The organism is Moorena sp. SIO4E2, from assembly GCF_010671945.1.
GTDB classification, from domain to species: Bacteria; Cyanobacteriota; Cyanobacteriia; order Cyanobacteriales; family Coleofasciculaceae; genus Moorena; species Moorena producens.
This window is the reverse complement of the sequence record NZ_JAAHIE010000012.1, coordinates 1-55,206: the sequence shown is the minus strand read 5'-3', so window position 1 is coordinate 55,206 and position 55,206 is coordinate 1. Positions and strand designations below refer to the sequence as shown.

Annotated in this window: 52 protein-coding genes and 1 pseudogene; 33 read left to right on the top strand and 20 right to left on the bottom strand. The window is 43.7% G+C overall.

Annotation, left to right across the window (positions count from 1 at the left end):
- The first annotated feature begins 1,146 nt into the window (after positions 1 to 1,146).
- The 4 genes from F6K37_RS02640 (at position 1,147) to sppA (ending at position 6,231) form a co-directional block, all read left to right on the top strand.
- Complete coding sequence (locus F6K37_RS02640) at positions 1,147 to 2,457, top strand: peptidoglycan-binding domain-containing protein (protein WP_287247988.1); 1,311 nt, start codon at positions 1,147 to 1,149, stop codon at positions 2,455 to 2,457.
- A 102-nt stretch (positions 2,458 to 2,559) separates the two neighbouring features.
- Positions 2,560 to 3,105, top strand: coding sequence for a bifunctional pyr operon transcriptional regulator/uracil phosphoribosyltransferase PyrR (gene pyrR, locus F6K37_RS02635; RefSeq protein WP_008184410.1), 546 nt, complete (start codon positions 2,560 to 2,562; stop codon positions 3,103 to 3,105).
- Between the two features lie 35 nt (positions 3,106 to 3,140).
- Positions 3,141 to 4,169: a type 2 isopentenyl-diphosphate Delta-isomerase gene (gene fni / locus F6K37_RS02630; RefSeq protein WP_287247985.1), complete on the top strand. Its 1,029-nt coding sequence runs from the start codon at positions 3,141 to 3,143 to the stop codon at positions 4,167 to 4,169.
- 244 nt (positions 4,170 to 4,413) lie between these two features.
- A complete protein-coding gene (gene sppA / locus F6K37_RS02625) occupies positions 4,414 to 6,231 on the top strand; it encodes a signal peptide peptidase SppA (protein ID WP_287247983.1) in 1,818 nt (605 codons plus the stop codon).
- A gap of 219 nt (positions 6,232 to 6,450) precedes the next feature.
- On the opposite strand, the gene F6K37_RS02620 is transcribed toward sppA, so the two are convergent.
- Entirely contained in the window at positions 6,451 to 7,347 is an 897-nt protein-coding gene (locus tag F6K37_RS02620; protein WP_008184413.1) for an ATP-grasp domain-containing protein, read from the bottom strand.
- A gap of 344 nt (positions 7,348 to 7,691) precedes the next feature.
- Here F6K37_RS02620 and F6K37_RS02615 point away from each other — a divergent pair, with 344 nt between their 5' ends.
- The 5 genes and pseudogenes from F6K37_RS02615 (at position 7,692) to F6K37_RS02595 (ending at position 13,212) form a co-directional block, all read left to right on the top strand.
- Complete coding sequence (locus F6K37_RS02615) at positions 7,692 to 7,904, top strand: type II toxin-antitoxin system HicB family antitoxin (protein WP_008182597.1); 213 nt, start codon at positions 7,692 to 7,694, stop codon at positions 7,902 to 7,904.
- Positions 7,905 to 8,630: 726 nt separating this feature from the next.
- Positions 8,631 to 8,789, top strand: a complete 159-nt coding sequence (locus F6K37_RS02610; protein ID WP_154659750.1) for a hypothetical protein — start codon at positions 8,631 to 8,633, stop codon at positions 8,787 to 8,789.
- A 474-nt stretch (positions 8,790 to 9,263) separates the two neighbouring features.
- Entirely contained in the window at positions 9,264 to 10,595 is a 1,332-nt protein-coding gene (locus F6K37_RS02605) for a sedoheptulose 7-phosphate cyclase (protein ID WP_008182599.1), read from the top strand.
- Positions 10,596 to 10,603: 8 nt separating this feature from the next.
- Positions 10,604 to 11,412 (top strand): annotated as a pseudogene (locus F6K37_RS02600) (D-alanine--D-alanine ligase family protein); the annotation flags it as partial.
- An 870-nt stretch (positions 11,413 to 12,282) separates the two neighbouring features.
- On the top strand, positions 12,283 to 13,212 hold the full coding sequence (locus F6K37_RS02595; RefSeq protein ID WP_287247975.1) for a hypothetical protein: 930 nt from the start codon (positions 12,283 to 12,285) through the stop codon (positions 13,210 to 13,212).
- A gap of 443 nt (positions 13,213 to 13,655) precedes the next feature.
- On the opposite strand, the gene F6K37_RS02590 is transcribed toward F6K37_RS02595, so the two are convergent.
- Positions 13,656 to 14,336 (bottom strand): hypothetical protein, encoded by a 681-nt coding sequence (locus F6K37_RS02590; protein ID WP_131827039.1) that lies wholly within the window; start codon positions 14,334 to 14,336, stop codon positions 13,656 to 13,658.
- A 534-nt stretch (positions 14,337 to 14,870) separates the two neighbouring features.
- Between F6K37_RS02590 and F6K37_RS02585 the strand changes: the two genes are divergently transcribed.
- Both F6K37_RS02585 and F6K37_RS02580 read left to right on the top strand, forming a co-directional pair.
- Entirely contained in the window at positions 14,871 to 15,377 is a 507-nt protein-coding gene (locus F6K37_RS02585; protein WP_048815219.1) for a hypothetical protein, read from the top strand.
- Between the two features lies 1 nt (position 15,378).
- The gene (locus F6K37_RS02580; RefSeq protein ID WP_267872019.1) at positions 15,379 to 15,510 is read left to right on the top strand and encodes a hypothetical protein; all 132 of its coding nucleotides are present in this window, start codon (positions 15,379 to 15,381) and stop codon (positions 15,508 to 15,510) included.
- A 118-nt stretch (positions 15,511 to 15,628) separates the two neighbouring features.
- On the opposite strand, the gene F6K37_RS02575 is transcribed toward F6K37_RS02580, so the two are convergent.
- Entirely contained in the window at positions 15,629 to 16,726 is a 1,098-nt protein-coding gene (locus tag F6K37_RS02575) for an anthranilate phosphoribosyltransferase family protein (RefSeq protein WP_287247969.1), read from the bottom strand.
- A gap of 30 nt (positions 16,727 to 16,756) precedes the next feature.
- The gene (locus F6K37_RS02570; protein ID WP_008182619.1) at positions 16,757 to 17,752 is read right to left on the bottom strand and encodes a LysR family transcriptional regulator; all 996 of its coding nucleotides are present in this window, start codon (positions 17,750 to 17,752) and stop codon (positions 16,757 to 16,759) included.
- Positions 17,753 to 18,247: 495 nt separating this feature from the next.
- Here F6K37_RS02570 and psbA point away from each other — a divergent pair, with 495 nt between their 5' ends.
- From psbA to F6K37_RS02520, 10 genes are all read left to right on the top strand, one after another.
- On the top strand, positions 18,248 to 19,327 hold the full coding sequence (gene psbA / locus F6K37_RS02565; protein WP_287247966.1) for a photosystem II q(b) protein: 1,080 nt from the start codon (positions 18,248 to 18,250) through the stop codon (positions 19,325 to 19,327).
- 357 nt (positions 19,328 to 19,684) lie between these two features.
- Complete coding sequence (locus tag F6K37_RS02560; RefSeq protein WP_287247964.1) at positions 19,685 to 19,810, top strand: hypothetical protein; 126 nt, start codon at positions 19,685 to 19,687, stop codon at positions 19,808 to 19,810.
- 3 nt (positions 19,811 to 19,813) lie between these two features.
- Positions 19,814 to 22,705, top strand: coding sequence for a glycosyltransferase (locus F6K37_RS02555; protein WP_287247963.1), 2,892 nt, complete (start codon positions 19,814 to 19,816; stop codon positions 22,703 to 22,705).
- Positions 22,702 to 23,373 carry a sulfotransferase family 2 domain-containing protein gene (locus F6K37_RS02550; RefSeq protein ID WP_287247961.1) on the top strand — a complete coding sequence of 224 codons (672 nt, stop codon included), beginning with the start codon at positions 22,702 to 22,704 and terminating at the stop codon, positions 23,371 to 23,373. Before F6K37_RS02555 ends, F6K37_RS02550 begins: the two co-directional genes overlap by 4 nt.
- A 289-nt stretch (positions 23,374 to 23,662) precedes the next feature.
- Positions 23,663 to 24,400, top strand: coding sequence for a sulfotransferase family 2 domain-containing protein (locus tag F6K37_RS02545; protein ID WP_287247959.1), 738 nt, complete (start codon positions 23,663 to 23,665; stop codon positions 24,398 to 24,400).
- 55 nt (positions 24,401 to 24,455) lie between these two features.
- Positions 24,456 to 24,602 carry a hypothetical protein gene (locus tag F6K37_RS02540; RefSeq protein ID WP_287247957.1) on the top strand — a complete coding sequence of 49 codons (147 nt, stop codon included), beginning with the start codon at positions 24,456 to 24,458 and terminating at the stop codon, positions 24,600 to 24,602.
- Positions 24,603 to 25,469: 867 nt separating this feature from the next.
- Complete coding sequence (locus tag F6K37_RS02535) at positions 25,470 to 26,969, top strand: AAA family ATPase (protein ID WP_287247956.1); 1,500 nt, start codon at positions 25,470 to 25,472, stop codon at positions 26,967 to 26,969.
- 281 nt (positions 26,970 to 27,250) lie between these two features.
- Positions 27,251 to 27,496 (top strand): photosystem I iron-sulfur center protein PsaC, encoded by a 246-nt coding sequence (gene psaC, locus F6K37_RS02530; protein ID WP_006616272.1) that lies wholly within the window; start codon positions 27,251 to 27,253, stop codon positions 27,494 to 27,496.
- 140 nt (positions 27,497 to 27,636) lie between these two features.
- Positions 27,637 to 29,559 carry a glutamine--fructose-6-phosphate transaminase (isomerizing) gene (glmS, locus tag F6K37_RS02525; RefSeq protein WP_008181061.1) on the top strand — a complete coding sequence of 641 codons (1,923 nt, stop codon included), beginning with the start codon at positions 27,637 to 27,639 and terminating at the stop codon, positions 29,557 to 29,559.
- Positions 29,560 to 30,579: 1,020 nt separating this feature from the next.
- On the top strand, positions 30,580 to 30,819 hold the full coding sequence (locus F6K37_RS02520) for a hypothetical protein (RefSeq protein WP_202799165.1): 240 nt from the start codon (positions 30,580 to 30,582) through the stop codon (positions 30,817 to 30,819).
- On the opposite strand, the gene F6K37_RS02515 is transcribed toward F6K37_RS02520, so the two are convergent.
- A complete protein-coding gene (locus F6K37_RS02515; protein WP_008181057.1) occupies positions 30,790 to 31,425 on the bottom strand; it encodes a pentapeptide repeat-containing protein in 636 nt (211 codons plus the stop codon). The two genes, F6K37_RS02520 and F6K37_RS02515, sit on opposite strands and share 30 nt — an antisense overlap.
- A 13-nt stretch (positions 31,426 to 31,438) precedes the next feature.
- Here F6K37_RS02515 and F6K37_RS02510 point away from each other — a divergent pair, with 13 nt between their 5' ends.
- Entirely contained in the window at positions 31,439 to 31,786 is a 348-nt protein-coding gene (locus F6K37_RS02510) for a hypothetical protein (protein WP_287247955.1), read from the top strand.
- Here the strand turns inward: F6K37_RS02510 and F6K37_RS02505 are convergent.
- From F6K37_RS02505 to F6K37_RS02495, 3 genes are read right to left on the bottom strand one after another with little or no spacing between them, the layout of a single operon-like run.
- Positions 31,714 to 33,066 carry a DICT sensory domain-containing protein gene (locus F6K37_RS02505; protein ID WP_008181053.1) on the bottom strand — a complete coding sequence of 451 codons (1,353 nt, stop codon included), beginning with the start codon at positions 33,064 to 33,066 and terminating at the stop codon, positions 31,714 to 31,716. The two genes, F6K37_RS02510 and F6K37_RS02505, sit on opposite strands and share 73 nt — an antisense overlap.
- A 57-nt stretch (positions 33,067 to 33,123) precedes the next feature.
- A complete protein-coding gene (locus F6K37_RS02500; RefSeq protein ID WP_287247953.1) occupies positions 33,124 to 34,707 on the bottom strand; it encodes a photosystem II high light acclimation radical SAM protein in 1,584 nt (527 codons plus the stop codon).
- A 32-nt stretch (positions 34,708 to 34,739) separates the two neighbouring features.
- Positions 34,740 to 34,886: a hypothetical protein gene (locus F6K37_RS02495; RefSeq protein ID WP_154659707.1), complete on the bottom strand. Its 147-nt coding sequence runs from the start codon at positions 34,884 to 34,886 to the stop codon at positions 34,740 to 34,742.
- Between the two features lie 459 nt (positions 34,887 to 35,345).
- Between F6K37_RS02495 and F6K37_RS02490 the strand changes: the two genes are divergently transcribed.
- Positions 35,346 to 35,732, top strand: coding sequence for a DUF1830 domain-containing protein (locus F6K37_RS02490; RefSeq protein ID WP_044492458.1), 387 nt, complete (start codon positions 35,346 to 35,348; stop codon positions 35,730 to 35,732).
- 339 nt (positions 35,733 to 36,071) lie between these two features.
- Complete coding sequence (locus tag F6K37_RS02485; RefSeq protein WP_008181048.1) at positions 36,072 to 36,512, top strand: DUF4079 domain-containing protein; 441 nt, start codon at positions 36,072 to 36,074, stop codon at positions 36,510 to 36,512.
- A gap of 100 nt (positions 36,513 to 36,612) precedes the next feature.
- Here F6K37_RS02485 and gcvT read toward each other — a convergent pair whose 3' ends face one another.
- Positions 36,613 to 37,770, bottom strand: a complete 1,158-nt coding sequence (gcvT, locus tag F6K37_RS02480) for a glycine cleavage system aminomethyltransferase GcvT (RefSeq protein WP_008181046.1) — start codon at positions 37,768 to 37,770, stop codon at positions 36,613 to 36,615.
- Between the two features lie 288 nt (positions 37,771 to 38,058).
- Between gcvT and F6K37_RS02475 the strand changes: the two genes are divergently transcribed.
- Positions 38,059 to 38,289, top strand: coding sequence for a hypothetical protein (locus tag F6K37_RS02475; protein ID WP_008181043.1), 231 nt, complete (start codon positions 38,059 to 38,061; stop codon positions 38,287 to 38,289).
- A 266-nt stretch (positions 38,290 to 38,555) separates the two neighbouring features.
- On the opposite strand, the gene F6K37_RS02470 is transcribed toward F6K37_RS02475, so the two are convergent.
- Positions 38,556 to 39,323: an SDR family NAD(P)-dependent oxidoreductase gene (locus F6K37_RS02470; protein ID WP_008181041.1), complete on the bottom strand. Its 768-nt coding sequence runs from the start codon at positions 39,321 to 39,323 to the stop codon at positions 38,556 to 38,558.
- 131 nt (positions 39,324 to 39,454) lie between these two features.
- Positions 39,455 to 40,030 (bottom strand): Uma2 family endonuclease, encoded by a 576-nt coding sequence (locus tag F6K37_RS02465; RefSeq protein WP_008181039.1) that lies wholly within the window; start codon positions 40,028 to 40,030, stop codon positions 39,455 to 39,457.
- Between F6K37_RS02465 and F6K37_RS02460 the strand changes: the two genes are divergently transcribed.
- Complete coding sequence (locus F6K37_RS02460) at positions 40,011 to 40,163, top strand: hypothetical protein (RefSeq protein WP_287247948.1); 153 nt, start codon at positions 40,011 to 40,013, stop codon at positions 40,161 to 40,163. The two genes, F6K37_RS02465 and F6K37_RS02460, sit on opposite strands and share 20 nt — an antisense overlap.
- A 164-nt stretch (positions 40,164 to 40,327) precedes the next feature.
- On the opposite strand, the gene F6K37_RS02455 is transcribed toward F6K37_RS02460, so the two are convergent.
- The gene (locus F6K37_RS02455) at positions 40,328 to 40,942 is read right to left on the bottom strand and encodes a hypothetical protein (RefSeq protein WP_008181038.1); all 615 of its coding nucleotides are present in this window, start codon (positions 40,940 to 40,942) and stop codon (positions 40,328 to 40,330) included.
- On the opposite strand from F6K37_RS02455, the gene F6K37_RS02450 reads away from it, so the two are divergent.
- The gene (locus F6K37_RS02450) at positions 40,941 to 41,081 is read left to right on the top strand and encodes a hypothetical protein (RefSeq protein WP_154659706.1); all 141 of its coding nucleotides are present in this window, start codon (positions 40,941 to 40,943) and stop codon (positions 41,079 to 41,081) included. The two genes, F6K37_RS02455 and F6K37_RS02450, sit on opposite strands and share 2 nt — an antisense overlap.
- 5 nt (positions 41,082 to 41,086) lie before the next feature.
- Here F6K37_RS02450 and F6K37_RS02445 read toward each other — a convergent pair whose 3' ends face one another.
- From F6K37_RS02445 to F6K37_RS02435, 3 genes are all read right to left on the bottom strand, one after another.
- Positions 41,087 to 41,845 carry a nucleotidyltransferase domain-containing protein gene (locus F6K37_RS02445; protein ID WP_008181036.1) on the bottom strand — a complete coding sequence of 253 codons (759 nt, stop codon included), beginning with the start codon at positions 41,843 to 41,845 and terminating at the stop codon, positions 41,087 to 41,089.
- A gap of 6 nt (positions 41,846 to 41,851) precedes the next feature.
- Complete coding sequence (locus F6K37_RS02440) at positions 41,852 to 42,769, bottom strand: nucleotidyltransferase domain-containing protein (RefSeq protein ID WP_008181035.1); 918 nt, start codon at positions 42,767 to 42,769, stop codon at positions 41,852 to 41,854.
- Between the two features lie 67 nt (positions 42,770 to 42,836).
- Positions 42,837 to 43,304: a helix-turn-helix domain-containing protein gene (locus F6K37_RS02435; protein WP_287247943.1), complete on the bottom strand. Its 468-nt coding sequence runs from the start codon at positions 43,302 to 43,304 to the stop codon at positions 42,837 to 42,839.
- A gap of 234 nt (positions 43,305 to 43,538) precedes the next feature.
- On the opposite strand from F6K37_RS02435, the gene F6K37_RS02430 reads away from it, so the two are divergent.
- The gene (locus tag F6K37_RS02430; RefSeq protein WP_165691859.1) at positions 43,539 to 43,730 is read left to right on the top strand and encodes a hypothetical protein; all 192 of its coding nucleotides are present in this window, start codon (positions 43,539 to 43,541) and stop codon (positions 43,728 to 43,730) included.
- Here F6K37_RS02430 and F6K37_RS02425 read toward each other — a convergent pair.
- Both F6K37_RS02425 and F6K37_RS02420 read right to left on the bottom strand, forming a co-directional pair.
- Positions 43,687 to 45,465: a vWA domain-containing protein gene (locus tag F6K37_RS02425; RefSeq protein WP_287247941.1), complete on the bottom strand. Its 1,779-nt coding sequence runs from the start codon at positions 45,463 to 45,465 to the stop codon at positions 43,687 to 43,689. The genes F6K37_RS02430 and F6K37_RS02425 overlap by 44 nt on opposite strands.
- Complete coding sequence (locus F6K37_RS02420) at positions 45,449 to 45,673, bottom strand: hypothetical protein (RefSeq protein ID WP_287247939.1); 225 nt, start codon at positions 45,671 to 45,673, stop codon at positions 45,449 to 45,451. Before F6K37_RS02420 ends, F6K37_RS02425 begins: the two co-directional genes overlap by 17 nt.
- Positions 45,674 to 46,460: 787 nt before the next feature.
- Between F6K37_RS02420 and F6K37_RS02415 the strand changes: the two genes are divergently transcribed.
- Positions 46,461 to 47,405: a DMT family transporter gene (locus tag F6K37_RS02415; RefSeq protein WP_287247937.1), complete on the top strand. Its 945-nt coding sequence runs from the start codon at positions 46,461 to 46,463 to the stop codon at positions 47,403 to 47,405.
- 69 nt (positions 47,406 to 47,474) lie between these two features.
- Complete coding sequence (locus F6K37_RS02410) at positions 47,475 to 47,630, top strand: hypothetical protein (protein ID WP_287247935.1); 156 nt, start codon at positions 47,475 to 47,477, stop codon at positions 47,628 to 47,630.
- On the opposite strand, the gene F6K37_RS02405 is transcribed toward F6K37_RS02410, so the two are convergent.
- Positions 47,557 to 49,725: a serine/threonine-protein kinase gene (locus F6K37_RS02405; protein WP_287247933.1), complete on the bottom strand. Its 2,169-nt coding sequence runs from the start codon at positions 49,723 to 49,725 to the stop codon at positions 47,557 to 47,559. The two genes, F6K37_RS02410 and F6K37_RS02405, sit on opposite strands and share 74 nt — an antisense overlap.
- 549 nt (positions 49,726 to 50,274) lie before the next feature.
- On the opposite strand from F6K37_RS02405, the gene F6K37_RS02400 reads away from it, so the two are divergent.
- On the top strand, positions 50,275 to 50,451 hold the full coding sequence (locus F6K37_RS02400; protein ID WP_287247931.1) for a hypothetical protein: 177 nt from the start codon (positions 50,275 to 50,277) through the stop codon (positions 50,449 to 50,451).
- On the opposite strand, the gene F6K37_RS02395 is transcribed toward F6K37_RS02400, so the two are convergent.
- Together F6K37_RS02395 and F6K37_RS02390 are read right to left on the bottom strand one after the other, a co-directional pair.
- Positions 50,448 to 52,676, bottom strand: coding sequence for an NACHT domain-containing protein (locus F6K37_RS02395; RefSeq protein WP_287247930.1), 2,229 nt, complete (start codon positions 52,674 to 52,676; stop codon positions 50,448 to 50,450). The two genes, F6K37_RS02400 and F6K37_RS02395, sit on opposite strands and share 4 nt — an antisense overlap.
- A gap of 12 nt (positions 52,677 to 52,688) precedes the next feature.
- Positions 52,689 to 53,132: a hypothetical protein gene (locus F6K37_RS02390; protein WP_071106236.1), complete on the bottom strand. Its 444-nt coding sequence runs from the start codon at positions 53,130 to 53,132 to the stop codon at positions 52,689 to 52,691.
- A gap of 442 nt (positions 53,133 to 53,574) precedes the next feature.
- Between F6K37_RS02390 and F6K37_RS02385 the strand changes: the two genes are divergently transcribed.
- Together F6K37_RS02385 and F6K37_RS02380 are read left to right on the top strand one after the other, a co-directional pair.
- Positions 53,575 to 54,582, top strand: coding sequence for a zinc-binding alcohol dehydrogenase family protein (locus tag F6K37_RS02385; protein WP_287247926.1), 1,008 nt, complete (start codon positions 53,575 to 53,577; stop codon positions 54,580 to 54,582).
- Between the two features lie 490 nt (positions 54,583 to 55,072).
- Positions 55,073 to 55,206 (top strand): putative quinol monooxygenase (locus F6K37_RS02380; RefSeq protein ID WP_287247992.1); only part of this gene is annotated, 134 nt, incomplete at its 3' end.

The window sequence follows — 55,206 nt, the reverse complement described above, 5'->3', positions numbered from 1 at the left end:
TATCCAGGAGATTTACCTTTTGAGGGTAATTATCGAGTAGATTTACTTTGATCACATCCGTTATAACTCTTAAATCCAGCAGGAAATTGACTAGCTCCGGAAAGATTTCATGGTTGGGCTCAAAAAACCGAAGAGACTCAAAATAACAGACTTGAGGATGGGCCAACAACAATTAGGCATGGTCATCCCCTTTGGAATTAATCTAGAGCGTCAGGTTGCTCAGAGGGGGTTTTGGCACAGTGATGATCCGCGATCGCATCACTGTGGAGCGCCGATCACAATAAAAACCCCCAGCTGTCAGCTGGGGGCAATATCCAGGAGATTTACCTTTTGAGGGTAATTATCGAGTAGATTTACTTTGATCACATCCGTTATAACTCTTAAATCCAGCAGGAAATTGACTAGCTCCGGAAAGATTTCATGGTTGGGCTCAAAAAACCGAAGAGACTCAAAATAACAGACTTGAGGATGGGCCAACAACAATTAGGCATGGTCATCCCCTTTGGAATTAATCTAGAGAATTGGGTTGCTCTATAGCAATAAGCGCGCGGGTATTTACAAATAATGGTGAGGGATAAATTCCTAAAAGCTTTGTCAAACTTGGCTTTTCTCTTCCGGTCTTGATGCAGTCGCTCACGCCTGCATCAAGACCAGGCTAAAAAATGTAGTTAATAATACTCTTAAGCCTCGAAAACTACTTTTTACCTATTCCTTGTTTAAAACTTCTGAGGCGATCCGATCACTGTGCGACGCGATTACAATAAAAACCCCCAGCTTACTGCTGGGGGAAATATCCAGGAGATTTACCTTTTGAAGGTAATTCTCCTGGATATTTACCTTTACCACATCCGTTATAACTCTTAAATCCAGGATGAAATTGACTACATCCGGAAAAATTGCTAAAAGATTGCTCCTTAAAGATTGATCATTGTTGGGATCAAAGATATTACCTGGGAATTGGTGAAGGAGTGATCATCTCAAGGGGTGATCGGGTAAAGGGATGATCGGATCAGCAGTTATGACCGATGAAGGCAACTGGGGATGACTTGGGCAAGAGTGATGTCTATTAAGATGGTAGTGTTATGAACACAATACAAATATTGCTAGATAACTGGCTATCATAAAAAAAAATTTGGTAGGAAAGTGATGGAAAGCTTAGTCTGCGTTAATCTTGCCGAGTCCTATGAAGACGCGGATAATTTTCAGTGGCAAGATGATAATGGTTTAATTCGATGGTTGGATGGGCTAAACAGTCCCACTATTCCTAGTTCAGCTTGGATCAAGATTAGTGCGATCGCAATTGCCCTAACCATCCTCAGTACCGCTGCTCATGCCAGTGCTAAAGTACTTCAAAAAGGCAGCCGTGGAGCACAGGTGACTTCTCTTCAGAAAGAGTTGGCAGCGGCTGGCTTTTATAAAGGTCGGATTACTGGCAACTATGACATATTAACCCAGTCTTATGTTGCTATCTTTCAGCAAAAGAAGGGACTACCAATAGATGGTGTGGCTGGACCAAAAACCCTAGCAGCCTTATATAAAACTGCTGGTACTGATATTCGTCTCCCAAGCAACACACAGCTGAAACGCGGTAGTAGAGGAACGGTAGTCAGCGATCTACAAAAGAAGTTGACAACCTTGGGATTTTTTAATGGTCCGATCACTGGCTATTACGGGCGCATGACCCAAGCAGCGGTAATTAAATTTCAGCGAGCCAAGGGATTACCTGTGGATGGCGTTGCTGGACCAAACACATTGTTCGTAATTAATGGTGGTTCTATCAAGAACGCCACTGAGTTACGGCGAGGTAACAAGGGAACTGCTGTGACCAAACTGCAACAGCGGATGAGGGAGTTGAAAGTCTACAACGGTCCAGTAACTGGATTCTACGGTCGTTTGACTGAGGCAGGGGTCAGAAACTTCCAGCGTAAGAGGGGACTACCAGTCACTGGTATTGCTGACTCTCGTACTTTGTCAGACTTAGCCAAAAATCCTAATGATAAGGATAATCTTACCAACGTGACTGAGTTGCGACCAGGCAGCAATGGCCAATCAGTGACAAAACTGCAAAATCGCCTTGCACAGTTGGGATTCTACAAAGGGCCAGTCACAGGATACTATGGTAAACTAACTGAGACTGCAGTCAAAGAGTATCAGCTTTCTCGGGAACTGCCAGCAAATGGCATTGCTGACTCTCGTACCTTATCAGCACTACGGGGCAATTCTTCTGGAATTGCCGTTGCTGCTAGCATCATTACTCCATTAAAACGAGGTAGTAGTGGCACAAGAGTGAATAGCCTTCAGAATCGCTTGATTTACCTAGGCTACTATAAAGGATTAAAAGATGGCGTATTTGGACCAGCCACAGAGGCAGCCCTGAAGCGATATCAACGGGACAAAGGCTTATTTCCCAATGGAATCGCTGATGCTAAAACCTTTTCATCTCTTTCTCCACGGTGATAGGTTTACATCTGGTATAATCTCAAAACCTTGAAAGCCCCGTCCCCCCCTAACTATAGGAGTGTGGGCGGGGTATCCTGCTGAAATTTTTAATAAATCAGGATGCCTACTCAAACCATTGAAATCCTATCAGCTGAAGAACTGCGCCGTACAGTAAATCGTTTGGCATCTCAAGTGATCGAACAAGTGAGTGATTTGTCCAAACTAGCACTGGTCGGTATATATACCAGAGGTGTTCCTTTAGCTCAGTTGCTAGGACGTCAGATTGAAACCCTAGAGCAGGTCAGTGTGCCAGTGGGAGCGTTGGATATCACCTTTTATCGGGATGATCTCGATCGAATTGGCATTCGCACCCCAGCAAAAACAGATATTCCCTTCGATCTTGATCGTAAGATAGTGGTGTTGGTGGATGATGTCATTTATAGAGGACGTACCATTCGTGCTGCTCTAAATGCGGTGCTTGAGTATGGTAGACCCCAAACGATTAAATTATTAGTGCTAGTAGACCGAGGACATCGGGAACTGCCGATTAGTCCAGATTTTACCGGCAAGCTACTCCCCACATCCGCCGAAGAACAGGTAAAGGTTTATCTAAACGATAATGATGGTCGGGATGGAGTGGAATTAATTAAAGTAATTAGCGCCTGAATCATGATCAGATTGCTCTTATTTTCCAAATTATTATGACCCAAACCCAACAGCGAAAGGCTGACCACATCAGGATTTGTCTCGATGAAGATGTTCAATTTCGTGCCAATACCAATGGACTTGAAAGGTACCGCTTCACTCACTGTTGCTTACCAGAACTAAACCGCAGTGAGATTGACATATCTACCACATTTCTCGGGAAATCCTTGGGAGCACCATTGTTGATTTCCTCTATGACTGGTGGTACTGAACAGGCAAAAACGATTAATTTTCGTCTGGCTGAGGTTGCCCAACATTACAAACTAGCCATGGGGGTTGGTTCTCAGCGAGTAGCTGTGGAAAAACCCGAGGTTGGTCATACCTTTGCGGTGCGCTCCCAAGCTCCAGATATTATCCTATTTGCCAACATCGGTGCGGTTCAGCTGAACTACAGTTATGGACTAGAAGAATGCCAAAAGGTGGTTGACCTGTTAACAGCAGATGGGCTGATTTTGCACATCAATCCCTTGCAGGAGTGCATTCAAGCTAACGGGGATACTAATTTCAAGGGTTTACTTGACAAAATTAATGGTTTATGCAGTAAGTTAACGGTACCAGTGATTGCTAAAGAAGTGGGTAATGGCATCTCAGCCGGTATGGCCCAAAGGTTGCTGGAGGCTGGTGTTACCGCTATTGATGTCGCTGGTGCGGGGGGCACCTCTTGGGCAAAGGTAGAAAGTGAGCGAGGATTAACCGCTCATCAGCGTCGGTTAGGACAGACCTTTGGTGACTGGGGTTTACCAACCGCTGAGTGCATTACCAGTATTCGAGCCATTGCCCCCGACATTCCCCTAATTGCATCTGGGGGATTGCGCAATGGTTTGGATGTCACAAAAGCGATCGCATTAGGAGCCGATATTGCTGGTCTAGCATTACCATTCCTGCAAGCAGCAGCTGAGTCAGTAGATGCCGTTGATGCCTTAGTGCAACTGTTGATGGCAGAAATCACTACCGCTCTATTCTGCACCGGTAATGCTACTTTGTCTGATCTCAAGGAATCCGACACTTTGAAAAAGTTAGGATAGTAATAATAGGGAATAGGGAATAGGGAATCGGGAATCGGGAGTAGGGAATAGGGAATCGGGAATCGGGAATCGGGAATCGGGAATCGGGAATCGGGAATCGGGAATCGCCCTTAATCCTTAATCCTTTATGCTTAATCCTTAATCCTTAATCCTTAATCCTTAATCCTTTATGCTTAATCCTTAATCCTTAATCCTTTATGCTTAATCCTTAATCCTTAATCCTTAATCCTTAATCCTTTACCAAATGCGTCAATTTCTCCAACAAACTTTTGCCAGCCTAGTAGGAAGTATTGCCGGTTTAATTCTATTTTTTAGTTTAGCTACTAGTGGATTCCTGTTTCTACTGATTGCAGTAGCATCCAAAGATACAGGGCCACAGGTTCAAGATAAATCAGTGCTGGTGTTTGATTTATCGGTCAATATCAGCGATACCAATCCTACCTCAAGCACCAGTGAAGTGATTGAAGAGGTGTTATCGGGTCAACAAACCAATATCATCCCTTTGCGCAAGGTCCTCGATACTCTAGATAAGGCAACTAAGGATAAGCGCATTGTTGCCCTCTACCTAGATGGATCCGCATCTAAAACTGTTGGCAACACTGGCTTGGCAAATCTCAAGGAGGTAAGGGAGGCTCTGGAGCGTTTCCGAGCTGCTGGGAAAAAAATTATTGCCTATGACGTGGATTTGGGAGAACGAGAATACTATCTTAGCTCGGTTGCGGATACGATAATTCTTAACCCGATGGGCGTTGTAGAAATCAATGGCTTGAACTCTCCCCAACTTTTTTTGACCGGAGCTCTCCAAAAGTATGGTATAGGTGTTCAGGTGGTTCGAGTTGGCAAGTATAAGTCCGCAGTTGAACCGTTCTTGCTCAAACAGCTGAGTCCTGAAAGTCGGGAACAGACTCGAGAATTGTTAGATGATCTTTGGGATGAATTTTTGACAACAGTGGGGAAAAGTCGTGAGATTACTCCCAAGACCTTGCAAGCGATCGCTAATACTAAAGGGATGTTGATCGCATCAGAGGCCAAAACTCAAGGTTTGGTGGATCAAGTTGGATACTTCGATGAGGTGATTGCTACTCTCAAGGAGCTTACTGGAGAAAAGAAAAAGGATAAATCGTTCCGGAAAATTAAGCTGGCTACTTACGCTAGAGCGAAAAGTCCTTACTCTAAAAATCGCAAGTCTAAGCATAAAATTGCCATAATTTATGCCGAGGGTAGCATTGTTGACGGTCAGGGAAACTTTGAGCAAGTGGGGGGTGAACGCTTTGCTAAACAGCTGCGCGAGCTACGGCTGGATAAAGATATTAAAGCAGTAGTGCTAAGGGTTAATAGTCCTGGTGGCAGTGCTACAGCCTCTGAGATTATTCAACGGGAAGTGCGGCTTATCCGTGAGGAAAAGCCAGTGATTGTGTCGATGGGCAATGTGGCAGCTTCTGGTGGCTACTGGATTTCTACCTATAGCGACCGAATTTTTGCTGAGCCAAATACTATCACTGGTTCTATTGGTGTCTTTGGTGTACTTTTTAATATCCAAGAATTAGCTAACAACAATGGTCTGACCTGGGATATTGTACAAACAGGTTCTTTAGCCGATATTCAAAGTACTGTCCGTCCCAAAACAGACCAAGAGTTGGCAATCTACCAAACCATGGTTAATCAGATTTATGACCAGTTCATTGACAAGGTAGCAGAGTCACGTAAATTGCCTAAGGGCAAGGTTAAAGACATTGCTCAGGGACGGGTTTGGTCAGGTATAGACGCCAAGCAGATCGGTTTAGTTGATGAGATTGGGGGTATTAATGATGCTATTAAGCATGCAGCTAAGCAAGCTAAGTTAAAGGATGATTGGAAAGTAGAAGAGTATCCAAAAATTCCTAGTTTCGAGGAAATGATTCTGAAGACCCTGAGTAATGATGTTAGGCTCACAAGCCGACAATTACCTGAGCCACTAACTACAGAATTGCTGAAGCTAAAAGAGGATTTGGCAATTTTAACAACCTTGAATGACCCGAAGGGGATTTATTCTATTTTACCGTTTAACTGGCGGGTAGATTAAGGGTTGAACGCGATGGACGAAGTCCCGCTTTCAGCGAACGCGTGGCCTTTAGGCCAAGGTTGTCTGTCAGAATGCAGAATGTAGAATTAAGAATGTAGAATTCCAAATTCTACATTCTGCATTCTACATTCTTAATTCAAAACTATTGGAAATTGAGCTTCTTTAAAGTTTTTTAAGATTCAGCTAGAAATCGAAAGCAAAACTTCGCTGACCTAATCGTCAAGAAACTACTAAAGTCTCAATCATTGCTTCACATAGCGCTCCATTCAAAACTTGATCGAACCTAACAAACATTGGAGAACTATTGAGTTCCAAAAATACAAGTTGTTTGGTGTGTGGATCGGTTTTGAAGTCAGCCGCCCCAAAATCCATCTGTAAAGCGACCATTAATTTGCGTAGCAACTCTACTTCTTGGGGAACTGTTTCGAGTGGAATCACCTCAGCATCTGGTTTAACCCGATAATCTAGATGCTGACTACGGATTTCAAAAGCAAAGGCATGATTCCCTACCACATAGATCCGTACTTCTGGCGCTACTAAACGATTTTGGACAATGGCTGGCATCGCAGCACAACCATTACGAAACTGGATAGAGGAGTACAATTGCTCTAGGGAATAACAAAAATCACCCCCAGCAACGGGTTTAGCAATCGCACTCCCCGCAGAATATTTTCCCAATTCCTCAGCTTCGTTAGTGATCCAAGTATCAGGGGTTTGCAAACCTAACTGTTGCGCTAGGATCAGCATTGCTGGCTTATTGCCAACTGCAGGAACATGGTGACGATTGAACAACCGGATATGGTTTTGGGATAGCAACCAACCATAGAAGGTTTGATACCAACCCGATGCCCGTTGTGATGCCCCAGACTTCGGAGCGTTAATATTACCAAAAACGTCATACCGAATAAAAGCTCCGGTTACAGACAGAACTGGAGCCTCAACTCTGGGATGCCTTTGGGTAAGATGCCATGAAAATTTCGGACTTTCTTCTTGCCCATGGCGTAAATCGCAAATCGGGACTTGTTGACCTTGAGCAACTTCAATCAACCGAGTCAGATTTGGATCTAACTCCCCACCTGCAACAAGCAAACATCCACCATCTGCTGATTTAATCATTAGTACCAACCAAATGGACTACTCTCTTCACCCAGTGCTAGAGTTGTTGGTCCTTCCTCTCCTATTGCCTGTGTAGTCGGTTGAGCTTCCTCTCCTACTGCCTTTGTAGTCGGTTGAGCTTCCTCTCCTACTGCCTGTGTAGTCGGTTGAGCTTCCTCTCCTAATGCCTGTGTAGTCGGTTGAACTTCCTCTCCTACTGCTAGTCTTTGTACAAAGATGGCCTTCCTTTGATGAAACGACTAATTCAAGCTCGTTGCTCTATTACTGCTCCTCCTACTCTTCCGATACCTCTCTAAACCTGACCAAACGTCTTTCCAAAAGAGCCACACCCAAAGGAGATAGCAATGTTAGTTAAATACAAATTAATCATTTATTGGAGTGAATCAGACCAAACTTTTATAGTGGAAGTACCAGAATTACCTGGATGTATGGCAGATGGTCAAACTTACGTCGAAGCAGTAACTAATGCAGAAATTATTATCCGAGAGTGGATCGAAACGGCTCAGGAGTTGGGGCGTGATATTCCTACTCCCAAAGGACGGTATATTTATGCTTAATAGATCCTTCTTAGATCAGATTAGAGCCCATTTTCTTCAGCTGGAGGGGATGCTATCTGAAAGTCTCCCCAGGGTAAACCCATCTAAATTCTCGAAACCTTAATCAGAAATAATAAGCAAAAATACTTATCTAATGACTCTCATATCCAGTAGGTATTTGTAACTAACATGTGTTTACCCTGAACAAAATTTGGAAAGCCTGAACCACCCCAGCCCCTGTTACCACAGTAAATACAGCTTGAACAGGCAATAAGTTGACGATTTGTGGAGATAATAGGATATAGAGGTAGCTAAATTGCTCAATAAAACTAAATTTGATTAAAAATAAGCGAAAAAGCACCTTTGACACCAGACTAATTAGTCTGCTTTAATCTACTGGCGTGGGTAACGAAATGTTAAGTAGCAAAAATTAGTGTTGATTAAATTTGCCGAAAACCCCGACTATGACTATTTCTTGATGGAGTCGCTCATCAAGAAAACCCGTAAGACCAAGCTGCATCGCTTGTCAAACATTATCCCCATCTGATCACCCGACCATATCCCTACCTATTTTTTCCAAGCTTGAAACGGCCCTACTAGCACAACAGCTGTAGCGGTCGCAATCGGGAATTGAGGAGGGTGATGATTACGGGTATCACTGGTGTGAGTGGGGTTAGCCTGAGCAGCAGTTTAGTAGTAATAAATAATTATCTTAATAGGATAGCCGCCTAATGTCAACCACAAGGAATGACGCCCTTCACCGTAGAAGAGGCTCGTCATCCCACCTGGTTTGAGACCCAGAGGAATGCCAACATGCCTGTATTGCCAACAGTGGTAGTGCAGTGCTCCCGTTGGGTTTCACCTCTAGCGTCGATTGAGTCTGTTGTTAACAATACAGTTCTCTAAAAAAAATTTGTTCCTACCACTATCCAAATTATTAAAATTTTGTTAAACTACTCAAGTGGCAACGCTCAAGTTAAATTAGTCACTCCTTACAAAGCAAATCTAAAGAAAATGTAAAATCAGCGTTGCTTAAGCAATGCAGCGAGGTAGCGCCGCCAAAGGGGGTTCCCGCCCCATGAGTGACTACCGGTGCGGCCAAAGGGGGTTTTACCCACTCGCTATGGCATAAAGACATTCAAGAATGAATTTAGATCGTCTGGTTTTGGTAAATCCCCCGTTGCTTCCCCAACTTTGGGGGAAGTTGAGACTTTTGTTCCCCCCCCCGGTGCCCTTGACCCGTAATTAAATTACGGGTCAAGGGCACCCCAAAATTGGGGGGCTAGGGGGAGGGAATTATACCCAGAAATCTGCCTTGCCATGTAAATTCTTCGATACTAATCCGAACATCCAAACAAGTAATATCGCAGCAGCAGAAGTATGGTTCAAGCTAAACCTAATCCAACATCACAAAAGCTCTCTCCTTCAGACTCAGAACAGATAATTCAATTCCACCACCCAGAGAAGTACCACACCTCAGAGTGGTACACCGGTACTGGAGAGATCGCTGCTAGTGGAGACGGTCGCTCTTTTGAAATATCTGCTACCTATGCGTTAAAGGCAACAGTTAAGTTAGTGGACGGAGTTTTCAACCCTTCCAATCCCACCTTGGCGGAAGTTTACAGTCGTCGCGGTCGTTGTGTGGCAATTGTGGATCAGACCGTAGATGAGCTTTACGGAGCGTCAATTCGCCGCTACTTCGAGGAATATGAAATTCCTCTAAAGTTGCTGGCCTGCCGCGCTTGGGAATCTGACAAAACTCCCGAAACCGTCCACCGCTTGCTGAAATTTTTAGGTAAAGATGGCTGCGACGTTTCCCGGAACGAACCCGTACTAGTAGTAGGCGGCGGTGTTCTTAGTGACGTAGCCGGACTGGCTTGCGCCCTGCAGCACCGACGCACTCCATATATTATGGTCGGAACCACGGTTGTGGCTGCTATCGATGCTGGTCCATCCCCCCGCACTTGCACCAACGGTGCCCAATTTAAGAACAGCATTGGATCCTATCATCCTCCAGTAATGACTTTGGTAGACCGGAGTTTCTTCCGTACTTTAGCGACAGGTCACGTCCGCAACGGTATGGCAGAAATTATTAAAATGGCAGTCACCGATGATCCGGTTCTGTTTGAGTTAATGGAACAATACGGTCCTCGCTTAGTAGAGACTCACTTTGCGACTTTAAATGAAGATGAGGAACTGGGAGCGATCGCTGATACAGTAATCTATCGGGCATTGTTCTCCTACATGAAGCATGAAGGAACAAATATGTTCGAGACTTACCAAGACCGTCCCCACGCTTATGGTCACACCTGGAGTCCTCGCTTTGAACCTGCTGCTAAATTAATGCATGGTCATTCTGTCACCATTGGCATGGCCTTCGGCGCGACTTTAGCTGCAGAGATGGGCTGGGTCAAAGCAGAAGAACGCGATCGCATTATCGCTTTGTGTCGCTCTCTGGGTCTGTCTGTTTACCACCCCATCCTAGAAGATATTGACCTGATGCTTGAAGGTCAAAAAAATATGCGGCGCAAGCGAGGAGAAGGGGGTTTGTGGGCTCCATTGCCAACAGGGATTGGTTCCTGTGATTACGCTCAAGAGGTATCGTCAGGATTGCTAGAAGCAGCCATTGACAAGCATAAGCAATTATGTTCTTCTTTTCCTGATGCTGGAAAAGGCACAGAAATGTACCTCAGTGACCTCGGCCTTGAATAAAAGGAGCACAAACTATTGACCTAGTGCTGCCACAAATGTTTTGTATCCCTGGCATGACTGAATACCGTGCCCTATTGGACTTGCTTAATATTCCCTATGTGGGCAATACCCCAGATTTGATGGCACTAACTGCCCATAAAGCAAAGCAAGAGCTAAGGCGATTGTGGCAGCCGCAGGAGTTAAAGTACCTTTTGGAGAACTACTTCGCCAGGGAGACATTCCCACCATTAAGCCGCCAGTAGTGATCAAACCTGCTAGTTCTGACAATTCTTGTGGGGTGACTTTAGTCAAAAATGTCGCTGACTATGACGCTGCCCTCAAAACAGCGTTTGAACATTCAGATCAGGTTTTAGTCGAAGAGTACATCGAACTGGGTCGGGAAGTCAGATGTGGAATCCTTGTCAAAGACGGTGAGCTCGTGGGTTTACCCCTAGAAGAGTATCTGGTGAATCCCCATGACCACCGGATTCGCAACTATGAGGATAAACTAAAACGAACAGAAGATGGCGACTTGAGTTTGACTGCTAAGGATGGTGTTAAGGCTTGGATGCTAGACCCTAGGGACCCTGTAACCAAGCCAGTTCAGGAAGTAGCCAAGAGGTGTCATCAGGCGTTGGGCTGTCGCCACTACAGTCTTTTTGACTTCCGTATCGACCCACAGGGGCAACCTTGGTTTCTAGAAGCAGGGTTGTATTGTTCTTTTTCGCCTAAAAGTGTGATTGCTTCTATGGCGAAAGCATCGGGGATATCTGTAAATGAGTTGTTGATGATAGCGATTGATGAAACGTTAATTAATAAGGCTGCGTGTAGGGAATAGGGAACTTTGGATCAGGAAATAGTCTGAGGCGGGGGCGCGGCAGGTGTGGGGAAATGGGGATAATATGGGAAGTGTGGGAGGTGTGGGAGGTGTGGGAGGTGTGGGGAGATGGGGAGTCAGATTAGCAACTAGCTCCCCAAGACAGTGCTGCCTAGGTATTCCCTAGTCCCTAGTCCCTATTCCCTATTCCCTATTCCCATTAACCCAGGACGAGGTACCTCAGCCAATTGAGAACTGCTATTATGAGTAAGTAAGGTTTAACTTTTCCGCAAGAAGAGTGCCACTCCCGAGTTAGCGATCGCATGTAGTCTTGGTGATGAAATCATACCACCATCAGCGTTATCTAAATCTAAATTGTTATCTAAATTGCTCTCAATGGCCTTAACCGATTCCTGATCAGGGTGTTCATTGGTGACACGATGATTTGGGTATTAGTGATTTTACCCTACAAGTGACCGATCGGAGGGATTAGACTTCCCACTAGTAGCTACCTAAAAAAGCTAGCTGAAGCTGGCTTTTTGGCTAATTAGAGCAATTTAATCCCGATATTTGGCTAAAAACGGTTGTTTTATTCTGATTGCCTCCATTTTTGCGCTAAAATAGCCTATATAAGCTAACTTTTATAAAGAGTTCACAGAAAATTTACAATCTGCTGGGACTATTCACAAGTAATTTACGGAAAATGGCTGATAGACATGGTTAACTTTAGAAGAAGCAAAAAGTCAGGTACTCAAAGCATGCAGTTTCTCAAGGTCACTACTTAAAAGCCAAGATGCTAGCCAGAGTCAAAAAACCGTACTATGCGGAATTTCTCTCACAGCCCTTGAGGTAAATAGTAACACGAGTAGTTTTAACAGTTAACTATAAAACATGTCAGGCTCTCCTCTGAATAAATTCCTTTTCAAACCCGTTCTTCTTGCAGCAGCGGTCTTGTCAGTACTGTCCTTACCAGTAGCAATTTTTGGCTCACAACCAGTTTCCATTCGCATTCAGGGAGAACAGTGGATGGATGGTGAAGTTAAGGATCTTGCTCCCCCTTACCTAGGCTTGGTTGGAGCCTTGAGTTTGGGAGTCGGTGTAGCCAGTTTGGCAATTTCAGGGTGGCAAGACTCCTCCGATAAATTTGCTCAAACTCAGGACAAAGTTTCCACTCTAGCTGAGGGTATCCAGGCAAAAGAAAAAGAATTAGAAGACCTTAAGCTTTCTCTGTCGAGTTTGGCAGCTTCTGGACTCACTGATTTTATAGATGAGGCAGAAACCCCGAAAACATTTACAGAAAACGTTACGGAAAAGGTTACGGAAAACGTTACCGACAAAGTTATAGAAAACGTTACGGAAAAGGTTCCGGAAAACGTTACGGACAAAGTTATAGAAAACGTTACGGAAAAGGTTCCGGAAAACGTTACGGACAAAGTTATAGAAAACGTTATAGAAACTCGGGATAACAGCCTTGAATCCCAGCCAGTCTTTGAAACTCTAGTGACTAGGTCGAATTTTGTTGAAGAGCCTTCCATAACAGCCCCGACAAGGTCTGTAGAGGATGTAACCCAGAAGTTTGCCTCAGCACAAACGTTTTTAGGTTTTGTGCGCACAAAACCTGTAGTCACCCAACCTATTGAGGTGAGTTCACCAAAACCTGAGCAGCTGGAGCAACTCAACACTCAACTTCAAACAATTATGGCTCAGATGGCTTCTTTACAATCCGCCCTTGATGGCACACAGAGAAGTCGAGGGATTGAGGTACCTGTAGCGAATCACCCATCCAAACAACTTGTTAAGTCCTGGTCTGTCAAGGGTTAAGAACTTTTAAGACAAGTTGATAGACGATTAGGGTGCATCCTGATCCAACCATAAGCTAAAAAGCATCTACTGGAATTTACTCCAGATAGTTATGTATAAATAGTTTACTGTTGGTAATTAGTTAAAATTGCTGAATTTGGTTGACCATTTCTGCCTTCCGAATCTATAATTGTAACCTCGATTTATCGATGGACTAATTTGGCATTCGCCAATTACTAGATTGTCACGATTGAGATCACCGTGAGCGTTTCCACAAAAAGCGCCAACAAAACGCGACCATAGCGCTAATTCAATAAAACTGTTAGGGTATTTCAGTAAGAGCCTGCACAGTGTGGCTGAGTATTATAATTAGTATTATTATTAATATTATTCATGGTTCAGGCTTGATAGTGACCAACCATGAACCATGACCATGAACTATGAACCAAGATAAAGGTTTTGTCTTATCGGAAAAACTCTGACGGCGAGAGTGGAGTATTGTTTTGATTTTTTAAATTGGTTTGTGGGCGAATACTACCACTAACCGATGGTTGGGGTTTAAGTTCTGAGCGGTTTCCCCAGCCACCATTGCGTTCTGCTGCCCTAATGCTAGGTACTGATTTCCTGCCACTAGGTAGCGCTATCGGTAGGGTGTAACTCGCCTTTACGTAAGGTTGACCATCATTATTAAATCGGACGAGGTCACCTTCCATCTCTGGAATCTGCGGCTGTTGCTCTTCAGCCCTTCCTAGGTGACCATAGGGCTCATAGGTAGCTAAGAAAGAGACACTATTATTGGGGCTAACCGAGAATCGTCCTTGTGATTGATTGATTTGCCAAGCTTCCTGAAGGCGACCATCTGGTGCTACCTCCCATAGGTTAAGCCTAGCTTGCCATTGACCCTGCTCGTTTACTTCAACAACTTGGCGATCCAAAATCGAATAAGTGCCTAGGGGGTTAGAACCAAATAAAGGCTGTTGTGTCGGACGCAAATAGCGAATAGCAGCTACAGCAATTTGACTTTGGTCAGGTAGATTACTAGTACCCGATACAGTATACGCACCAGGACGACTGGCCGGTTTCACACTGAGTTCTAACTCAAGGTCAGGGGATTTTTTTTGGGAGCAACTGACACACAATGCCATTAGCATTAGGAGTACAGTCCCCTGCCTATTAGAGTAAAGTGAGCGAACTGTTTGACTTAAAAACTGGTAGAATCGCATAGGCATAGGTATAAACAGATTAGATATTCCTTAGGGAGTAAGCATATGCGCTACGCGCACGCTGCTTGAGGTGCGGTCAGCGGTCAGCGGTCAGCTGACGTAACATAGATTAAACCAATACTTACTTGTTTTATTCAAAAGCTGAGAGCTGAGAGCTGAGAGCTGAGAGCTGAGAGCTGAGAGCTGAGAGCTGAGAGCTTACCTTAGAGATAGCTTACAAAGAATGACTAATTGTCAGATTAGGGGTTGAAAATATCGACTATCATAGCAAGTTGTTAAAAACGAGCTAAGTTGATTGGTAGTTAGTGATGGATTTACCACGGAACCCTAATCAACGTCTAACATAATCAATACCTTGATTGTTTATAATTGAGCGTTTATAATTGATAGCTTATAAAATTTTATCCACTAAGACTAATTATGAAGCAGCAAAGCAGGTTTAGACATACATCTTTATTGAAATTTTGTACTACTCAGTTGGCAATCGCTGGCCTAGTAACCCTAGGGATTCCTAATGGTGCTGCCACTGCTGGGAATCAATTTAGTTTGTGTGCCAAAGATCTTAAAGCGGCCAATATCACTTCAGAAATCGCATCACAAGCTTGTTCAGAGGCACTACAACCTGAGGATTTATCCTTGTGTGTACTGAAAATTAAGGTACTGACCTCATTAGCAGGCCAAAAAGCGTTAGGTGCTTGTACACGAGTCCGACGACCTTTGGAATTGGCTAGCTGTGTGGTTGATATTGACAATAAGATTGAAAACATAAATGCTAACTCAGTGCTGGATCACTGCCGTCGTAGCCTCCTGCCAGAGCAATTTTCTGAATGTGTTATTGGCTTGAATAGTGCCAATGTCGCTAGCCCTGACAAGGCTCTAAACACTTGTATTTCTGTTAATCAATATCCCTCCCAATTGTCTCCGACCTTTGCGCCACCTCCGGCAAGAACCTTGGTTCAGTAATTTGGTTGAGTGTAAGCATTCAGCCGTCAGCCGTCAGCCGTCAGCCATTCCCTTGGCTCACGCTAAGGGAATGGCTGACGTAACAGAGATTAAACCAATGCTTACTTGTTTTATTCAAAAGCACATCAAGTAGCGTGGGTGGCACAGGCTTCGACGCTGGGACTTCATTTAGATTGCCCATAGCCCATAAGCACATCAAGTAGCACATAAGCTGATAGCTGATAGCTGATAGTTGAATACTTACCTTCTGTTTATTTAAGCTTGTGTAAGTAATCAACAATTTCCTTAAATTTTTGCTCCACATTACCACTGGTGAATAAATCTTCAGCCCTGGCCAGACCTGCTCTAAAATCTGGGCAAACACCACAACGCCACAGATAAAAGCCACCATTCCAGATCGCGGCTGGCATCAATGGGTTGGATTTACCCTTTAGGATTTCCTGGTACTGTGCCAGCAGTTTAGTGGTTGACTCAAACGGTACCTCCTTGCCAGCCAAACCGTATTCACTCGGATGGAGTAGCAGACGTTCAAACCCTTGACTGGCTGATGGTTGACTAATCGCTATGATGGCAGTGCGATCGCGTGGTAGGTCACAGCTACCCTCTAAGCCTTTGACAAAGGTAAAATTCTTGACCAGACGCAGCTGACATGTCTGTCTAAACAGATTTTCTGTAGGTGGATGAACATACCCGGCCACATAATGAGTTTCTCCTCTATAGGCAGACCAGAGGAGTTCCATGGTTGCTATGGGTGGACGTTTACCGATTTGGTCGCGGTAGGAAACTAACTGATGAGCTTGGGGAAAATGCTGGGGTAAATAGATAAATCCTAAGCCAGTTGTCTCCAATACTTGTTGCACCTGGGGCACAGAAAGTTGGGAGAAATCCATGCCCAATCCCTGCCAAATCTCAATTAAGGGGACTCCATACTTAGTGGGCATACAATCTCCCCCATGCATGACCACAGGTACCCCAGCAGTAGCTAAGACTAAGGCGGTCAGGGGTGTGACTGGTGCAGTACGGCTTCGTCCATCATAGGGTGTTCCTAACGCTGTAACCCCCAGGGATGGAGAAGAAGAAACTGACCGAGAGGTATCTTGCCCATGGTTGATGTCCCAGGGGTGTAACCTTGGTCCAAGTTGGTCATAAGCATCCAACATCCCTGCCAGTTCTTCACTGGTCGGTCGTTTGATGCGGTGGGCAATCATAAATGCTCCAATTTGCGCTGGTGTAGCCTCTTGTGTCAACATGAGGCGGGTTGCAGTGGTGGCTTCCTCACGAGTTAACGCTTTGCCAGTGTGCACACCACTGCCCACTTTCTTTAATAATTCCCTGAAGGCATTACTCATCGGTGATTAGTCCAAAGCTGGAAACAGTGATCAAGCTTGAGCAAGGGCTGGCAGCTGGAGGTTCCAAGCCTGAACTGTTGGCATGTCCAGCTGACGCACCAGTTTACAAAAATGCTGAATTGGTGGAATATCTAAGCGATCGCGAGTCGTGACCAAGACCACCTGACGAGTCCAGTTGGAATCCAAGGCAGAGACGTTACCTACTAGTTTGTTGGAGCTAGCCAGGGATTCTGGTAGTTTTTCTAGGGTACGCACAGCCAAAGTAGAGTCTTGCTGTACATTGATCACGGCTGATTTGGGCAATAGGGCAATCAATTCTCCTTGGCGCACTACTCCTTGGAATGCTTCTAGGGTATTTAACTCCATAACTGCCCGCAAATTAGCCCCTAGGCGGGAAAACTGCTGCTGTACTAAACGTTGCATCCCGTAGCCACTTTTAAAGACTGCTTGTGGGTATTTAATCAGTTCTGACCAGGGCACTGCTTTATAGTTGACTAAGGGATGGTCTGATGCCATCAGGACTTCGATGGGCTCTTCGTAGAGTACCTCAACTACCATCTCTGAACTAGTGGTCAAAAAGCGATTGTTCATCACAATTGCCACATCCACTAGACCATCTCGCAGTACCTTCAAAGAGCGATCGCTTCCGAGGGCGGTCACTCGTAATTGCACTTGAGGATAGGCTCGACAAAATTGCTTTAAGATCGGTGGCAAATAGTGAGCGCAGACTGATTGGATTGCTGCTACACACAATTCTGGCTGCTTACCTGCGATCAAATCTGCTAATTCTTGGGTAGCAGTTTGCCACTCTTGACAGATTTTACGAGCACGGGGTAAAAGCTGTTCCCCTGCAAGAGTCAACTTGGCGTGAGCAGTGCGATGAAACAGTGGCATACCCAGATGGCTTTCCAGAGACTGAATTTGTCTACTAATAGTCGATTGTGTTACGCCGCATTTTTGTGCCGCTTGTCCAAAATTACCGGTCTGGGTGACTGCCAGAAATGCCTGCAACTGCTCAATCCGCATGATTTGTCTAAGGTGTATGAGGTTTCATCATAATTCATTGAACATACTAGATTTTTTGAGGAACTTCGGTAGAATTTGATACATTGACGCTGCCCGACTCAGCTAAACCCATAACTCAACCAATGTAATCAGTAAAGCAATTTCAAACGGGAACGTCACGGGTCTTGGGAGAACAGGGAACTTCGGATCCGTGGAAAATCGGCGATGTTAAGAAATTATAAATAAATAGATAAATAAATTTTATAGTTTATAGCGGTTCTCAGTGGGATCAGGTACAACCAAATTTTTAACCCGTATTTATACCACAATTACACTATTAAGTCAATATTTACGTAATATAACTTTTACTTATTTACATTATTTAATAACCTGACGGCAAATTACTCCGAAAACCCTTTACAAAACTTAGTATATTGCTTAATATAAATACATGAAGGCGCAAACAAGCCGGACGAACCTCGATAACTTCATATTCATACCCGCAATCATAAGAACATGACTACTGTCTTACAACAGAGCAACACCTCTGTGTGGTCTCAGTTCTGCAATTGGGTCACCTCCACCAACAACCGCCTCTATGTAGGCTGGTTTGGTGTCTTAATGATTCCAACTTTGCTAGCTGCTACCACCTGCTTCATCATTGCTTTCATCGCTGCTCCTCCTGTGGACATCGATGGTATCCGCGAGCCCGTTGCTGGCTCCTTGATGTATGGCAACAACATCATCTCTGGTGCTGTTGTTCCTTCTTCTAACGCCATTGGCTTACACTTCTACCCAATTTGGGAAGCTGCTTCTCTAGATGAGTGGCTTTACAACGGTGGTCCTTACCAGCTGGTAGTGTTCCACTTCCTGATTGGTGTGTTCGCCTACATGGGTCGTGAGTGGGAACTAAGCTACCGCTTAGGTATGCGTCCTTGGATCTGCGTCGCTTACAGCGCACCGGTTGCAGCTGCTAGCGCCGTATTCTTGATCTACCCAATCGGACAAGGTTCTTTCTCCGATGGTATGCCTCTAGGTATCAGCGGAACCTTCAACTTCATGTTCGTGTTCCAAGCTGAGCACAACATCCTAATGCACCCGTTCCACATGCTAGGTGTAGCCGGTGTATTCGGTGGTTCCTTGTTCTCTGCAATGCACGGTTCTTTGGTGACCTCCTCCTTAGTACGTGAGACTACTGAAACTGAGTCTCAGAACTATGGTTACAAGTTCGGTCAAGAGGAAGAAACTTACAACATCGTGGCAGCTCACGGCTACTTCGGTCGTTTAATCTTCCAATACGCTTCCTTCAACAACAGCCGTTCCTTGCACTTCTTCTTGGGTGCATGGCCTGTAATCGGCATCTGGTTTACTGCACTGGGCATCAGCACCATGGCATTTAACCTCAACGGTTTCAACTTCAACCAGAGCATCATTGACTCACAAGGTCACGTGATCAACACCTGGGCTGACGTACTAAACCGTGCCAACCTAGGTTTCGAAGTAATGCACGAGCGTAACGCTCACAACTTCCCTCTAGACCTAGCTGCTGGTGAAGCTACTCCCGTAGCTTTGACTGCTCCAGTCATCAACGGTTAATTTTAACTTGGCTTAATCAGCTAAGTTAATAAAAAGCGCTCTCCATCTGGAGAGCGCTTTTTTGTTTGTCTGTCATTATTTGAGTTCTCAGGTTTTAGGGAGTAGGGAGTAGGGAGTAGGCAAGAAAATTTAGATTTAGCTTACGGTTACTAGGAAAGGCTGTATTTATTGGTAGTCATTTGTTAGTTTTCAATACCCCTTCACCTTTTGTGTTTTCTGTTGCATTTAATAAAACTTAATAAAAAATTGTCGATAACTTAATAAAAAATTTAAATTTGTCTGTGGTAACTGGGTTTAATATCAACAAAACAATAATATCAAGTCTGATAGCATCGATATATAGCAATTTTCATAGTCATGAGGTACAGAGGATTTTTCCTTGTTGCCTGTTGCCTGTTGCCTGTTGCCTGTTGCCTGTTGCCTACTCCCTACTCCCTACTCCCTACTCCCTACTCCCTATTCCCTATTCTCAAGGACCAATGACTAATGACAACTGAAACCCTTGTCATCGTAACCAGTATTGCACCAGGAAATGTTAAGAAGCAACAAGCCGCTATTAATAGCTGGCTTACTCTAGGATTTGAGGTTGTTTCTTTAAATATTATAGAAGAGATTGAGAAACTCCAGCCTTTATATCAAGACATTAAATTTCACAGAGTATTTCGAGATGGACGAGAGCATTATGGTAAGCCTTATGTTTACATTGATGACCTCTTATCCTATTTGCGTCAGTACGGTAGCCAAATCTGTGGAATTGTTAACGCAGATATTATCTTAAAAGCTGAGCAGGATTTTACAGAATTTATTCGAGAGCAGACTCAAGACTCTATTCTGCTCGCTTCACGAGTCGATATTGATACTGCTGAATCAATCAACGGTGAGATTTACGATGTTGGGGTTGATGTGTTCTTTTTTGAAAAAGAACTGCTGGAAAAATTTCCATCCTCTGACTTTTGCCTTGGTATTCCCTTTTGGGATTTCTGGGTACCAGTGATTGCTTGGCAACAGGGGTTAACCATAAAAGACTTAGTCTCTCCCGTTGCTTATCATGTCAAGCACTCTACCAACTATAGCTACGAAATCTGGCAAAAATCTGCCCTTAAATTTACCAAAATATTTGCTCCATCCCGTTATAATTATTATCAAGAAATAGCTGATATAAATAAAGTAGATTATGACCTAATTGGTCACATGGATAATTATATCGTTAACCAATTTTTGACAATTTATCAAAACAGTAAGCAACCGATTATCTACAAACCCCGATTACCTGATGCTCAGAATCCAGTCTATAGCCATACCAATACTAAAAATCACGATTATAATTCCTTAGTTTGGTTAGCATGGAGCTCTTATCATGCTGGTAATTTTACCACTATGGCTGAGCAGTTAAAAAACTCCCTAACCATTACCCCTTACCAACCAACAGAAACAATTTCTGATTGGATAGAGCAATTTACTACATTTTCAGCTGCTCATAATTCTCCATTCAATTCTTATGCATTCAGTAACCTAACGGAATGGCAATATCTAATAGGATCTACTCTGCTTAATCGACCATTTAGTACCTATCAATGGCAACCAAAAGTATCGATAATCACATCAGTATTTAAAGGGGATAAGTATATTGAACCCTTCCTTAAGGATATTACCCAGCAGACTGTTTTTGCTGAATGTGAATTAATATTGGTTAATCCCAATTCTCCTGGAAATGAAGAGCCTGTGATTAAAAAGTATATGACCAGGTATCAGAATATTATCTATATAAAATTGGATGAAGACCCAGGGCTTTATGAAGTTTGGAACATGAGCATTAGATTAGCCCGTGGTCACTATATTACAAACGCTAATCTCGATGACCGCAGAGCGCCCAGACATATCGAAGAACATATGAGAGCCTTGGATGAGCATCCTGATGTGGACGTGGTTTGCGCTCCTCTGAAAGTTACGATGCAACCCAATGAAACCTGGGATAATAATACCGCTCATGCAGTCTGGTATGTGGGATTTCCGGAGTATTTTGGAACTGAAGACTTTTTTCAAGAAAAGTGGTGGGCTGAAGGGGAAGAAAAAGGTAAGATCGGCTCCCAAAATCTTCCCCATTGTATGCCGGTATGGCGGAAGAGTGTCCATGAAAAAAATGGCTATTTCGATGAAATTGGCTATGGCGCGAGTGCTGATTGGGAATTTTGGTTACGTTGTTCAACCAATGGTTCTAAATTCATGCTATTGAGGGAACCTTTAGGAATTTACCTAGAAGACCCTCAATCCTATAACAGGCGGTTTGAGTCAACGGTTGATTTTGATAAAAAAATTCTACAGGAGTATTATGTACCGCTAACTGAGGAATCCAATGGTAACGGAAGCCTTGATGTCTCCGAAACTGAAGAGCAGGATTCAGGGTTTGAAGACTCTGGGGATTATCCGAAAAAACTCGATCTTGCTTCTGCTTTACAGTATCATTACGGGGAGCATCGCTCTGGATGGTCTTATGCGATGAATAGCTTGAAAGCCTTACACAATGATGCTGGAATCTTGGTGGATGGCTTCATAGAAAAGAAATTCGCCTGGGGTTCGGATCCTGGAGATTGTAACAACACCCCAACTGCTTATACAGAGCCTTGGATTGGATTCATCCATTGCCCTCCCTATGTCCCTAAATGGTTTCAAGAACACCTGTCACCTCAGGCAATATTTGCAAGTCAGTTGTGGCAAGAAAGTATTAAGTATTGTCAAGGTCTATTTTGTTTGTCTGAAGACTCTCGTCGATGGCTCCAAAAGCAGCTAGATGTGCCAATTGTTAGCGTTATCCATCCTACGGAAACCCCAGATGTTATCTTTTCGATGGATAAGTTTTTGTCAAATCCTGAGCCAACTATTATCCAAATTGGGATTTGGTTGCGGAAGATGCACTCTATCTACTATTTACCGGTAAAAAACTACAAAAAGATGGTGTTACGTAAACCCTATTCCGGGGAGATGTTACACACTGAAAAACAAGTATTTAATTTACAGCCCAATTACAGTTATGTGCAGATAGTTGATTATTTGCCCAATGATGAGTATGATGAAGTCTTGTCAAAGAATATTGCTTATTTGGAGTTGTATGACACCAGTGCCAATAACGCGATCATTGAGTGCATCGTCAGAAATACCCCGGTTTTAGTCAATCCGCTGCCAGCTGTAAAAGAGTATTTGGGCCAAGACTATCCCCTTTACTTCCAGTCTAGACAAGAAGCAGCGGCCAAAGCTGAGGATTTTGCTTTAATTGAGGAAACCCACCACTACCTGAAGCAGCACCCGATTAAAGAAAAGCTGAGCAACGATTATTTTTTAAAATCAATTGTTAAATCGGAAATCTATCAACAGTTATCATGAGAATATCCCACAAGCATAAGTTTGTATTCCTCAGCAAACCTAAGTGTGCTAGTACTAGTATTCGCAAGGCATTGGATCCTTACACCGATGTTTGGAGTACGGATCAGAAGCGACATTACCATCACCATGTTCCAGCATCTCTGTTAAAGCAGCATTTTGAGCGTATGGGTTGGAACTGGAACAGCTACTTCAAGTTTATTAGTATCCGAAACCCTTGGGATATGCTGGTTTCTCTGTACTTCTATGCCAAGCCAGATCACCGAGGTATTTATTGGTGGGAAACAGCAAGAGCAATCCGTGTATCCAAAGACATTATCGAAAAATACCCCTATAACCCAAACACCAGGATGCCATTCAAGCAGTGGATTAAGACAGGAAAATCCTGGGACTTGAAGCAGCAACAATTTCTTGATGATTTGTATAGCTATACCCTTCCTTACTATGTTTTTGATGATCAGAATAACTTCCTAGTCGATTATATTATTCGTGTTGAACACTTAGAGGAAGACTTAGCTTTTGTCGCTTCAAAGCTAGGAATACCTATAGATTCTTTGAAGATAAATACTAGCAAGCATGACCACTATAGCCAGTATTATGATAGCGAATCCAAAGCAATAGTCTCCGAACTGTTTGAGTATGAGATCAACTACGGAAAGTATTCTTTTTAGAATAGGAGGGAATCGGGAATCGGGAATCGGGAATCGGGAATCGGGAATCGGGAATCGGGAATCGGGAATCGGGAATAGGGAGCAGGGAGCTTCGGAGCAGGGGAATAGGGTTTCATGGTTTGTTTTATAACTGAATAATATCCAATTTATAGCGTTGTTCAGACTTATGAGATAAAGTCAATTTTATTCCCCTACTCCCTACTCGTAAGCATTCAGCTATCAGCCATTGGCCTACGGCCACGCTACTTGAGGTGCTTTTGAATAAAATAGGCTGACCGCTGACTGCTGAATGCTGAATGCTGAATGCTTATCCCTACTCCCTACTCCCTACTCCCTACTCCCTAAAACCCAGAACTTTTTACCTGAAATTAATAACTGCTATAAAATGAGACTATCACACAAGCATAAATTCCTATTCATTGGCAAGCCTAGGTCTGGTGATACTACGATTAGACAAGCACTAGATCCTTACAGTGATAGTGTTAGTACAGATAAAGGACGACACAACCATCCCCATGCGCCAGCATCTATCTTGAAACAGTATTTTAAACGCATGGGTTGGGACTGGAATAGCTACTTCAAATTCACTTCTGTTAGAAATCCCTGGGATATGCTGGTCTCTTTGTACTCCTTTGGAAATCCTGATCAAAATGGCTTCTACTTTTGGGAGAAACAACAGTACAATCCTAAAACAAAAATGCCATTTACAGAGTGGATCACTAAGGGAAAATCATGGGACATCAAGGCAGGGAAGCATTTAACTGATTTGTCTGCTTACTCACTGTCTTACTCGGCACTAGATGATGATAACACGTTTCTTGTGGATTATGTTATCCGTTTTGAAAATCTAGAATCAGACTTAACTTTCTTGGAGTCTATGCTAGGACTAAAGCTGAATTGTCCTAAGATAGAGCAACACAAACGGGATGATTACACTAATTATTATAATCAGGAGTCTATAGATAGAGTTGCTAATTTATTTTGGTATGACATTAAGTATGGAAATTATAAGTTTGGGATGGCGTAGGGGCGTGGCACAGCTAAAATAGTGCAATAGAAATAGGATAACTGAGGCGGAAAGTATGGGAAGAGGAAAACGAGACAAGGTGATTCTGAGTCGAGAACAGAGAAAAAGGCTGGAAGTCATAAGCAACATTCCTGAACTACTGCTGACTTTTTCAGCTGGTCACCCACCAGGAGGTATTGACTCAAACTATTACTCTGACTAATTTGTCAGTTTTACTGAGATCTAGTCTACCGTACTTTTAAAAGAGCCGCACCCAATTTAAATGCCGAACAGCTTATCAATCCCGCTTCGTCTTATTTCAAGCCACACTTTGCCCTCCCTGTAACCCATTGCCCTATCCTTAAAACAGATGAAGGGATTGAAATTTTACGTAAGGATTCAGCGGTCAGCCGTCAGCTGACGTAACAGAAATTAAACCAATGCTTACCTGTTTTATTCAAAAGCACCTCAAGTAGCACCATCTGTAGCGCATGAGCTGAGAGCTGAGAGCTGAGAGCACCTCAAGTAGCACCATCTGTAGCGCATAAGCTGAGAGCTGATAGCTGAGAGCTGATAGCTGAATGCTTACAATTTTACTAGTTGACAATTTAATAAAAAAAATGGTATAATCAAGGAAAATTAAATACATTTAATATCTATATAATTGCCAAATAGCTAATGAAAAATACTGCTAATTTTTCATAGCTAAACGCTATATAGTAATCAGATTTATGAAAAACTGAAATGGCGATTGGTCTACGGCCACGCTACGGGAACGCATTAGCTCATTGCTCAATGATAGTACATTTGTATTAAAATGTTGCTCCCTAGCTCCTGTTTTCTAATCACCATCCATTTTTGGTCTCAAAATTTTTAGCCAGTCAATTTTTATGCATTACTCTTGGGTTAGTAAGTTGTAAGGTAATGTCAACCATCTGCGCCCAAACTTAAGTCAATACCAAGCCATCGGCAATTTCGAGAGTCTGCATCTTGACCCAAAGTTGCCCCTCAAGACTAAAATCATCTTGAGCGATTGACTTTTTGGCTCCTTGCCCCAATGGTGAAATTGTGAACCCCTTGATGAAGAGCAATGAGTGAATCTGAAAACCCCAATAACCTTCCCCTTCCTGAGTCTACTACCGAAATGGATAACCAGGATACTAAGAAGCCAGATCAGCAGCAGACCGACCATAACCCAAAAATGCTCAGCTTCGCACCAGTACCTGATGATTTCACGATAGTATCTGATGATATAGATAATCTTATTGAACAGTCAATACTAGAACAGACTATAGAATCACTCCTTACCACCATGGCATCATCAGTTACAGAAACGGATACTGATGGCACTGATGATACTGATACCACTGATATTGACACTGAGATAGCTGATGTTTCTGAGGAACAGTTAGCCAAGGATGGTGAATGGTTTGCCTTAGCCCAAAAACTGAGCTTGGACAATCATCGCTTAAAGCAGCAAGTGACTCAGCTGCAGCAAGCACTCCAGGAAAAACAGCAGGAGTTAAACGGACAAGCTAAGCAATTGCGAGAGTACGACAAACTCCTGTCCACAAAAGATCTGGAACTCAATACAGTTCAAGACCAATTAACCCGTTTGTTCCACACTCTAGAATCATCCCATCAATCCGGTCAACGCCAGCAAATTTTGGTCGAAACCTTATCAGAACAGTTACAAAGCTCTCAGGATCAAGTTGCCAGACTCGAACAGGACTATTCCCAAACCCAGCAGCGCTACAACGAACAATCTCATCAGCTGGTGCAATTGAAAGATACCTGTCGAGAACTTAGAACCCGTCTATACCGACAACAACAGCAAACCTTGCAATTTAAGGTAGCCTTAGAAAAGTGTCTGGAAATGCCTGCCTCTGAGAGTTCTGTGGTACAACAGCAAGAGAGTCGGAGCATCATTGCTCAGCAATCTCTGCTACAAAAAGCCCAGCCCATTAGACCCTGGTCTGCTGACCCAGAGTTATTTGCAGAAGAATTTATTTTCAGCAGTACTGGTAATTCTCCTGCCCAGTCTGAATCTACCACAGAAGCATTATCGGTTGACAGCAGCCAACCTAACCAAACTGATCCTATATCCCCAGCAGATGCCTTAGGTCCAGGGCAAACTCAGGTAATCTCCCCTGAAAATGTGACAGCCAAAGAGTTAGAAGTAGCACAACAGTTAATTGAACAAATGTCTGCCCTGGCAGAGGAATTTGGGTTGTCCGAGTTGCCATCAGAGTGGGCTGATACCAAAGTCGATGGCACATCAGAACTAGAAACCACACTAGAAACCGCTAACTTAGATGAATCTGACCAAACCGTTGAATTGACTAGTGACCTTGAGGAAACCAGTAGGTCAGAGCATACTCAGACCTTGGAGCCTGAAGCCAATCCACCGAGTGAGGAATTGCCAGAAGATATCATAGAGGCTGAGTCAAAGTCAAATCAAACCAATGACGTATTTCCGTCTCACGGTAAGTCGCCATCACCAGTACTCTATCCCCTACGTCCCTCCAAAGGGCGCAAATCCTTAGCGTCTATTGAATTACCAAGGTTTCCCCGTTATCGTTCTTCCTGAGGTTGACCCATAGATTAGGTTCGATGACACAATAGTTTCACATACTGATATATTAAAGAATTTAAAGTTCTGTAACCTCTGGCGCAAGACTATCAAAACCCTGCGGTAAACTAGCCCTTGATCCTTAAAATTCCCTGTCGTTTGCCTCAAACGCCGACAATACGAACCTAGGCAAAGATAATCCTGGTGGAATCATCGGGAATATCCCCAATTTTCCCAAGGAGACAGGTAAGCGGTTTTTCCGCAATGTCCGATAAAAAAATGTAGGAGTTCTTAAATCAATGTCTCATAGCGTTAAAATTTACGATACCTGTATTGGTTGCACCCAATGTGTTCGGGCTTGCCCTCTAGATGTATTGGAGATGGTTCCCTGGGATGGCTGTAAAGCTGGTCAGATTGCCTCTTCTCCTCGTACAGAAGACTGTATTGGTTGCAAGCGGTGCGAAACTGCTTGTCCTACTGACTTCTTGAGCGTCCGGGTTTACCTGGGAGCTGAAACAACTCGCAGCATGGGCTTGGCTTACTAAGCATTAACAAGCGCAATCTATCCGATGTTGACGGTTGACTGTTGATGGTCAACCGTTGACGGTCAACCGTCAACACAGGACACTCCACTCATAGCATGGCTATAGTTTGAGTATTATGCTTACTTACTAAACTCAACACTATGTGTGGAATAGTCGGCTATATCGGTCCGCAAATCGCTACAGAAATTTTAATGGCAGGATTAGAGAAACTCGAATATCGGGGTTATGATTCTGCTGGGATTGCTACAGTTTCGGAAGGGGATGTTCATTGTGTCCGTGCTAAGGGAAAATTGCACAATTTGCGCGAAAAACTGGTACAAATCGAAAACCAGGCGCGGATTGGCATTGGACACACGCGCTGGGCAACCCATGGTAAACCGGAAGAGTATAATGCTCACCCCCACATGGACATGGCAATGCGGGTGGCAGTGGTACAAAATGGCATTGTTGAAAACTACCGGGAATTGCGGGAGGAATTGATCCAGCGGGGACATGAATTCCGCTCCGATACCGATACAGAAGTTATTCCCCATCTAATTGCTGAGTGTTTACAGCAAAATTCTGCTTCTTCCTCTTCGTTCTTTTCTCCTTTCCTAGAAGCAGTGCGGCAAACAGTGAATCGATTAGAGGGAGCTTTTGCCCTAGCTATCCTTTGTGCTGACTATCCTGATGAATTGATTGGAGTGCGGCAACAGGCTCCTTTGATTATTGGGTTTGGTCAAGGGGAATTTTTCTTTGGCTCAGATACCCCAGCATTGTTACCCCATACCAGGGCAGTATTGAACTTAGACAATGGGGAAATCGCACGGTTAACTCCCCTAGGGGCAGAAGTTTACGACTTTGAGGGTCGTCGCTTGAATAAGTTCCCCCGTACCCTCAGTTGGAATCCCTTTCAAGTGGAAAAGCAAGGATTCCGACACTTTATGCTTAAGGAAATTTATGAGCAACCAGGGGTAGTGCGCAACTGTTTCGAGCGGTATCTCAATAGTCATTGGCATGCTAATCCTACAGAGGCAGAGGCAGAGGCAGACCTGGCTAATTCCCCAGTTCAGTTAGGCATACCAGAGTCACTGTACGGGGATGTAGAACAGATTCAGATTCTGGCGTGTGGGACCAGTTGGCACGCTAGTTTGGTGGGTAAATATTTGTTGGAGCAGTTGGCAGGAATTCCCACCATGGTGCAGTATGCATCTGAGTTTCGTTATGCACCAGGTCCGTTAACTAAGAATACCCTAACCATTGGGGTAACTCAGTCTGGGGAAACTGCTGATACCTTAGCAGCACTGGAGATGGAAAAACACCGTCGCAGTGGATTAGACCCTCTCTATCAGCCCCGACTCCTGGGAATTACGAATCGACCAGAAAGTTCTTTGGCTCAGTTGGTGCCTGATGTGATTGATACCCAGGCAGGTATTGAAATTGGGGTGGCGGCCACTAAAACCTTTGTGACCCAGTTAGTGGCCTTTTATTGTCTAGCGCTAGAGTTAGCTTACCGACGTAATACTCTCGCCCCTGAAAAAATTCAAGCAATTATGGCAGACTTACGGCAATTGCCTACTCAGATTGAGCAAGTGCTGGAAAGTCAAGAAAAGTATATTGAAGAATTAGCCCATGAGTTTGCGGAAACCCAAGACTTTATCTTTGTAGGACGCGGGATTAATTTTCCGATTGCTTTAGAAGGGGCGCTGAAACTTAAGGAAATTAGCTATATTCATGCTGAAGGCTACCCAGCTGGGGAAATGAAGCATGGTCCGATTGCTCTGCTGGATGCTAAGGTGCCTGTGGTTGCGATCGCAATGCCTGGTGCTGTCTATGAGAAGGTAATTTCTAATGCTCAGGAAGCTAAGGCTCGGGATGCTCGGTTGATTGGGGTGACACCGAGCAATGGCAAAGAGGCGATGGATATCTTTGATGATTTGTTACCTGTACCAGAAGTCGAGGAGTTGCTTTCACCAATTCTGGCAGTGATTCCGTTGCAGTTGTTAGCCTATCACATTGCGGCAAGGCGAGGGTTGGATGTGGATCAGCCCAGGAATTTGGCGAAGTCGGTGACTGTGGAATAGATTTTTTGTTGACTGCTGAAGGGTGTTCGCCTAGCCTGGCCTTTTGGCCAAGGTTATTTAGGGCTGGCTGCATGAATGCAGAAGGCATACCCGACAAGGCTTTCAAGCCTTTTTTCCCAAAACAAGTGCAAGGAATAGGCATCTTGTCGCTCAAAAACCTGGTACTTTTGTCGGAAATCCCTGGGTTTTCTTGGGAAACCAAGGGGTGAAACTCAGATTTCTCAAGCTGTGTAGCCTCTAAAGTCGCTTTGTAGACTTATTCAGCAAGCCCTATTTAGTTGAAGGTTATTTGGTTGAAGATTGAAGGTTGAATGTGAACGCGTGGCCAAAGGCCAAGGTTATAGGGTTGAACGCGCACCCGTGGCCTTTTGGCTAAGGTTACAGGACTTACGCAGTAACACTACCTTTAGGGTGCATTACCTCTAGTGGCGTGGCACAGCTAAAATAGTGCAATAGTTTTTTCTGCTAAACCCTTGTTAAAAGTAGATTATGGTATTTTTCTAAAGCAACATTTAAGGTATGCCACGCCACTAGGGTGAATTAATAACGTACCCTACTAAACTAATTTGTTCTAGGATTAAACTTACCGACTGGTTAGCATTGGTAAAGTTGAGCAAAAACCATGACCGTTACCAAAATTATTGGGTTTAAAGCCCCGTCCTTATAGGACGGCTTTTCTTTTAGACTTCGTATTGAAAGTTTACACTAGATGTGCTATTCTAAAATTATAAGCAATAGACTTTTGTACCAGCTAGATACTATCTAAACATAAGTAGGCAACGTAAAAAATATGTAGAGCGTACATATTGCGTAATTGGGTCTAACGACTTAAATGTCTATGAAGAATTTAGATAAAAAAGTATCTAGTTAAATAGATAAACATAAAGGTACGGTGGGGCACACCGAAACCTAGGTCAAAGACCAAATACGCTTGTGGAGAGGAGACCTCTATTTTTCCTGGCTCCGGCCTGGTTAAACAAGTCACCCCGTGGAAGCAAGAATCCCCGTCCTTCCAGGGCGGTGAGTGTCAATATACCCATCAAAGCTATCCAACTCACACCCGGTAGTGTCATTACTATAGATAACCTTAAATGGCAAGACTTTGAAACAATTCTTGAGGAAATTGGGGAAAAGCGACAAGTGCGGCTGACCTACTATCAAGGAAATTTAGAAATCATGTCCCCCCTTGCCATTCACGAAAGACCCCAATCGATTACCCACTATTGCCAATTATTTCTCAGGCACACAGGTTCCCACTAAACAAGCTCGATCCAAATTAACACCACTCAAAGAAGCCCCATCCATCTCAGCACAAAGCAAATTCGCCCCACTGAGATTACTACCAGATAGATTAGCTCCACGGAGATCGGCCTCTTCCAGATTTGCTTCACTTAAGGTTGCCCCTTGTAAATCTGCCTGAGACAAATCGGCTCCCTTCAAATTGGCACTATTAAGATTAGCTCCTCGCAAATCTGCCCCTCGCAAATCTACCCCTTGCAAATTCACCCCCATCAAATTGGCACCACTTAAAAAAGCACCGGTAAAGGAAGCCTGACTCAACTTAGCCCCCATCAAATTAGCGCCTCGGAGATTACCACCCCGCAAGTCCGCACCACTCAAATCCGCCTGCATCAAATTAGCTCCTAGCAAATTCCCCCGCAAGTCAGCAGATTCGAGTTTGGCACCAATTAAGTTAGCACCATCGAGACGAGCACCATTCAAATTAGAGCCAGAGAAATTTACCCCCACAAGTGTTGCACCAGCAAGATTAATTTTTTCCAATTGGCTACCGGAAAGATCCTCATCTTCCAAATCTGCTCCTGGCAGTTGCTTTACTTTCCCCGCCCGAATTGCTTCAATTTCCATCAACCAGATAACCTTGGCCAAAAGGCCACGCTACGCGTTCAACTGTTCATCCTTCACCCTACCCTACACCGGACCCCTGGGCAAGAACAACCTTGGCCAAAAGGCCACGCTACGCGAACAACCCAATAACCTTCAACCCAATAACCTTCAACCCTCAACCTTGGCCAAAAGGCCACGCTACGCGAACAACCTTCAACCTTCAACCTTCAACCTTCAACCTTGGCCAAAAGGCCACGCTACGCGAACAACCTTCAACCTTCAACCATATAACCTTCAACTTTTCTTCCTTCATCCTTCAACCGTTACTCTTTCCTCAGATAAGGAATCAAGCAACCACATTCCTGAAGCAATTTTAGGCTGATTAGCCTGCAAACTCATACCCTGCTGCATTCCCATCACTATCAGTCCCAGGGTTTCCACCAGTTTAGGGTCAAACGCTTCCCCTGACAATGCCTGACAGCTTCTTAGGGCAATAGACAGAGCATCCTCCTCAGATTCATGGGTATTGAGTTGCTGCTGAAAATAGGCCATCAGCCTCAAAATCCTCGATTCCAAGGGAATATTATCGTAAGCTAAGCCATCCGGTTGTCCTGAACCATCCCAGGATTCGGTTTGATGGGTAATAATGTTAGCGACAGCCTGTAATCGAGGCATAATCCGTAACACCGATCCCCTCGGAAGAGATTCCTGCTTCTCGATTACGTCTTTCTGAGCAGCTGACTTAGGGGGTAGTTCTATGTTAACCCCCTGCAAGGGGGATAGACGGTGCAAGAGTGCTGCCAGACTTAAACGTTTCAGTTGCCATGCTGGTAAATCCAGCAACTGCCCGATAGTCTCACACAAGGTTTTTACCTCAGCGCCAGCATTGGGATTGACAGCATCCGCTTGGTCAATTAGCTGGGCCATACGCAAGAAAGCCTGCATTTCATTAGAAACCAGGTTATCGTCTAACACCTGAACATGGCTAGGGGAGGTATGGGAAGGTAACTCTTGTTGACCCTTCTGAAGATAGTTCACGACCCGATTCACCACTGCCCCAATATAGTCTCGTGGCTTGGTGCTTTCGATAATCTGTTGAAGTTGTGCAGTTAAGCTGGCTTGCAAGTCTGGCTTATATTTACCAATGTGAGCGATCGCAAACTCCACTGTCTCCCTGACCAAGTCTGGCTCAAATGTCCAGAATCCGTAGAATTTGCGCTCTCGGTCTTGCTCTGGCAGTCCTTGAGTGCCATAATCCGACTCAGATAATTCTTGACATAACACCATTGCTGTGTATGTCTCGGAAATAATAATCAAGTGCCACTCTTGAGCTACAGGATCGGAGGAATCTAAACTAACTAGGGCAACATTCGACCGCTGGCTGGTGGGATGTTCAGCAAAGCCAGTATCTGGTGCTGCTAGGATTACCACCTGAGATGATTTTACCGCTATATCGCCGTAGCGTTCAGCTTCCTCAAGATACCATTGGCCCCGCTGGAAGGCCGTAATCATTAGTGGAGCACTGTCGGACTCTAGGATAAAGTCTTCTAGGGCATGGCACAGCGATACTAAGGTATTTTTGTAATAAACTCCAAAGCTTAAAGGTTTTTTGGTGCCGCGATGGGCTTGTTCTAGTTTTTGTAATATCGAACCTGAGCGCATGGTTACTAAAAAATTGTTAATTAAATTTTGTTAATTAAATTTTGCCATTTCACCTTTCTATTTACTTAAACTGACCAGTTGTTTTTCTTGGCGTTTATTTGCTACTATTGGGGCAGTGAGGGCTGCTTCTAATGGAGCGACTCCTAGTCTTTCTTCAAGGATTTTCATCACTTCACGGCCAAAATCATTGGAATTTTGCCGCCAAGCTTCCAGACAAACTTCACCAAAGAAAGACCCTAGGGGTTCGGGATTCCATAGGAGTTTTTTGGCTGTCCAGGGCATCAGACTCATGGGATCATAGTCCCGATTGAGCATAGTTTTGTCAAAGGCGTACTGTTCTAAATGGGTATGGGGTTGTAGACCAATGAAGAAAATGGCTGGTTCGACTTTATCCCTACCAAATATTTGCTCTAGTTCCCGGTGATAGGCAATAGTCTGACGAATGGTATCAAAGGTTTCATCGATCACATTGAAAGAATAGTTGACGGAAACTAGGTCATTGAAGCCAGCTGCTTTTAAATCACGACAGTTTTGTAGTACGGTGCGTAGGTTATAGCCCATGCGCATTTTCCGCACCAGTTCCTGAGAACCACTGGTAATCCCGATTTCAAAGTAATTCATCCCGGTTTTTACCATCAGGTCGCATAATTCTGGGGTGAGATTGTCTGCCCGAATGTATGCTGCCCAGTTAATGTCGCTCATTCCAGCATCAAGGATTTTCTGCAACAGTTCAACGGCATCACCAATGAATTTTTTGGCAGGAATGAACTGGGCATCAGTGAACCAGAACTTGCGGATTCCTCGGTCATAGAGTTGGCGCATTTCTGCGACCACTTCATCTGCCGGGTTAATCCGTACCTGTTTGCCTTCTACAACCGTATAGATACAGTAGCAGCAGTTATGGGGACACCCACGCTTGGTTTGAACTCCAATGTAAAAGTCGTTCTGTTGGAAGTAATAATCAAAGCTGGGCCAGATGCTTTGAATATAGTCGTAGTTGCAAGCAATTTTTTCAATGGGAGTGGGAGATTCATGGATCATGCGATCGCGTGGCTTAGCTTGCCCTACCACATAACAGCGCTGATCATCGAAGTCCTGACCCCGGAGAATTTTCGTGAGTAAGGTTTCCCCTTCTCCAACGGAAACGATGGTTCCAGTTGGCAGTTTATTTTCCAACTGCTCATAGAATACACTAACTGCTCCACCCCCCACAATCAAGCGAGCGTCTGGGTTATATCGTTTAGCCCGTTTGAGTCCTTGTTTGATTAACCCCAAGTTACCCCACAGTTCCCCATAGTAAGACGCCGCTAAACGCAGACCCCCCAGCGCTCCCCGTAATTTCACCAAGGGATTGCCAGCATAGTAAAACTCGAAGGCATTTTGGAGCGGGTTACCACCCCTACCACCCACTGGAGCATAAATTTGAATGTCGCGCCAGGAAAATACCAACAGGGTTGGTTTAAATTGGTCTATCTCAGTATCCAAGGCGCTGCCAAAGTCTAGGGGAGGTACAGTTCCCAAGTCAAAAATGCGCTGTTCTACACCCGGGAACTGTTTATGAACATGGTCAGCTAAATAAACCACCCCGATCGGAAAGATTGGATTACACGGAAGGCGAACATATAGTATTTTCTGTTCCATTGGTAACTGTTTATAGTAATGTTTTTTTGTTATTATAAGTTTTTTTTATCAGTAAGGTTAGTTTGGGTTATTCTTGACCAATTCCGATCGCCTTTGGCGCGGGCAAAGCCCATCGCGTAGCGTGGCCGTTCGCGTAGCGTGGCCGTTCGCGTAGCGTGGCCGAAAGGCCAAAAGGCCAATTAAGCTCAAGATTTCAAGCCAGATCTATACCCAGAGTTATAGACAGATTTATCTACCGCCATTTTCTCTACTTTGAGACTACGGCGGGCAGAAGCTACCAAGGGTGGGCAACAATTATGAAATTGGTTTTTACATATCTTAACTTTACCAAAATTAGGGATTTACCTCAACCTTATGGTAGTTTTGTCTATAGGGATCAAAAATCAGCATCAAGTCATCTAATAGAGTAAAGTACTATAATAGGCTTTATAGAATGAGCATTAGACCTGATTTATACTGAATATCGCTAAAAAAAGCAAATAATCCTAAATAATACCAATAATTAGCATACTGACGCGGTTTTGTCGGTGATAGGCTGAGGTAGACTTCAATAATTAGTAGCCATGTTTACAGCTCGCCGGGATCATAAATGCTACCTTGGTGTTTGTAATAAATTAACCTTTAGAGAATTAATAGATATGACACAAATTTTTGATCCTATTCCTTCAGATAGCCAAGATTCCGTTCTGTGCTGCTATGTGAACGCCACTAGCCAGATCCAGATTGCTAGAATAACGAATATACCTAACTGGTACTTTGAAAGAGTTGTTTTCCCAGGGCAGCGCTTAGTTTTTGAAGCACCGCCACAGGCTCTTCTAGAAATACATACAGGGATGATGGCAAGTGCCATTCTCTCAGATACTATCCCTTGTGACCGCTTATTGGTTAGCCAAAGTGGTAATGCTTATGGCTATCCTGTTTCCGCCGAATCAGCCCAACCTGCCGATATCAAGCCACATCCAGAAACAGTTGATAGTCAAAGAGTGTTCACTGAAAAATTGCCTACCCTGGTTAGCGCGGTCTAGTTACTATCTCTATACGTTGGGGTTGCTTACAACAGGAGCAACCCCTTTTTCATTGGTTGAAGGTTGTTTGGTTGAAGGTTGTTTGGTTGAAGGTTGAAGGTTGTTTGGTTGAAGGTTGAAGGTTGTTTGGTTGAAGGTTGAAGGTTGAAGGTTGTTCTTGCCCAGGCGTCCCTTGTCAGGTAGGTTGAGAGTTCAAGCTAAATAGGCTATAGTGCTAGACTTGTAACTTGTCACTTGGTCTGTAACCATAGCAAGGGTAATTCAAAAGTGAACAAGAACAGATCTTGAGATTCTGTTCCATCACCCCATCACCCCATCACCCCATCACTCCATCACCCTGTGAATCTGCCTTCTTTTCTCTGGCTCTGGAAAATTGCTGCTTGGTCTATGGGTTTATCCCTCTTTGCCTATGTACTCCTGGCAATCACCGGCAGCATTGTGTTTTCTCAACGTCACTCTGGACGTCCACGACCGACTTGGTTACGCCCTCTGCACTACATCATTGGTTGGATCATGGTCGCTCTAGTCTTGGTTCTGCTGGGGATTGGTTTAGTAGGTACCATCGGCCATTACGGTCATCTAGGCCATTCAGCCCACTTAATAGCTGGATGGTCTGTGGTAGCACTGGTATTACTCTCAGCCTTTAGTGCTACCCAAATTAGCCCTCAAGAACCCTTAGCAAGGGCTGTTCACGTTGCTACTAACATTGCTTTGCTAGTGGGATTTACCTGGGTTTCCCTTACTGGTTGGGAAGTTGTGCAGAAATATATTAGGCATTAGTCATTTGTTAATTGTTAGTTTCGATTTTAAATTTATCGAAAGTTTAAAGTTTAAACTTTTAACTTTAAACTTTAAAGTTATCTGTCAGGGATGGATAGCTTTACTTTGCCGATGGACGATTTTGAGAGCGATAAAAAGGCTTTTTGACCACAACGGCGGGATAGGATTTACCCCGGATTTCTACTTCCAGCTGCTGTCCAACTTTGCCCAACTTTCTGGGAACATAGGCTAGTGCGATCGCATTTCCTAAGGTTGGTGCTAATGTACCACTAGTAACAACTCCTACCACCTCACCATCAGCTAGGACTGGGTAACCATGGCGAGCAATCTGCCTTCCTTGCATCTGGATCCCAACTAGCTTGCGCTCGATCCCCGTTGCTTTTTGTTGCTCTAGCACCGAGCGTCCGATGAAGTCTCCTTTGCTATCAAGATGCACTAGCCAACCTAACCCAGCTTCTAAGGGTGTCGTGGTATCATCAATATCTTGTCCGTAGAGTGCCATAGCCGCTTCTAGGCGCAAGGTATCTCTGGCACCTAAACCACAGGGAGTGACACCAGACTCTAAAAGTTTGTGCCACAGCTCTATGCCGACATCTGGGTCTAGCATCAGCTCAAATCCGTCTTCCCCTGTGTAACCGGTTCTAGCAATAAATGCCGGTTTCCCCAACACCGTTGCCTCTAGATGTCCAAATGCTTTGACTGGTGCTAAGGCTTCTTTGACAAATGGCTGAAGATGTGATATTGCCAATGGTCCCTGTACTGCAATCAAGACTTTTGATGTTGAGAGGTCTTGTAAGGTAACTGAGTCAGCATCCAGGTGAGCTAACAACCAGTCTTTGTCTTTGGTGCAGGTTGCTCCATTAACAATCATCATCCCCCGCTGCTCCCCAGACTCCTCCTCACCTTGGTAGTAGAAGATAATGTCATCAATGATTCCACCATTCGGATTTAACAACACCGTGTATTGAGCTTGACCCGGTTGCAAGCGGGTTAAATCCGAAGGCACTAGAGACTGCAATTGCTCCCGTAGTTGCTTACCATTAAAAGCAAACTTACCCATATGGGAGATGTCGAAAATTCCGACAGCAGTTCGTACTGCAGCATGTTCTTTTTTCAATCCGCTAAATTGTACTGGCATTTCCCAACCGGCAAAAGCTGTCAAGCGGGCATTTTGTGCTACCACCTGGTCAAAGAGGGGAGTGCGAGCCAGTTTAGGGGTTTCGGATTGGGACTCTGGAGATCCTGGGGAATTGGCCACGGGTTTTAATAATGGTGTTCAGTTATCAGGTTAGTGTACCATCTATCTGCTATTATCAGATGCGTTCCCGTAGCGTGTGCGTAGCACAATGTGGAATGGGCATCTTGCCCGTTTAGCACAATGTAGAATGGGCATCTTGGCCGTGTAGCACAATGTGGAATGGGCATCTTGCCCGTTACAATTTCGCGTTTTTTTAACAACAGTTGCTAAACAGTTAGTAAATACGCCCCTTTTAAATTTATCACTGTTAAGGTACTATATTATCTTGGTAAAGACTATCCCACTAATATGAACAAGAAAGTAATTTGGTATATCAAATCTCAAGTTGGAGTTCTGCTTTTTCCCTTAGGTTTATGCTTATTTGGAGAAGCCGTTTCTAAAAGAATTGAAGGAGAGCCTTGGTTTTGGTTAGGAACCTTAAGCTTAGTTGTGATTAATGCCGGGATTGGTTTGATGATTGAAAGCGGATTGATATCCGGTTTTCCCAGAGATAAGGTGGCCAAAGACGACTCAAACTAGTCAGTTATCAAGACTGAATTAAGTTTTTATGTAAGCATATGCGCTACTTGAGGTGCGGTCAGCGGTCAGCGGTCAGCGGTCAGTGGTCAGTGGTCAGCTTAAAATCAACCTTTTTCCTCAGATTAAACTAATCCTTACCTGTTTTATTCAAAAGACTTTCGTGACTATTAAACTAATCCTTACCTGTTTTATTCAAAAGCTGATAACTGATAGCTCATAGCTGATAGCTCATAGCTGATAGCTCATAGCTGATAGCTTACAGTAGTTTACCAAGGTAACTCGCTTCCATCCCAGGAGAAAAACTGTCCACTATCCCCTTTATCCAGCTTTTCGATCACCGCCAGTAGTTGAGTAACAGTACGCTCTACTGGGAATAACTTATCAGCAGGTACATTTTTTTGAAAGGGTTTAGAAAGGCGCGTATTGGTTGTACCAGGATGCAAGGTAACAACGATAGTTTGAGGACTTTTTCTACTGTATTCAATTGCCACTGTTCGCATAAACATATTTAAGGCTGCTTTCGATGCTCGATAGCCATACCATCCTCCCAGTTGGTTATCACCAATACTGCCAATTTTGGCAGAAATGCTAGCAAAAATACTGCGATCGCTATGACGGAATAATGGTAATAAATGTTTAGCCAGCAGCACTGCTCCAATACTGTTCACCTGGAAGTAACGGATCAAGTGTTCTGAATTAATCTGTTTCAGGCTTTTTTCTGGTTGTAAGCTGCCGTCATGAAGCAATCCAACACAATTAATCACTAAGTGGAGTTTGTCTATCTCTACACTGATTTGTTTGACAGCTTCAGATACTTGCAACTCGTCGGTAATATCCATCGATAGACAAACTAATCGATTAGGATAGTTGTTTTCAAGCCCAATTAATTCCGAACTAGAATCACGGTTACGATAACTGCCATAAATCTTGGTAAACGTTTCATCTTGCAGCAATTGTTTGACAAAAGCCAGACCAATACCTCCGCTGGAACCGATAATTAAGGCATTGGCATTGTTAATTCCATCTATAGACATTTATTAGGGCTCCGCGCAGGGAGTAGACAGTAGGGAGTAGGAGAAGTTTGGGAAGTTTAGGGACATAGGAGAGATTTTTATTAAGGGTAATTATCCGGAGATAATTTTAAGGTTTATCTTAACAAACAACATTAGCTCAAAATTTGTGATAAATCTAGCACGAATCCAGACAACACATCCTCTCCTGACAAGCTGCTCGGGGATTCCAAAACCTCCCTATCCTGCCCAGGGCGATAAATTGCTACCTGTTGATTTTGAGGGTCAATTAACCAACCTAGACGTACACCACAGTCCATGTACTCTTGCATCTTTTCCCGCAACGTCTTCAGGTTGTCATTAACAGAGCGGAGTTCCGCCACAAAATCAGGAGCCATTGGTAATAATTTATCAGGATCCCGATTAAGTGCTTCTAATCTTTCTACCCTTACCCAGGAGGCATCAGGAGAACGATTGGCACCATTAGAAAGCGTAAAGCCCGTTGAAGAATCAAACACTAATCCGGTTCCATCACTATCAGCCCAATTACCCAAACGTTGCGTCAGTCGGCTATTCCGGTTTCCGCTTTTCCATCCCGTTGGTGCCATGATAATTAGTTCTCCCTTGCTGGTACTCTCAAGACGTAAATCTTTATTGTCCTGACAGAGTTGGAAGAACTGTTCATCTGTTAGTTTAATCGTGGGAGCTAAGTTGAGAATAAGAGCAGTCATAATTGATAATTATAGCAATTTCGGGGAGATAGGGAATCGGGAATCGGGAATCGGGAATCGGGAATCGGGAATCGGGAATCGGGAATCGGGAATCGGGAATCGGGAATCGGGAATCGGGAATCGGGAATCGTAGTAAAGAGCTGGGAGTATTTTTTGAAATTATACTAAATTAGCGTAAGCTATCAGCTATCAGCTATCAGCTATCAGCTATCAGCTATCAGCTATCAGCTATCAGCTATCAGCCAAAGGCCAACGGCTGACCACTGACCACTGAACACTGACCGCTGACCGCTTACCTTAGGGTTTAAAAGTACCCACTGAAATATCAACACTAACTGGGTCTTCATTATCCACTAAACCATCGCCATTATCATCCCAAACAGAGGTCGCGAAAAAACCGCATATAATATCGATTTCCTGCTCAGAAACTCTCAAAAATAGAGACCCCTGTTTAGTCGCGCATTTAAATTCTGCTTTCTGGACTAGCTCTGGAGCCTTTGTTCGTAATTGAGGCAATACTTTCTGGCACTGTTGGTCAGAAGTAGAGCAAACTAATGGCTTCACAAACGTAGAATCATTGGCTACTAAGGGCAAAACCCCTAACCATGTACCAGTGCGACTGCCATTTCCTATAGGTTTATCCCAACAAAAAAAGCTGACTCGCTGGGGTTGTCCTTGATTCTGAAAAACCTTTAAACTTAAATGTTTGCTATCACTACACTCCCTTTCCCATTCAGCTATTTGTTCAGGAAAACTATCGCCAAGGTCAGCTAAAACTTCCTGACATTGGCGTTCGCTACAATCCCCTGCTACGTTCCGAGGCTGGGTTTTATCTGCTGGGCTTTCACTAGCACAACCAAGCACAAGCAGAGCAACCATAACACTAGGAATTGCTAATCCTTTTAATCTCATGTCACAATTGCGAATAGTTATTATAGAGTTTCCTATAAATTTTATTCCCTGCTCCCTACTCCCTACTCCCTACTCCCTGTTCCCTGTTCCCTGTTCCCTGTTTCCTGTTCCCAGATCCGATGTTCCCTTTGCTATATAGCAATTTCAATTTAAATTTGCCATCCTCAATCTACAGAGCAAATCATTCAAAGCATCCTTAGCTGATGGTGCTTTTGGTAACCAACTAGACTCAGAAGCTTCCTCTAATTGACTCTGTAGACGACTATATTCTCCCTCATGAAATTCAATATTTGTATCTTCCAATACAGACTTTTCTGCTCCTGCTAGCTTTCGAGCAATTAAATCTGGAATATAAGGTAACTGGAACACCTGATTGAGCTTAACCAAGTTAGCTTCTATTTCGCCAGTTTTCATTAAATGGATACCAGTCAACAGCGCCCGATAGACATAAAGCAAAGGTTTGACCCGACATGGACTCATCTTTTGAAACAGTTTCCATTGAGTTCGGGAAAATCCTAGATAGTGATGGGCATGGTAGCAAGTAATGCATTGTTTTGCGATCGCTTTTAATTCCTCATGCTCCGGTGTAGTATGAATCACTAGGGGTGAGTACAGCTGCTCTAAGACATAACCATTCTTTTTCAGCAGCATCTCAAAGAACTTTTTGATATCGTGAGTGACTAGATCCAGTTCTATGGAATCCCGAATTTCCGAAACTTCAATCGTTTCCGGTCCCGGCTCTAGTCCTATAACTTTCTGTACTGGCAGAATGTGACTACCACGCAAATCATAATCAGAATCTGGTGAAGGGAAACCATACAAATGCGCTCCACTGAGGGTAGCGAATAACAGTGGATGGGGTTGAGTATAAATTACAGATAGTAGTTTTTGGTTTAAATTCATATATAACTAAACCATACTTTGACGTGCTTTAATCAAAAACCCATTAGCTGCTTCATAATCCGGACGTTCTGGCAAATTGGTGTTAGCAAAAGCAGCATCAAACTCTTGATGTAAACTCAATCGCCAAGCCGTAACCTCCTCCCATGGCATTTCATCCCGACGGATGGCTAGGAGTTGTTGCCGATACTCCTCAACTTTCACTGGTACAAACCCCTCTTTCAAGACTGTGATCCCTGAGAGCAATAAACGGATTAAGTGCATAGCATGTTTTAATCGAACTGCTCCTTTAGTCCGAAAATCTTGCTCCATTTTTTTAAATTGGGACATCACATACCCATTATAGGTTTGGTAAACCAACTTAGACAGAAAAATATCTCGAATAGCTAGCAATTCCTCTGCTATAGGAGTGGCTGTTTCCACTAGTGGTGTGTAGAGACATTCCAACACATTTGGATTAGCCTTCAGTGCCAAAATGATAAACTTTTGAAGCTCCCAGTAGCACTCCTGAGTCTCGTGCTTTTCTAACTGTTCCGGAATCCCATACAGTGACCAGTGAACCACAGCTGGTGGCAGGTAAATACCTCGTCTGTCTATATCAGAGTTTTCATCATCCAGACCAAATGCTCTCGACCCTACTACACAGCGGTAGATAACATGATCATATAAATTTAACTCTGTGAGTAAGTCTTCCGAGAGCTGTAACCCTTCTTTTTGGAAGTGTTTACGAATACTAAATTCATGGCGACGTAGGGTAACTTCCCTATCATCAGGCAAACGCACCCGATAGGCATGGGAATCATCTGTTGGTGCCTTGACTATTACACCGACTGCTCCTTGTACACATAATGTTTCACCCGCAGAGTTTTTAGCAGCCACACGAGTTACCACTTGGGTACCGACTGGCAAGATTAAGTGAGGATTCATTTGTTATAAGTTTTTTGTATAAACCCTAATATTAAAATATTATAGCATTCTTAAGTAAGATGTAAAACTAGGCTTGATTGTAAATACGATTCAGTATTTTATCCAATAAATCTGGATCTTTATAAGGATTATTTTTTTTTGATTCTTCCCAACTCATCCTGGCTTCAGAAAGTAATTTATAATAGCTAGTTGGGGATTTAAAAACTACATTATATTCTTCAAGTAAATAACCCTCTAATTGCTCAAAGTTACATCTATATCGTTTTTTTATCCAAGTGATAACTTCTTTTTTTTCTTGTTTATTTAAATAGCCTTTACCCCCTTTGTAAGATAATTTTAATCCTTCTACACCCGCTGAATTAAATTTTTTTTTCCACTTACTAATGAAGCTCTTTGATACATTTAATGATTCGGATATTGCTTGATATTTCCAGCCTTGTATGGCAAATTTTACAGCTAGCGCTCTTTTTAATTCTCTTGAATCTGGATTACTATTAATCCACTTATCCAACTTTCGGTTTTCTTGATTTGACATAGAGTTTTTATCCCATATTTTTTAAATTATTAATTTTTTTAAGTAAACTTATAGCAATTATCATAGCTATGAGGTACAAAATTTCGGGATTTTAGGGAACAGGGAACAGGGAACAGGGAACAGGGAACAGGGAACAGGGAACAGGGAACAGGGAACAGGGAACAGGGAACAGGGAACAGGGAACAGGGAACAGGGANATCACCAATCCCAAGCTGTCTGCTCAGAGTGTTGCTTGTGCTCAGGGTGGTGCGTTACGGGGCGGACTATCTCAACCCTGGCTACCGTAAAAATAAGGGCAAGTCCGCCCCTAACGCACCCTACGCACTCTCCCCAAACTCTTCCCCCGATTCCCGATTCCCGATTCCCGATTCCCGATTCCCAATTACCTATCCCCTATTTCCTCCGCACTCTCAACCAAATCAATAAACTCAGCTCGATAACCTTCTAAATCTACCCCTTCGGATTCCTTTGCTAATTGTAATGCTTGGTCAAAACTGGCTTTACCTTTGTAAGGAGAATCTCTTAAGACCATACCAAAACTGGCAACGGCAGCAGAAAACTTAAAGTTATCGGAAGCATCCTCTAGCTTTACAGCTTTATCAACCAAGGGATAGGTGAGGAGTTGAGAGGTGTTACCGTCAGGCTCTTTGTAACGTAACTTGACCTGCATTAATTCTTTGGAATTAGTGGTTGAAGCAGCATTGGATTGATATTTCAGAGGGTCAATATCTGGTAATTTGACATTAGTTTTCGCTCCCACAGGAATAATTTCATACAGTGCGGTGACAGTATGACCTGCTCCTAATTCTCCGGCATCTTTAGTATCATCATTAAAGTCTTCATCCTTCAGTCGCCGATTTTCATAACCAATCAAACGATAAGCTTGGACTTTGGCAGGATTAAACTCTACTTGAATCTTAACATCTTTGGCAATAGTGAGTAAAGTAGCTCCGATTTCGTTAACCAGGACTTTTTTCGCTTCTAACTCGTTATCAAGATAAGCATAATTGCCATTACCTTTATTAGCAATCTTCTCCATCTTGGAGTCTTGTAAATTACCAGTACCAAATCCTAATACGGTCAGGAAAACTCCTTTTTTTCGCTTCTGTTCAATTAGTTTAACTAATTCGCTATCACTGGAAACTCCGACATTAAAGTCTCCGTCAGTTGCTAGAATAACTCGGTTATTTCCTGATTTAATAAAATTATCCTGGGCGAGTTTATAAGCCAGTTTAATTCCTGCTCCCCCAGCAGTAGACCCCCCGGCATTGAGATTCTCAATGGCTGTTAAGATTTTATCTTTCTCGTTGCCTGGAGTAGGGGGTAAAACCACCCCAGCAGCTCCAGCATAGACGACAATACTGACCTGGTCTTCTTCTCTTAATTCATTGACGAGCATCCGAAAGGCATCTTTGAGCAGGGGAAGCTTATTGGGAGAATTCATGGAACCGGAGACATCCAGCAAAAAGACTAGATTGCTGGGAGGCAAATCTTCAATGGCCATCTTTTCCCCCTGGATACCAATGTGAACTAATTTATGAGTGGGATTCCAAGGAGCTTGGGAAATTTCTGTGGTAATCGAGAAAGGGCGATCGCTTTCTGGTTCGGGATAGTCGTAGTTAAAGTAGTTAATTAATTCTTCGATACGGATGGCATTAGTAGGGGGGAGTTGACCGTTATTAAGGAAACGACGAAGATTGCTGTAGGAGGCGGTATCAACATCAATCGCAAAGGTAGACAGGGGATTATGCTTTACTCTCTGAAAGGCATTCTCATCAATGGGACTATAGTTTTCTCTGTTGCTGGCTTCTGGGATAGCATGCTCTGCTGTCAGTAACGGCATCCGTTTGGCCGCAGTAACTGATCTCCTAGGAACTGGTTTAGAGGCTGCATTTGGGCTACCGGAGAGTGGCATTGAGGCTCGGGGTGTCAAACCTCTGTTACGGAAATTCTGATTAACACTATCCGCCGACCTCCCGACCTGGGCTGATTCCATAAGTTCTGATTGGCGCTGTCTTTGGTCACCTTCTACGTCTTTCGCTACAGGTAGACTAGAGCTATCTTCTAATTTGGCTGATGGCTGATTGTGGCAAGCTGTTGTTAGCTGTGCCAAGATAGCGACCATTCCGGAAAGGAGGAATAGTCTAAGTAATTTGTTCATTATTTGATTGTCCCTCTGTATTGCTTATTTCTAAGGTAATCGACAACAGAAGGCTGTTTGTTTGTGTTGCGGTTTCTGTAACGGTTAATCGGGAATCGGGAATCGGGAATCGGGAATCGGGAATCGGGAATCGGGAATCGGGAATCGGGAATCGGGAATAGTGATTAATCCTAAGGTGGGCAGTGCCTAGCAATCCTATGGTCAGCAAATGAATCTGGATTAGGCTCTATATTAAATGGTATTTCCCAGGGTAAACGGATCTAATTTTGTTAATTCCTATCTATAATGTTTTTACCATCAAATAAACACTATATGTATAAAATATATTGTCAACGATCGCCATAAGGCCAGGTTTATTGAAAACTACCTCTGGTTGATTGACAAGATGGGTTTATCTTATGATACTTTTACAGATATAGCAGTGGAAGCAAAGCTTAAGATATCTTATGCTCCCTACTCGAACACTACCTGTCCCATTTCAATAAGAAAACTATGTCTTAAGCTGTACTTATCTTCCTATAAAACTAGATAAACCATGGCTACTCGCCATAGTTTATACTGATGATGTAGTTAACCCTTTTTATAGAACTTTTCTTAATTAGGAGCTACACATCATTTTTTTTCTGTTCGCTATTTCCTATATCCTTTTATAGGTTCCGGTGATCCACTTTTCTGGTGATCCGCTATTTCCTGTTGCCTAAAATCCAGGATTTTCTACCTCAAATCGGTAAGCTATCAGCTATCAGCTATCAGCTATCAGCTATCAGCTAATGCGCTACGGGAGGTGCTTTTGAATAAAACAGGTCAGCATTCGAATAATCCTGAGTGATGTCACAGGGTTGAAGCCTGTGCCACAAACATTAAGCCTGTGCCACAAAGCTGTTCGCGTAGCGTGAGCTAAAAGCTCACGGCTGACGGCTGAATGCTGAATGCTTACTAAAATCGTTTAATACAACTGTTTACAACCACTATATAATCCCTAATTAAGGAAGTTGATGATTTCTACTAAACATTCTGCAGTCTGGGGATCTTCTTCCTTAGCAATTGCCATTTTTGCCCTATCGTCTTCACCAATTCTGACTCGCATAACAGAACATGATATGGGTCCTTATGGAACGATATTTAATCGGTTTTGGATTGCCAGCCTAGCGTTGGGTCTTGGCAAGGTTGTCAAACTACTTTGGGATAAGCAGAGCGGACGCTTATCTACTACTGATAAAAAGGCTTATACTGTCCAGGATTTTTTCTCCTTATTTCTTGTTGCTAGCTTAGATTCAATTTGCCTAGTGACCTGGGCTTGGTCTTTGACAAAAACAAGTGTTGCTAATTCTAATCTTCTCCACAACACCACTCCTATCTTTGCAGCTGTCGGCGGATGGTTACTGTTAAGCCAATCCTTTAATCGTCGCTTCCTAATCGGCATGATACTGGCCCTAGGAGGAACGTTCTTAATTGGTTTTAACGATTTTCATATCGATCGAGATACATTGATAGGGGACAGCGTTGCATTACTATCTGCCCTTTTCTACGCGGCTACACTTTTGGTAACAGAGCATCTCCGAGTTAAATTTGACACAAGCACAATTTTACTATGGCTTTATACCTTGGGTGGCCTATTGTTGTTACCATTAACATTGCTATTTGAAGATAGACTATTTCCTGCTTCCTTTTCATCATGGTCTGCTGTTATTGGCCTAGGACTTTGTGGCTCCATAATTGGATTGGGTGCATTATTCTATAGTCTCAAACAATTTTCATCTAGCTTTGTCTCTCTAATCCTATTGCTGGAACCTATGATTGCAGCAGTCTTAGCCTGGCTAATTTTTGCGGAAAAATTGAGTTGGTTAAATGGCTTGACGTTTATAATCGTATTATCTGGGATTTATCTGGCTAAATCAGATGGGGAATTAGATAATATTGGCTCTACCGAAGTTACTTAAGATGTAAGCGATCAGCGATCAGCTATCAGCTAATGCGCTACGCCCACGCTACGCGAACAGCGATCAGTGGTGCGTTACGGGCCGGGCTATCTCAACCGATGTCAAGAGGGGGAAAATCAAGGGAAGCCCGTCCCTAACACACCCTACACCACTATTCCCGATTCCCGGTTCCCGATTCCCGATTCCCGATTCCCGATTCCCGATTCCCTATTTCCTGTTCCCTAATCTCTGCTTCCAATTCCCGATTTGCCCAATCCCGTGCTTTGATAGCCTCTCGGTACTTTGGCTGGTAGCGCACTGCTTTGTCATAAGCAGCGATCGCTTTTTTATACTGGTTGCGTTTAACTAATGCATTGCCTAGGCTATACCAGGCTTGGCTGTAGTCAGGTTTATAGTTAACTGCTTGTTGATAAGATGCGATCGCATCCTTATATTGTTCCAATTTATAGAAGGTATTGCCTCGACTGTACCAAGCTTGGTAAGGATTGGATTTTAGTTTAATGGCTTTGTAGTAAGCTTCCAGGGCATCTTCATATCGCTGGACTTGATGGAGTGTCCAACCGCGACTGTACCAGGCTTGATAGGACTTAGGCTGGAGTTTAACCGCTTGCTCAAAGGAGGCTAAGGCTTCTTGGTATTTCCCCAATTGATTTAAGGTATTGCCCCAACTATACCAAGCTTGGTAGAACTTGGGCTGGAATTGAACCGCTTGCTGATAAGACTTGGCTGCATCTTTATACTTTCGCAAATTGCTCAAGTCATTACCCCGCTGATACCAGGCTTCAGCGGAATTAGGTTTGTAGTCTAAGGCTCGGTCGTAGGATTCTACCGCTGCTTTATATCGGCGCAAATTATGTAATGCCCAGCCCCGTCGATACCAAGCTTGGTAAGAATCTGGTTTGAGTTTCAGGGCTTTGTCAAAGGATGCGATCGCATCAAAATAATTCTTGGACTTAACCTGAACATTACCAAGACTGATCCAAGCATCCAAGTCATTGGGCTGGAGTTCCAGGGCGCTATTAAAGGCTTTAATTGCTCCGTCATAACGCTCCAACTGCTCCAAGGTTTTACCCCTACCCTTCCAAGCTGCACTATAATCCGGCTCAATTTGAATCGCTTGGTCGTAAGCGTTTAGAGCTTCTTCATAGTACTTTAGTGCAAACAAAGTCTTACCTTGACCTTGCCAAGCTGGAGCATATTCTGATCGGATTTCCACAGCTCGATTATAAGCGTTCAGGGCCTGTTCATAGCGCTTCAATTCTAAAAAGGTTTCGCCCCGGTTATACCAATCCGTAGCATTAGCTCCCTTGAATGCATTCACCATAAAAACGCTTGCTGCAAACCCTAATCCAATTACCCCGGTGTACATTAACACTTGGTACCTTTTTAGTTTGAATCGTCGGGGTTTAGGGAGCAGGGGTTGTATAGATGAAGCAATTCCCAACACTAAGGTAGCGCCAGTTTTAGTAGTGTTAGTATTTGTGTTATTATTATTAGTTATAGTAGTCAGTGCTTGTAATGCTAAGGTAGCTGATTGATAACGCTCTCGGAAATCATAGCACACCATTTTATCTAAAGTATCGGCTAATTCAGCACTTACTGATATCTGGTTATGCCAGGTGATTTCCCCTGTATCAGGGTGAAGGGGCAATTGGTGAGGACGTAAACCGGTTAAACCAACAATCCCGATCATCCCGACAGCATAGATATCACTGCTTAATTTCGGGTAACCATTGGCTTGTTCACTGGGTCGATAGCCAGGAGTACCAATGGCAACGGTAAAGCCAGTGTTCCCCCCTTCTAGGATTTGGGTACTAACTTGTTTAACAGCACCGAAGTCAATCAGTACTAATTTGCCATCTGATTTACGCCGAAGGATGTTTTGGGGATTAATATCTCGGTGAATAATACGCTGTTGATGAACAAATTTTAAAACTTCCAGGATTTCCTGCAACAGGGAAATAATCTGATCTTCATTCACCTGTTGTCCCGGTACAAGTTCCTGGCTGAGGTCTTCCCCTTCAATCAATTCTTGGACGAGATAGAATTCTTGATTTTCTTCAAAATACGCAAAAAGCTGGGGAATTTGCTCATGACTTCCCAACTGGTGTAGGATTTTGGCTTCCGTCTCAAACAGTCGCCTAGCCGTCTGCAATGTCAAGGGATCCGTGGCTACTGGCTTGAGTTGCTTAACCACACACTGATTGTCACCAGGCAAGTGTTGGTCTTCAGCTACGAAAGTTTGACCAAATCCACCTTGTCCCAGCTGACGAATAATTTTATAGCGTCCACCGATCGTTTGTCCAAGACCCAAGTTCATGCAACTTCTACTGCTCCGGGAAAACCTCACCACCTGTTAAAGGAGGTAGATCACTAGTGATAGTGCTATGCGCAAGGCAAAAGGCAAAAGGCAAAAGGCAACAGTTAACTACAAGAGCTTTTCACTTTGTACCAATGTCTTAACCTTAATGCGTACTGCTATATAGTGCTACCAATCATAGTATACAAAAGCCTTCAATAGTGATCGGAACATTATCCCTGGGAGAGGGAAGTAGTGCGTAGGGTGCGTTAGGGGCGGGCTTGCCCTGATGTTCAACCCCTAGAGCCAGTTTTGGGACAGCCGCACCGTAACGCACCACCAAGTAGAATGGGCGAATGTAGAATATTAAAATTGCCGAATATCCTAGAGCGAAATTTTTAGCACAGGAAAATAATTAATTAACCAATAGATAAACTATAGCAATTCTCTATGCCATGATGTACAAATGGATCCCCCTAAATCCCCCTTATCAAGGGGGACTTTGAGCTTAAGAAGCGTACTTCATAAATCCTAGAAACGCTATAATTACCAAAACAAGAGGAATAAAAAATGAAAGCAAAGACAATTAAGTGGGATGATATTCGCTCGCAAGTTCTAGCAAATCCAGAGGTAAAAGCCGAGTATGAAGCTCTAGAATTTGAGTTTAATCTTGCTAGTCAGGTTATTGCCCAGTCAGAAGTCAGAAGTCAGAAGTCAGAAGTCATAACTTCCAATTCTAAATTCTAAATTCTAAATTCTAAATTCTCAGGCTCCATCTCGGCAAAATGTTCCATCAACATCCGGTGGATAAAGATGTAGCCTCCTCCTACTTTTTGTAAGAAGATGCGATCGGCGGCATAGTCGAGGAAGCGGGCATAGTTCCAAGGGATGTATTTGTTACGGTAGAGGACAAGGCGGAGGATGAAGTGTTGGATGCAGGCTTTACCACCATTGTCCAGCCCTCCCATCAGCCCGAACATCAGCCCGAACATCAGCCCGACCATCAGCCCTTCCATCAGCCCGAACACCAGCCCGAACATCAGCCCTCCCATCAGTCCGACCATCAGCCCTCCCATCAGCCCGAACATCAGATATACAGTTATAGCATTACGAGCTGATTTCCAAATTCCTTGATTTGGACTTGTTTTTGTTTCAATTTCTGAACTCTCCAGCCCTTCCTTCAGCCCGAACATCAGCCCTTCCATCATCCCGAGCATCAGCCCGAACATCAGCCCGAACATCAGCCCGACCATCAGCCCGACCATCAGCCCTTCCTTCAGCCCGACCATCAGCCCGACCATCAGCCCGACCATCAGCCCTCCCATCAGCCCTCCCATCAGCCCTTCCATCAGCCCTTCCATCACCCGGTTAATTAAGATTTTTTTCCAATTAATATCAAGTATTTCAACTGTTTTGATTTCTTCCGTTAACTCTTTATCCAGCCCTCCCTTCAGCCCTTCTATCAGCCCTTCTATCAGCCCTCCCATCAGCCCGACCATCGGCCCGACCATCAGCCCTCCCTTCAGCCCTCCCTTCAGCCCTTCCATCAGCCCTTCCATCAGCCCTCCCTTCAGCCCGAACATCAGCCCTCCCATCAGCCCGAGCATCAGCCCTCCCATCAGCCCTCCCATCAGCCCGAACATCAGCCTATAAATTCGTTTTTGCTTTCTATTTCTTAGCCAATATGGCTGCATTTTTTCAATTAAAAATACTGTTTGCGACTCCTCAACCATTCTCTGCGCCATCCAAATTAACCAACGCTTTACTTGCGCATTATTGTATCGTTGATTAGTCTTACGACGCCTAAACATTTTATCAATATATGCATAAAAAAGCTGCTTACGCCGTTCTTCCACTACGTCAATTCTGTGCAAATCCTCAACTGCTACTCCCTGATAAGCTAGGGTCATAATATTGAGCATTAAGAGCGACTGAGCTAATTCTTTTAATACTTTATCCTTTGCAATTAATGTCCTCAAACCTGTTAACTCAGTCCCAACACTATCCAAGTAATAGCAAACTTGTTCTAAAGTCAGCAATCTTATACAAACTGAACTCTGAAAATTCAGACGGTTGGATAGGGCTTGATAGTCTTTAATCCGACTACACACTACCAACTCGGCACCATAATCTTTCTTGAATTGGTTCAACGCTAGGATACAGTCGTCTCGATAGTTTGCCTTTACTTCATCCAAACCATCAAGTAATAGTAGTAGTCGCTGTTTCTTTACTAAAGTTTCTCGAATTTCCTTGGGAACATCATATTTATTACCCAATTCTTCTACTAACCAATCGGCGAATGTTAGTACTGGCCGTTTCTTTGCTAAAGTTTCTCGAATTTCCTTGGGAACGTAAGATTTATTACCCAATTCTTCTAATAACCAATCGCTTCTCCTGTCCCGTTTATTTGTCCAAGAGGAGAGGTTAAATACTACAGGAATTAGCTGATTAGGGTCTTGTTCAGCACGAGCAATTAAATCCCGGGCGAGTTCCAGTAATGTTGTGGTTTTTCCTGACCCTGGTTCCCCTAAAATTAGTAAGGTTGCTCCTGTACCAATTTCGTCAAAAATATCAATTACTTTAGTCCCTTCGCGGAGGGGTAGAGGTGAGTCCTCATCGATTTCGGGAATTTCGCTCAAAGGATGAGGAATGGCATCGGGTCTCTCTTCTAATCCCAATTCAATAAGTACCTGGTGATAGAGGGATTTTTCCAGAACGCCTTTGATCCAATAGTTCTTGACTTTAGCGAGTAATGCCTTACGGTTATGCTCTTCTTGCTGAGGAGTGAAACTTTCGCTAGCACCACCAAAGAAAAAATTAAAGGTATTACCAATCCACTGGAACTGGAAAATACCCTTTGCAGTTCCAGCAGCTTGTTGTCCAACGCCACTTGACCCTGAATTTCTCTGTTGAACACTTGGCTCAGGCTGGGAGTGTTGTGAATTGGGGTCATGAGATGGTGGTTCACTCATCAGTCATGAAAACTAAAGACTACCAAGTAAAGAACCAGCTGCGGCTGCACCTAACCAATCAACAACTTTCCCTAGGATAGGCTTAACTTTTTTAAATAGATTTGCGCCAGCTTCCGTGTCATTGCTGGCTTCTTTTAGTTCTTCTGCTACGCCTTCTAGATTAATTTTTACACGTTCTTTGTTAGGTTTTTCTTTCTCAACAGCTTTTCTGGCAGCACTCAAATATGTAGCTACTTCTTCTTTAATTTCTGCTGGAATTTCAGCCGAACTAACCATCTGATCTAGCTGTGCTAACATTTGCAGCATGTCTTGTTGGGTAACCTGTTCCCCTACTGACCCAGGTTCTTGAATGGAGGTAATTTGCTGGTTTTGGCTACTACCATCAGTAGCCGCCTGCTGTCCAACCCCCATTGAACCTGTATTGAATTGAGAAATACCACCAGGATTATTTGTCATAATACCTATCTGTTAAACTTGTGTGTTTGTCTAAGAGCTACGAGGAACAGCTGCATCTTATCTTAACAGAGCTTTAGAGGCAAATCACTGGTAAAATTTATTTCATGAAAGAATATTCTTCACTACTTTTTCCCATCGCTTACTGGACGTGCCAATCTTGTTGATAGTTTCAGCTGTTATAGCACCCCCCATGACCAATATCTGCTAGAGGAGGAGGATGCGTTCGCGTAGCGTGCCCCAAAAGCCAATCCCATAACTCCAGCAACTGTAATCACTGCTTCACTTCAGGTGCTGGAGGAGCAAATCCGGATTACTTAACAAAAATTTACATATCATGGTTTTCCCCATAAGTTGATTTAGGGTGAGCAGTGCAGCAGTATTAAACTAAAAACTGCTATAGAATCGAATCGGCGGGAGGATGTCAAAAAAGGATAACCAAGATATGAAAGCCATCGGATATAATCAGGCTGGACCAATCACTGCACCAGATGCGCTGATCGAATTTGAAACGGAAACACCGGAATTAGGGTCACAGGACCTGTTGGTGGAGGTTCGGGGAATTTCGGTCAATCCTGTGGACGTGAAAGTGCGCGCCAAGATGGCACCAGAAAAGGGCACAAAGGTCATTGGGTATGATGCCGCAGGTGTTGTTCAACAAGTCGGCAGCGATGTCAGTAAATTTAAAGTTGGTGATGAAGTCTATTATGCCGGTGATATCACTCGACCGGGCACCAACTCCGAGCTCCATGCCGTTGATGAGCGGATTGTCGGGAAAAAGCCCAAATCCCTCGGTTTTGCGGAAGCAGCTGGTTTTCCACTGACCTCCATTACTGCCTGGGAAATCCTGTTCGACTGCCTCGGGGTCAAAGAAGGAGAAGGCAAGGGGGAGAGTATACTGATTATCGGTGGCGCGGGAGGTGTTGGGTCAATCCTGATTCAACTTGCCAAGACACTCACCGAGTTGACCGTGATCGCAACTGCATCTCGTCCGGAAACCATCGAGTGGGTTAAAAAGATGGGTGCCGACCATGTGATCAATCACCGCCAGTCCCTTGTTGATCAAATCAAGGAATTGGGACTTGAGCCCCGCTACGTTGCTTCCCTTTCAGGATCAGACGGACATTTTCCTGGCATCATCGAGCTGATCAAGCCTCGCGGTCATATCGCAATAATTGATGACCCTCAATCCCTAGACATGAAATTGATCAAACCCAAAGCTCTAAGCTTCAGCTGGGAGTTCATGTTTACTCGGTCGATGTTTCAAACGGAGGACATTGAGAAACAGCATGAATTGCTTAATCGGGTCTCGGAGCTCATTGACGATGGCACCCTAATTTCCACCGTGACCAATAATCTTGGGAAAATCAGTGTGGAAACCCTCAAGACGGCTCATTCGCACCAAGAGAGCGGTCGTGCCATTGGCAAAAATGTGCTCGACGGCTTTAAGTAGGGCTTGCTGAATAAGTCGTAATTTTCGGGTTTGAATAGGTGTTAGGTGTTAGGTGTTAGGTGGTAGGTGGTAGGTGAGGTTAATGGTTTTAGAGAATTTTGATCTTTGAGGTGCTTATTAATTGTACCGATGGGCTCAAAAACCTTGCACTTATTTGGTCGAAAATTGCTTGAAACCGTTGTCTGGCATGGCTTACACACTTATACAGCCAGCCCTAACTAAGACAGCATAGCCAACTGTGGTAAGTTATGGCCATCAAATTTTCGGCGTTGCGTCAGTCAAGGAATGAATGGGAGTAGAGTGGGCATCCTGCCCGCACCAAAAGATCCCCGAACAGGCACTCAGGAATGGGAGTAGAGTGGGCATCCTGCCCGCACCAAAAGATCCCCAAACAGGCAAGATGCCTATTCTACCTCACTGACTTAAAATTATTCCATTATTAACCAATGCCAGATTTTCAATTTTTAACGAAAACGAAGGAAACAAAAACATGGCTAAATTGACTCTTGTTGCTCATATCACAGCTAAAGATGACAAAATTGATCTGGTAAAGACTGAGCTTAAAAAGTTGATCGACATCACTCGTGCTGAAGAGGGCTGCTTGCAATACGATTTGCATCAGAA

Excerpts from the sequence above, each read along its gene's own strand:
- F6K37_RS02640 (WP_287247988.1), top strand. The coding sequence starts at position 1,147 with ATGGAAAGCTTAGTCTGCGTTAATCTTGCCGAGTCCTATGAAGACGCG.
- pyrR (WP_008184410.1), top strand. The coding sequence starts at position 2,560 with ATGCCTACTCAAACCATTGAAATCCTATCAGCTGAAGAACTGCGCCGT.
- fni (WP_287247985.1), top strand. The coding sequence starts at position 3,141 with ATGACCCAAACCCAACAGCGAAAGGCTGACCACATCAGGATTTGTCTC.
- sppA (WP_287247983.1), top strand. The coding sequence starts at position 4,414 with ATGCGTCAATTTCTCCAACAAACTTTTGCCAGCCTAGTAGGAAGTATT.
- F6K37_RS02620 (WP_008184413.1), bottom strand. The coding sequence starts at position 7,347 with ATGATTAAATCAGCAGATGGTGGATGTTTGCTTGTTGCAGGTGGGGAG.
- F6K37_RS02615 (WP_008182597.1), top strand. The coding sequence starts at position 7,692 with ATGTTAGTTAAATACAAATTAATCATTTATTGGAGTGAATCAGACCAA.
- F6K37_RS02610 (WP_154659750.1), top strand. The coding sequence starts at position 8,631 with ATGACGCCCTTCACCGTAGAAGAGGCTCGTCATCCCACCTGGTTTGAG.
- F6K37_RS02605 (WP_008182599.1), top strand. The coding sequence starts at position 9,264 with ATGGTTCAAGCTAAACCTAATCCAACATCACAAAAGCTCTCTCCTTCA.
- F6K37_RS02595 (WP_287247975.1), top strand. The coding sequence starts at position 12,283 with ATGTCAGGCTCTCCTCTGAATAAATTCCTTTTCAAACCCGTTCTTCTT.
- F6K37_RS02590 (WP_131827039.1), bottom strand. The coding sequence starts at position 14,336 with ATGGCATTGTGTGTCAGTTGCTCCCAAAAAAAATCCCCTGACCTTGAG.
- F6K37_RS02575 (WP_287247969.1), bottom strand. The coding sequence starts at position 16,726 with ATGAGTAATGCCTTCAGGGAATTATTAAAGAAAGTGGGCAGTGGTGTG.
- F6K37_RS02570 (WP_008182619.1), bottom strand. The coding sequence starts at position 17,752 with ATGCGGATTGAGCAGTTGCAGGCATTTCTGGCAGTCACCCAGACCGGT.
- psbA (WP_287247966.1), top strand. The coding sequence starts at position 18,248 with ATGACTACTGTCTTACAACAGAGCAACACCTCTGTGTGGTCTCAGTTC.
- F6K37_RS02560 (WP_287247964.1), top strand. The coding sequence starts at position 19,685 with ATGAGGTACAGAGGATTTTTCCTTGTTGCCTGTTGCCTGTTGCCTGTT.
- F6K37_RS02555 (WP_287247963.1), top strand. The coding sequence starts at position 19,814 with ATGACAACTGAAACCCTTGTCATCGTAACCAGTATTGCACCAGGAAAT.
- F6K37_RS02550 (WP_287247961.1), top strand. The coding sequence starts at position 22,702 with ATGAGAATATCCCACAAGCATAAGTTTGTATTCCTCAGCAAACCTAAG.
- F6K37_RS02545 (WP_287247959.1), top strand. The coding sequence starts at position 23,663 with ATGCTGAATGCTGAATGCTTATCCCTACTCCCTACTCCCTACTCCCTA.
- F6K37_RS02540 (WP_287247957.1), top strand. The coding sequence starts at position 24,456 with ATGGGAAGAGGAAAACGAGACAAGGTGATTCTGAGTCGAGAACAGAGA.
- F6K37_RS02535 (WP_287247956.1), top strand. The coding sequence starts at position 25,470 with ATGAGTGAATCTGAAAACCCCAATAACCTTCCCCTTCCTGAGTCTACT.
- psaC (WP_006616272.1), top strand. The coding sequence starts at position 27,251 with ATGTCTCATAGCGTTAAAATTTACGATACCTGTATTGGTTGCACCCAA.
- glmS (WP_008181061.1), top strand. The coding sequence starts at position 27,637 with ATGTGTGGAATAGTCGGCTATATCGGTCCGCAAATCGCTACAGAAATT.
- F6K37_RS02515 (WP_008181057.1), bottom strand. The coding sequence starts at position 31,425 with ATGGAAATTGAAGCAATTCGGGCGGGGAAAGTAAAGCAACTGCCAGGA.
- F6K37_RS02505 (WP_008181053.1), bottom strand. The coding sequence starts at position 33,066 with ATGCGCTCAGGTTCGATATTACAAAAACTAGAACAAGCCCATCGCGGC.
- F6K37_RS02500 (WP_287247953.1), bottom strand. The coding sequence starts at position 34,707 with ATGGAACAGAAAATACTATATGTTCGCCTTCCGTGTAATCCAATCTTT.
- F6K37_RS02490 (WP_044492458.1), top strand. The coding sequence starts at position 35,346 with ATGACACAAATTTTTGATCCTATTCCTTCAGATAGCCAAGATTCCGTT.
- F6K37_RS02475 (WP_008181043.1), top strand. The coding sequence starts at position 38,059 with ATGAACAAGAAAGTAATTTGGTATATCAAATCTCAAGTTGGAGTTCTG.
- F6K37_RS02470 (WP_008181041.1), bottom strand. The coding sequence starts at position 39,323 with ATGTCTATAGATGGAATTAACAATGCCAATGCCTTAATTATCGGTTCC.
- F6K37_RS02465 (WP_008181039.1), bottom strand. The coding sequence starts at position 40,030 with ATGACTGCTCTTATTCTCAACTTAGCTCCCACGATTAAACTAACAGAT.
- F6K37_RS02450 (WP_154659706.1), top strand. The coding sequence starts at position 40,941 with ATGTCACAATTGCGAATAGTTATTATAGAGTTTCCTATAAATTTTATT.
- F6K37_RS02455 (WP_008181038.1), bottom strand. The coding sequence starts at position 40,942 with ATGAGATTAAAAGGATTAGCAATTCCTAGTGTTATGGTTGCTCTGCTT.
- F6K37_RS02445 (WP_008181036.1), bottom strand. The coding sequence starts at position 41,845 with ATGAATTTAAACCAAAAACTACTATCTGTAATTTATACTCAACCCCAT.
- F6K37_RS02440 (WP_008181035.1), bottom strand. The coding sequence starts at position 42,769 with ATGAATCCTCACTTAATCTTGCCAGTCGGTACCCAAGTGGTAACTCGT.
- F6K37_RS02435 (WP_287247943.1), bottom strand. The coding sequence starts at position 43,304 with ATGTCAAATCAAGAAAACCGAAAGTTGGATAAGTGGATTAATAGTAAT.
- F6K37_RS02425 (WP_287247941.1), bottom strand. The coding sequence starts at position 45,465 with ATGAACAAATTACTTAGACTATTCCTCCTTTCCGGAATGGTCGCTATC.
- F6K37_RS02415 (WP_287247937.1), top strand. The coding sequence starts at position 46,461 with ATGATTTCTACTAAACATTCTGCAGTCTGGGGATCTTCTTCCTTAGCA.
- F6K37_RS02405 (WP_287247933.1), bottom strand. The coding sequence starts at position 49,725 with ATGAACTTGGGTCTTGGACAAACGATCGGTGGACGCTATAAAATTATT.
- F6K37_RS02400 (WP_287247931.1), top strand. The coding sequence starts at position 50,275 with ATGAAAGCAAAGACAATTAAGTGGGATGATATTCGCTCGCAAGTTCTA.
- F6K37_RS02395 (WP_287247930.1), bottom strand. The coding sequence starts at position 52,676 with ATGAGTGAACCACCATCTCATGACCCCAATTCACAACACTCCCAGCCT.
- F6K37_RS02390 (WP_071106236.1), bottom strand. The coding sequence starts at position 53,132 with ATGACAAATAATCCTGGTGGTATTTCTCAATTCAATACAGGTTCAATG.
- F6K37_RS02385 (WP_287247926.1), top strand. The coding sequence starts at position 53,575 with ATGAAAGCCATCGGATATAATCAGGCTGGACCAATCACTGCACCAGAT.